Origin of the sequence: Actinokineospora terrae (assembly GCF_900111175.1) — a bacterium.
Lineage (GTDB): Bacteria > Actinomycetota > Actinomycetes > Mycobacteriales > Pseudonocardiaceae > Actinokineospora > Actinokineospora terrae.
In genome coordinates, this window is sequence record NZ_FOGI01000013.1 from 1 (window position 1) to 57,192 (window position 57,192).

Below are 57,192 nucleotides of genomic sequence, written 5' to 3' on the forward strand. Positions count from 1 at the left end.
TACCACGGCCACTTCAAGTGCAACCGCTCCCGCCTGACCGAGCTCCCCGCGCTCTGGGCCTACGCCAGGGACCTGTTCCAGACCCCCGGCTTCGGCGACACCGTCGACTTCGCCCAGATCAAGGAGCACTACTACGCGGTCCACCGCGACATCAACCCCACCGGCATCGTCCCCAAGGGCCCGGACCTGGCGACCTGGCTGACCCCACACGGCCGCGAGTCCCTGGGCGGCACCCCCTTCGGCAACGGCACCCCGCCCGGCCCACCCCGCGAACCCGTGCGCACCACACTGTCCTGATAGGACTTGACGGTGCCGCCCGGGGGTGCCGTGCCCTGAGGAACACCGCACCCCCGGGCGGCGGTCGCGGTCCAACGGGGTGACGGGGTGTTGTGACGGCACCGGGTGCGGGGTCGGTCGCCCTGGACCGCCCGCGTGATCCGCACCCGCTCCCGGGTGAACGCCGTGTCGAACCGGTGGGCGGGGGTGCCATCCTGCGAGTCGATCCCGGACCGGAGGCAGCGCGATGACCCAGTACGTGTTCGACAACGCCGACACCCGCGCCGAGACCCGCTTCGCCGCGCTCGCCGCCTTCGACGCCGCGAGCCACGCCGTGCTCGCCGCCGCGGGTGTCGCGCCGGGCTGGGCCTGCTGGGAGGTCGGCGGCGGTGATGGCGGCATCGGGCGCTGGCTCGCCGACCAGGTGGGTGCGGGCGGCTCGGTGCTCGTCACCGACATCGACCCCCACTGGATCCCCGCGGCCGACCGCCCGGGCTTGACCGTCCGACGCCACGACGTGGTCACCGACGAGCTGCCCGACACCACCTTCGACCTCATCCACGCCCGCCTGGTCCTGATCCACCTCCCCGACCGCCACGCCGTCCTCGACCGGCTCACCGCCGCCCTCAACCCCGGCGGCCGCCTCGTCCTGGAGGAGTTCGACCTGCGGCACCCGCCGACCCCGCGCACCGCGGATCCGCACCACGTCGCGACGTTCGACGCCGTGCACACGCCGCTGCTGCGCGCCCTCGAATCCCGCGGGGTGGACGCCACCTGGGCCGGATCCCTCCCGGACACGTTCGTCGCACGAGGATTCCTCGACGTCCGGGTCAACACCACCACCTCGCTGTGGCGCGGCGGCTCCGAGGAGATCCAGCTGCACCGGGTGAACGCGGAGCAGCTCGCCGGGCCACTGGCCGCCGCCGGTGTGTCGCCGCGAGCCTTGGCCGACTTCTCCGCGTTGTTGGAAGACCCGACGTTCACCGTGTGGTCGTACCCGATGGTGTCGGTGACGGGCACCCGCGCCTAACCCACCCCGACACGCTGCCTGAGCCTCACTCGTCAGTGTGACGCCAGATCGAGGTCCGACCCGAGTTGTCCCCAACCCCTTGAGCCATCCACAGCTTCCCGCCGCCGCTCTTGACAGGCCCCTGTCGGCGATAGGCTCGAACGTGGGACCTCAGACCCCGGGAGGGTGGGCCCCACCACGCGAGTTGATCATGGTCGGCGTCGGGGCCAAGGGCAGGGTCGGGGTCGGGGCGGGTCGATCATGATCGGTGGGCCGCCCTGGCGAGTCGATCGTGGTTGGCGGAGGCGCCGGGGGCGTGCTGATCGCGGTTGGCGGCTGCCGCTGGGGTGCGGTGGGTGGGAGTGGAGTCGCGGGCCGCAGGTCCCGCTCCCTAGGCTCCTGGAGTCCCTTCGGGTGTGGCGGGCCGACGTGGGTGGGAGTGAGTCGATGGCGCGGGCGACGAGGCCGGGTGCGCGGCGGTCCGGTGGTCCGGCCCTGATGCGCACCAGTTCTCCGGTGTTGGTCGGCCGCGACGACCAGCTGACCGCCCTGCGCTGCGCCGTCCCGACCCAGCCCGCGGTGGTGATGATCGAGGGCGAGGCCGGGGTCGGCAAGAGCAGGCTGGTCCGCGAGCTGCTGGCGACCGACCTGTCCCCACTGCTGGTCCTCATGGGCCACTGCCAGCCCGTCGGCGAGCCGTTCCCCTACGGCGCGGTGCTCGAAGCCCTGCGCGGCACGTCCGACCTGCTGGCGCGGCACCGCCCGAGGCTGAGCCCGGTCGCGGGCGTGGTCGGGCCGCTGCTGCCGGAGATCGCCGAGTTCCTGCCCGTCCCGCCCGCCCCGACGGGTGACCCGCGCACGGAGCGCCACCGGGTCTTCCGCGCGCTGCGCGAGCTGCTCGGCGCGCTCGGCCCGGTGCTGCTGGTCGTGGAGGACCTGCACTGGGCCGACAGCGGGTCTCGCCAGCTGCTGCGCTTCCTGATGGGCGACCCGCCGCCGACCCTGTCGATCGTGGTCACCTACCGGCGGGAGGACATCCCCGGCGGGATGCCGCTGGGCACCGCGTACCGCCCGCCGAGCGGGATCGCCAGCGTGGTGCTGCGCCTGAGCCCGCTCGACGTCGACGAGGTCAGGGCGTTGACCGCGGCCATCCTGGGCGAGGACGTGGTGTCGGTCGAGTTCGCCACCAAGCTGCGCGAGCGCACCGCGGGCATCCCGTTCGTGGTCGAGGAGACGCTGCGGGCCCTGCGCAACCCGGCGGGCGCGGTGCACGCGGACAGCACGACCGCGCGCAGGCTCCTGGACACCGTCGAGGTCCCGGTGCTGCTGCGCGACGCCATGGCCGAGCGGCTGGCCGCGCTGCCGGTCACCGCGACCCGCCTCGCCCAGGCGGCGGCCGTGCTCGGCGTGCCCGCACCGGCCGAGCTGCTCGGCGAGGTGGCCGCGCTCGGCGAGCAACGGGTCCACGCCGCGCTCACCCACGCGCTCGAGGGCCAGGTGCTGCACGAGGTGGACGCGGGCCGCTACGGGTTCCGGCACGCCCTGGCGCAGCAAGCCGTCTACGACACCCTCAGCGGCCCGGACCGCGGGCAGATCCACGACCGGGCGATCGACGCACTGCGGCTGGTCGAGCCGCTACCGCTCGTGCAGCTCGCCGAGCACAGCCACCGCGCGGGCCGCACGGCCGCGTGGTTGGGCTACGGCGAGGCGGCGGCCGACCACGCCACCGGGATCGGCGACGCGGGCGCGGCCACGGCGCTGCTGCGCGCCCTGCTCGCCGAGCCGTCGGTGCCCGCCGCCGACGTCGACCGGTTGGCGGTCAAGCTCGGGCAGGTGGCGCACCTGGGCATCGACCAGGTCGACCCGACCACGACGCTGGACCGGTTGCTCGTCGACCGCAGGCTGTCCACGTCGGCGCGCGGCGAGGTGCGGCTCTACCGGGGCCTGCTGCTGATCCGGCAGGCGGGCGGCGCGGAGGAGGGGCGCTCGGAGATCGAGATGGCGATCGCCGACCTCGGCGAACGGCCGGACCTGGCCGCCAAGGGCACCTCGGTGCTCGCGCAGCCGTTCACCGGGATGACCCCGTTGGCCGAGTTCGGCGTGTGGCTCGACCGCACCACGCGCGACCGGCGCGCCACCGCCGACCCGGAGCTGCGGCTCTCCCTGCTGGCCAACGAACTCGGTTCCCGGCTGCACATCGGCGACCCGCAGGTGGTGCCCGCGCTGGAGACCCTGCCGCGCGCCGTGGACACCATGGGCGAGCAGCGCCAGCTCGCCAGGATCCACTGCAACCTCGCCGACGCCTGCACCTCCAGCGGCCACTTCCGGCTCGCCGACGACCTGCTGCGCAGCGGGCTGCGCCACGCTGCCGAGAGCGGGGCGCCGTTCGTGGCCAGCACCGGCCGGGTCACCCGCGCCCGCCTCGACTGGCTCACCGGCCAGTGGGACGGCCTCGTCGACCGGTCCCTGCGCCTGCTCGAGGAGTACCGCGACCTGTTCCCCAACTCCAGCGAGCTGAGCCTGGTCCTCGGCTCGCTGGCGATGGCCCGCGGCGAGTGGGGCGAGGCGATCAGCCACCTGACCGAGACCGGCGCCTTCACCCCGGAGGAGGCGATCACCCCGGTGGCCGTCGCCGGGTGCGCCGCGCTGGCACTGACCGCGCTCGCACAGGACGACGTCGTCCGGGCCTGTGTGGACGCTGACCGGGGCGTGGAGATCCTGCGCGCCAAGGGCGTGTGGGCGTGGTCGCCGGAACTCGGTCCGGCCGCCGTGGCGAGCTTGCTGGCCGCGGGCCGGGAGTTGGACGCCGAGGCGTTCGTGGACTCGATGGCCTCGGGGATCGCCGACCTGGACGTACCGCTCAGCGTCGCGGCCCTCGCCCAGTGCCGGGGCAGGCTCTGCGAAGCCCGCGGTGATCTCGACGCGGCACAGGCGCACTACCGGGACTCGATCATCGGCTACGAAAGCCTTCCCGCCCCGTACTACGCCGCTCTGGTCGCGGAACGCGAAGCCGTCTGCACACTCGACCGCGACCCCGACAAGGGCGCCGAATCGCTGTCCGCCCTCATCGACACGTTCGACACGCTGGGCGCCACCCGCGATGCCGCCCGCTGCCGCCACCTGCTCCGCACCGCGGGCGGCGCCAAACCCTCCCGCCGCGGCCGCCGCGGCTACGGCAACGACCTCTCCCCGCGCGAACACGAGGTGGCCCGCCTGCTGGCCGCGGGCCGCACGAACCGGGAGATCGCCGAGGTCCTGTTCCTGTCCTCCCGCACGGTGGAACAACACGCCGCCCGCGTTCTGCGCAAACTGGGCGTGACCTCCCGAGCCGAACTCCGGGGCGACGACTTCGGGTGACGCGTGCGCCGACCCCGCCGCTCGGGGCGGACGGCACCACTGGTGCCCGCCCGCCCCGAGGACGGCTCGGTGTCGCGGCCTAGTCGGGCAGGCGGTCCAGGATCCACTCGCCGAGTTCGGCGGTGATCTTGGTGTGGGGGTCGTTGCGGCCCGCCACGAGGAAGTCGTCCAGTTCGCTGCGCTCGGGTGCCAGGTCGTTCACGACGGTGTAGGGGTCGTCCAGGTCGGCGATGGCCACGGCGCTGACGGTCGGCACGAACGCGACCGTGCGGTGCGCGATCGTCACCTTGCCGGTGACCTTGAGCTTGTCGCCCGCGATGCCGAAGGTCTCCAGGGTGCCGCCCGGCGCGCCGTCGAGTTCCGGCAGCCCGGACGTGGTGATCTGGTGCTCGTTGAGCACACCCTTGAGCCGGGCGACGTCCGCCTCGCCCACCGACTGGGTCCTGAGGTCGGTCCCGGTGAACCAACCGCCCTCGACCCTCAGCGCGCTCTCACCGGCGGGGACCCCGTTGCCTTGGCCGGTACCGACGCCGTTGGCCACGCCGAGCAGGCGGGGGATCCGCGGCCAACCGCCCACGCGGTCGAGTTCGGCGAGGAACTCCGCGCGCAGGGGGTCGACCCGGGGCTCCGCTCCGACGCTCTCCACGTGGCGCCACAGCAGTTGCCGCGAGGCCGGGCTGTTGATCTGCTCGGACAACGCGGGCACGGAGGTCAGGAAGTGCGCCAGGTTCTGCAGCGCGATCGGCACCCACGCGCCGCGGTGGGGGCTGTCGTAGGACAGGTAGACGCCGACGCGGTGGTCGACCCGCTGGCGTTCCAGCTTGGCCAGCGCGTACCGGGTGACCAGGCCACCCATGCTGAAACCGCCGACCAGCAACCGGGCGTCCCCGATCTGCTCGGCGCCCGCCCGCAGGATCGCGGCCGTCACGGCCTCGGCGTTGCGCAGGATCGATTCGCTGCGCTCGTCGTAGCCGATGAGCACCAGCGTGCGACCCCGCTGCCGCACCCCGGACACGAACGGGAACTCGCCGCGCTCCAAGCCGTCCCACAGCTCGTCGAGGTCGCTGGGACCGCTGTTGAAGCCATCGGCCAGCAGCACCGGCCGCACGAGGCCCCGCTGGCCCTCGCCGTAGTAGACCCACGCCGTGCCACCGGGCAGCGGCCAGGTCTCGTCGGGCTCCGGCGCGGGAGTGGGGATCGGCTTGGGCAGCGGTGCGAGGAACCCGAACGGCTCGACGACGGGCTGGTCCTGCTCGGGCATCGGTGAACGCTCCAGGTGCGGGAAGATGATCAACTACCCCCACCATGGCCGCGGCCAGACCGGCGCCGAAACCCCCATCACCTGATAGCCGGAGCAGTTCACACCCCCAGCGGAACCACATGCACACCCCGTCGAACCGACCAACGGCCAATCACCCATCAGGACGCACGAACCGCGCAGGCGGACCAGCATGACCCCGCCCGGGCGCGGCGCCGCGCACCGTGTCTCGATAGTCGACTGACCTGGCCGCGGGTGGGACGGCGCCCCGCGGCCGGTTTGGGTCAGTTGAAGAGCACGTCCGAACAGCTGTAGAACGCCTCGCCGCTGTCGGGGTAGTGGCGCTGCCAGATGGAGAAGATGAGGTGCCGACCCGTGCGCCCACCTGGGATCGTGGCCTTGAGCTGGTACGAGCCGCTGGCGCGCGGGGGGTTGAGTTGCTTGTAGAACGGCGTGGCCTCGAGGTCGGACCACTTCAGCGGCTTGGTCGCGTCGTAACCCTGCTTGGTCACGTACAGCTCGAAGGTGCCCGGGTGCGGCGCGGTGGCCTTGTAGGTGAACGTGTACGCGCCGGTCGGCAGGGTGGTGGCGGGCCAGTCGGCGCGGGGGAGGTCCAGGCCCTTGTACTTGTCGCGGCCCGCGCTGCACAGCTTGCCGTCGGGGATGATCTGGCGGCTGTTGCCGTTGGCGTTGGGCTGGTTCACCTCGTCCCAGTCGTAGATCGGCCAGCTCTGCCCGACCTGGACGGCGGCCTTGCACGCGGCCGAGCGCGGGTTCTCCGGACCCTCGGTGAAGCACTGGTAGATGCGGCTCACCGGGTTGCCCATCGACCCGTGGGCGGACGCGGGCGCGGCGACCAGCACGGTCGCGGCCAGCAGCGCCCCGGTCAGGGCCACCACGGTGGTGGCGGCACGGCGGATGCCCATCTGCGGTCTCCTCTGCGGCAGGGAACAAAGGTCTAGACCATAATGACCCGCACGGCCGTCCGAAGTCCACTGTTGGGAATTCGCCAACCCTGGCTGTCGGTCCACCTGGTTATCTGGTGACGCTGGTGAACCCTTGTGCCGCACGCGGTTCCGGTCGACCCTGGACCCGAGCCGACAATCTTGGGGGACACCGTGGGAAACCGGACAATCCACGTACGTGGACTCATCATTGGTGTGGTCGCGAGCCTCGCCGTGGTCACCCCGGCGCACGCCCGACCCGCGGGCACGGGAACCGGTGCCTGGAACCGGAATCCGGTGACCATCGAGACATCGCAGTCCGGGACCACCTACCTGATGCGCGATCCGCGGTGGCCCGGCCTGGACTGCGTGGACGCGGTCACCGGCACGGTGTTCAGCGGACCGGATGACGTCTGGGGCAACGGGAACCCGACCGATCGCGAGACCGGCTGCGTCGACGCCTACTACGCCGCGCAGACCTTCCAGCGCATGACCGTCCGCTGGCTGGGCCGCAACGGTGCCGATGGCAACGGGCGCCCCGGCCTCGGCCTCAAGGTGGGGGAGCCGCGCCAGGGATTGGGCACCACCGGCGGGCGGATCTGGGTCGGCTACAACTCCGCGGGCCAGTGGGTCGGCTCGCTCGACCTGGTTGGTCGCGAGTACGGCTTGTTGATCGACCGCACGACCCCCGGTGGCCCTTCCGGCAACGGGACCGGTGAGTTCGTCGCCGACGCGTTCGGCGCGGCCACCGAGTGGTTCAGTGGTCAAACCACCGCGGACCTGCTCATCGGCGAACGCCCGAGCACCAACCCGCGCAACATGTCCAACCCCGCGGCCAGCGGCGGGATCAACTGCTACTCATCCGCCGTCCCCACCGCCGAGCCGTACTCGGCCGCGGGAGTCGGTGACCACTGGTTCGCTCTTCTAGCAGCCGGTTCACGCCCCGACAACGGCTTGCCCGCTAGCCCTACCTGTGACGGCAGCACAATCCGCGGCATCGGAGTCGATAGGGCAATCAAGATTCTCTACGGCGCGATGCTTCGCAAGGTCTCCGGCATGACATACCAGAAGTACCGCATCCTCACGCTGAGGCTCGCGCTTGATCTAACCCCGGGCAACTGCTCTGACTACAAGGCCGTCAAGGCCGCGTGGAATGCCGTCAGCGTCCCCGCCCAGCCCGGCGAACCGTCCGTCGTCTGCGACTGAGCGTCCTCACACGCAGGCAGCGGCGGTCACCCGATCAGCGCAGCCCGATGTGATTGGTTGAACCATTGGGTGTGGCGGAGCGCGACGGCGGGCAGTCCCTGGGACATGACGACCCACCAGGACCTGGCCGTGTTCAGCACGACCGTGCCCGCGCGGGCTGAGCAGCTGGCGCCGCTGCGCAGGCGGGTGCGGGGCTGGCTCGCCTGCCTGCGCGTGCCCGCCGCGGTGCGCCAGGACGTCGTGCTGGCCGCCCACGAGGCCCTCAGCGACGCCGTCGACCAGCCGCGCGACGACCGGGACGCCACTCTCACCCTGCACTGGGACCGCGAGGTCGTGGTGCTCACCGCGGTCGACCACTTCACCTGGACCGCCCGCGCCCAGCGCGGCGAGCACCCCGGCGAGCGGCGGCTGCGGGTCATCAGCAGGGTCGCCGAGCGGGTCGACCTCGACATCGACGCCGAACGGGGCACGCTGACCGCCTACTTCAGCCTGCCCAGGGTGATCCAATCGCGGTGATCATGGAAGCGTTACAGCGCCGATCCCCCTCGATCCGGTGCAAGGACGGGAAATCGGGTTAGCCCTTCCGCCGAATTCGGAATAGATCGGTGACGAGTGCCCGCACCTTAATCACCCTTGGCCACTCTTCCGGGTGGACAGTGGTTGCCGGCGTTGTCCGCCGCCGCACCAGCCCTAGTCTTTGAATCCACCCAGGGAACTTCCTGGTTGGTCCGACCATGTGGTGAGGTGCGGGATGCTCAAACGCAAGTCCCCAGAAGCGGCGGATGGGCCTTTCCCGTCCCCCATGACCCGCAGATCCGGCGCGAAAGCCGCCGTCGTGCTGCTGGTGCTGGCGACACTGGTGTCCACGGGTGGCCCCGTGCTCGCCGACCCGGACCCGGTGGACCCCACTCAAGTGGAGGTCACGGCCGAGCCGACCACCGAGTCCGAACTGTCCGATCCCGCGTCCCCCGCGCCGTCCACCGGGGATTCCCCAGTGGACACCCCGCCCGCCGAGGAGCCCCCGGCCGAGACCGCGCCGGTCGACCCGGTGCCACCGGCGGAAACCCCCTCGGGTGAACCCCAGAAGGAGCCCGCGGTCGAGCAGGCCCCGGTCGTCGAGGACGCGCCCGGCGTCCAGCAAGAGGTCGGTCCGCGTGCGACGGTCGACCTCGCGCTGAGCGTGTACGCCGCGGAGGCGGCCAACGCGGGCGCTCCGATTTCCTGGACCCTGACCGTTCGCAATAACGGCCCCGGGTCGGCATCGTCTTTCACCGTTACTGACACCTTGCCCATTTCCGTAACCGGGGCCTCTAGCCCTACCGCGGGCTGTTCGGTAGCCGGAGTTCTCGTTTCTTGCGCGGGCGGCGCGCTTGCCGCCGGTGCGTCGGCCACGTTCCGAATCAACGCGACCACGCCGACGCCCTTCACCTTCCCGCTCGTGAATAACGCGTCGGTGGCGACTGGCCCCACGGACAGCGACTCCAACACGGGCAACAACGAGGCCGTCACCGTCACCACCACCGCGGCCCCCGCGCCGTCGGTGGCCCTACTCGGCTCCGCGAGCCTGAATGACACCAACGGCAACGGTGTCGGTGACATCGGCGAGAACATCACCTACGCCCTAGAGGCGCACAACCAGGGCAACGTGACCCTGTTCAACCTCAACGTGCAGCACAACGGAGCGGGCACCGTCACGTGTGCCGCCACGACGCTGTCACTGGGGCAGAGCACGACCTGCTCCGCACCGGCGCACGTGGTCAACGCCGCGGACGTCACCGCGGGTCAGGTGGTCACGACCAGCACGGCCACCGCGACCGCGCCGGACGGCGAACTCGTCGCGTCCGCGCCCGTGGTCACCAACACTCCGACCTTCGCCGCCGCGCCCGCGATCGATCTGGTCCGCACCGCGAACCTGATCGACACCAACGGCGACACCGTGGGCGAGGTCGGCGAGGAGATCGACTACCGGTTCCTGGTGTCGAACTCGGGCAACGTGCCGCTCACCGGCGTCGTCGTCACCGGCGACGACCTGACCGCCAACCCGTGCGCGGGCGTGATCACCACGCTCCAGCCCAACCAGACGGTGGAGTGCGCGCGCCCGACCCGGTACGTCATCACGGCGCAGGACGCGGTGAACGGCTCGGTCGCGCACACCGCGACCGTGAGCGGCGTCGCCCCGAGCGGCGCGACCGTCACCTCGGCGCCGTCGACCTCGACCACGCCGACCTTCGTGCCCGCGCCCGCGCTCACCATCTCGCAGACCTACACCCCGGGGGACGAGAACGGGGACGGTCACGTCGAGGCGGGGGAGACGGTCCGGTTCCAAGCGACCATCACCAACAACGGCAACGTGGCGCTGAGCAACGTCAACGTCGTCATCGTCACCGGCGCGCAGTCGCCGTCCGGGTGCGCGCCCGCCCTGGTCATCCAGTCCGGGGCCACCGCGGTCTGCACGCAGTCCATCCCGTACGTGGTGACCCCGCAGGACGCGGCGGCGGGCGTGGTCACGCGCGCCGTGCGGGCCAGGGGCACCTCCGCGGGCGGTGTCGTGGCGCTGTCCGAGCCGGTCACCTCGTCCATCCCGGTGTTCGTGCCGAGCCCCTCGATCGGGCTCACGCACACCGCCCAGCTGATCGACGCCAACGGCAACGGGCTCGGCGACCTCGGCGAGCAGATCCAGTTCAGCGTCACCATCAACAACACCGGCAACGTGACCCTCACCGACGTCATCGTCGAGGGCGTGCTCAGCGGCAACGCCGAGACGCTCTGCCCGCAGGCGTCGATGCTGCCCGAGGCGAGCGCCTCGTGCCCGCGCGGGCTCTACACGATCAACCAGCACGACGTCGAGGTCGGCGCGGTGCTCGGCATCGGCACCGCGGTCGGCACCGCGCCCAACGGCACCCGGGTCCGCTCGGTGCCGATCACCGTCACCATCCCGGTCTTCGACCCGGCGCCGGTGCTGGGCCTGGTCAAGGACGACATCCTGGTCGACGGCAACGGCAACGGCCTGGCCGACGCGGGCGAGGCGATCAACTACACCTTCGCGGTGACCAACGTCGGCAACGTGACCGTCACCGGTCTGAACATCGTCGACCCGCTGCTGACCGGCACCACCTGCCCGAAGACGACGCTGATCCCGCAGGAGAGCACCACCTGCACCTCGAACGCGCCGCACATCACGACCACCGCGGACGTGGCGGCCGCCGAGGTCGTCAACGTGGCCACCGCCCGCGGTGCCGCACCGGACGCCTCGGTCGTCGTGTCGCTGGAGTCGCGCACCAACACGCCTACCTTCGTCGCCGTCCCCGGCCTCGCGCTCGACAAGATCGCGGTGCTCGGTGACACCAACGGCAACGGTCTCGCCGACCTGGGCGAGAACATCCAGTGGTCGTTCCTGGTGGTCAACAACGGCACCACGCCGCTGTTCCGGCTGCACATCGTCGACCCGATCGCGGGCCAGGTGACCTGCCCGATCACCGACCTGGCCGTGCTGGCGACCACCACCTGCGTCGCCACCGCCCCGCACCGGGTGACCGAGACCGACATCCTGCTCGGCGAGGTCGCCAACACCGCGCTCGCCGTCGCCGACCTTGGTGACGCGGGCCAGACCGAGGTCGTCTCGCCGCCCGACTCGACGGTGACGCCGACCGCGGGCCCGAACCCCGGGCTGACCCTGTCGAAGCGGGCCGACCTGGTCGACCTCAACGACAACGACCTGGCCGACAAGGGCGAGTACATCAACTACTCGTTCGTGCTGACCAACACCGGCAACCTGACGCTGACCCAGATCCGGGTGGACGACCCCAAGGCCGGGGCGGTGACCTGCCCGGTGGCCTCGCTGGCCCCCGGCGCGAGCACCACCTGCACCGCGGCGCCGTACCTGGTGACCGGGGACGACATCGCCGCCGGGATCGTCCGCAACGTCGCGGTCGGCTTCGGCACCCCGCCGGTCGGCCCGGTGGTGCAGACCCCGCCCGCCATCGCCGAGGTCCCGATCGCGTACCCGGGCCTGACCCTGGACAAGATCGCCACCCTCGACGACGTGGACTCCGACGGCTTCGCCAGCGTGGGCGAGACCATCGTCTACACCTTCGTGCTGGTCAACATCGGCAACGTGCCGATGACCGACATCAAGGTCGACGACCCGAAGGCGGGTGTGGTCACCTGCCCGGTGACGACCCTGCAGCCGGGGGAGACCACGACCTGCTCCTCGGAGCCGTACGAGGTCACCGAGGCGGACGTCGCGATCGGGGTCGTGCACAACGAGGCGACCGCGTCCGGGCAGCCCCCGGGCACCGACCCGCCGTACGTGACCCCGCCCGACACCGCGGACGTGCCCACCACCGAGATCGTCTCGGGTGAGGACCCGAACGAGGCAGGGGACGCCCCGGCGATCACCCTGGTGAAGTCGGCCGCCCTGCGCGACACCGACGGCGACGACCTGGCCGACGTCGGCGAGCTGATCGACTACACCTTCCTGGTCACCAACACCGGTGACGTCGCGCTCAGCGGCATCCACGTCGACGACCCGAAGATCACCGACGTGGTCTGCCCCGACACGACCCTCGACCCGGGCGAGTCGGTCACCTGCGCCAAGCTCGGCTACGTGGTCACCCAGGCCGATGTCGACTCGGGCACCGTCCACAACGTGGCCACCGCCTCCGGCGACACCGGCGGCGGGGACACGGTGACCTCCGAGCCGTCCGAGGCGACCGTCCCAGCGGACGACGTCGTCCCCGGCGGCGGAGACGCCGAGGAAGCCGAACCCGCCGCCCAGGGTGGCCTCGCCGCCACCGGCACCACGGCCACGGTCGCCCTCTTCGGCTGGTCGTTGGTGTTCATGGTCGCGGGCGTGCTCGTACTGCTCGGCAGCCGCGACAGGCGCAAGAAGGCATAACCAGAGCTGGACCCACGTTCGGCCCCGGCCGGATGTGCTGACGCTGTGGCCCGCGGGGATCTCCACCCCCGCGGGCCACAGCGCTGTCTCCGGCAATCCACCCTGCGGGACCTCACTCAACCGATCTTTTTATCAGCTATGCACTATCAAGATAACCCGTAGTACAGTCAAACCTGCCCGGCAAGATCCACCGCATCGGTTGCCAAGCAGCCCGGGACGGAGGTGGTCGACCTGGCGCCGCCGGACTGATGGCCACGGCGTCGAGCACGGTCGGGGGACTTACCCCCGCGTTCCTTGACCGTCGACCGGCGGCGGCCGCCTACTGTCCTCGTGGAGCGGATACGGCAGGAACACGCGTCGAGGAGTCAGAACGCGCCCATCCGGGATCCGCGGCTCGCGGGGGTGCTCGCCCTGCAACGCGCGGCGGGCAACCGCGCCGTATTGAGCCTGATGCCGGTCCAACGGGTGATCGATGTCGGGGGAGCCGACCTGGTCGACGTCCTGGCCAAGAACCCCGCCCTCGTCGCACACGCCCAGAAGCGGGTGGCATGGGCTCGCCGCCACTCGCGCCGCGCCGCGGAGGGCGTCACCCCCGTCGACCACGCGTGGTGGTTCCGCGAGCACATCCAGCCTGGAGTGCACCGCCTGACCTGGGACACGTTCAACGGCTACCTGCACAGCCCGAACACGACCATCACCGTCGGCGCGGTGACGGGCAGCACGCCGTTGCCGCGCGCGGTCGTGCAGGCGATCAACGTGCACCGGACCCGTTTGTCGGGAACGCCCGGCAGGTACCTCGGCGTGCTTTCGGTGTCCAAGCGGCACCCGTGGGACAGCCACGTCGAGGACAGGTTCGACCGCGACCACGCCGCGCGGGTGCTCGGGCTCAAGCGCAGGCAGGTCCACCTCAGGCACGTGGTGATGTCGTCGTGGTTCCGCGCGTTGCCCGCCGTCCTCGGTCGCGTGCGGTTCATCGATCCCGCTGATCAGGGCATCGCCGCGGTGGCGATCAACACCCTGACCGCCCGGCTGCGCCTGCTCTCCGGCGAGCGCGCCCCGGACCTCGGTGCCGAACTCGCCGCCGCCGCGCTCGGCCTGGCCCGGGCGCTCGACCTGTGCGAGTTCACCCTGAACCTGGGGCACGGCCCGCAGAACACCGTCATCGGGTACGCGTCCCGCAGTTGCACCGAGCTTGCCCTGCGGGTCGCGGCCAAGAAGGAGCGATTCGACTCGATCGGTGACCTGGCAGGCGCGGTCACTGCCAAGATCCGCGCGACCGCCCACCACGCGGGCCAAGGCGCTGTCGAGGCACACCTCGCCGAGCACGATCCGCTGGAGCTCCTGACCGGGATGCTGCCCGCGGTCGACCCGCTTCCCCGTGCGGTCGTGGTCGAGGCCCTGCACGAACTGGCGTTCACCCTCGGTACGGACCTCATGGCCCAGGACGAGGGCAAGCCCGCGCGCACGGGCGGCGCCGACCGGTTCGTCCCCCGCGTGCAGGGCGTGCTGGTGCCCGTCGGCGAGTCCATCTACTCGATGGCCCGCACGGCGCAGGACGGGGAGGTCCCCGAGTCCGCGCTCACCGAGCTCGTCGCCAGGTTGACGGCCATGGTCGCGGTCTTCGAGGCCATCGCCGCGGAGACGAAACCCAGGCGGCGGATCGCCAAGCGCACCGCCCGCGAGTCGAAGCCCTTCCAGGGGCGTCCCACGATCGAGCGCGGGGCGCCTGTGGTGTTCGGGAAGCCCGCCGAGCGCGAGAAAGAGATAGAGCGCGAGAAGGAGGTCGAGCGCGAGTCGCCCGTCGAGCGCAGGGCACCCGTGGCGACCGAGTCGCGGCTCACGGACTCCCCGGTGGGCGAGCGGCGACCGAAGCGGAAGGCGGCGAAGCTGAGCGACCACCCGGACGACGTCGCGGGCAGGTGGTTGGAGCGGACCAAACGGAGCCGTACCGCCGCGCCAGGCACCGATACGACAGCGGACGACGGCGGTAGCGCTCTGCTGATCAAGCGCGGGGAGCCGGACGAGGAGCCGGAGAAGTCCGACGAGTCGACGCCCTGAGCCGGTCCAGCGGGGGTCCAGCAGGGCTCAGGGGTGGGTGGCCATGCTGGGTGGGTTGGTGTCCCGAGAGAAGGAGCGACCATGGGTGACGACCGTGAGCCGTGGGTTGTGCCGGTGTTCGACGACTACGACACGCCGATGGAGGTTACTGCGTACGTTGCGCGGCAGGACTAACCGTTGACGGAGCCGTTGGCGCGGGACGAGTTTCTTGCGGCGTTGCGTGCGCTCTCCAGTCGCTACTGGGGGTCGCATCCCTTCCACGTGCGCATGCATGCCGGGACCCTCACCCCGGCCGAACTGCGCACGTGGGCAGCGAACCGCTGGTACTACCAGAGTGTCCTACCGTGCAAGGACGCCGCGATCATCAGCAACTGCCCTATTCCTGAGGTCCGCAGGCTGTGGCTAGAGCGGATCGTCTACCACGACGGCGCCGGTGATAACGAGGGTGGCAGGGAAGACTGGCTCCGGTTGTGTGAGGCGCTAGGTCTCTACCGCGCTGAGGTGCTCGACGAGCGGCATGTGGTGCCTGCGGTGAGGTTCGCGGTGGACGCGTATGTGTCGTTCGCGCGGACGCAGCCGTGGGTGATGGCGGTGGCGTCCGGGCTTACCGAGATGTTCGCGGGTCATCTGATGCGTCGTCGGATCACCGATGTCCTGGCGCACTACGACTGGATCTCGCCGGACGACCTCGCCTACTTCACCACCCGGGTCGAGGCCGTGGCGGGCGAGGGCAAGCAAGCGGTCGACCTGGTGCTCGCGCACTGCCGCACGCGGCCCGACCAGGACGCCGCCGTGGCCGCTTTGGCGTTCAAGTGCGACGTGCTCTGGTCCATGCTCAGTGCCATCGACGCGGCGGGGACCCGGTGAGCGCGTGGGCGCCGCGGCTGCGGCGGGGTGCGCGACTGGGGTTCGACACCGTGCGGCGGACCCCAGTCGTGCTCTTCCCCGAGGGTGTCCTGGTCCTCAACGCCACCGCCGCGGCCGTCGTGGGCGCGTGCGACGGGGTGGCCACGGTGCCCGACATCGTCGGCGGGCTGGCCGGGCGGTACGCGGACGTGCGCGGTGACGACGTGCTGACCCTGCTGCGCGGGCTGGTCGCGCGCGGCGTGCTGCGCCCCGAGGAGACCGGAGGGACCGGATGACCGCGTCACCCCCGTTCGGCATGCTCGCCGAGCTGACCCACCGCTGCCCGCTGCACTGCCCGTACTGCTCCAACCCGCTGGAGCTGGTCCGGCGCGACCGCGAGCTGACCACCGACCAGTGGCGGTCGGTCCTCACCCAGGCCAGGGCGTTGGGCGTGCTCCAGGTCCACCTCTCCGGTGGTGAGCCCCTGGCCCGCCGTGACCTCCCCGAGCTGGTCGGCCACGCGCACGGGCTGGGTTGCTACGTCAACCTGGTCACCAGCGGCTTGGGCCTGACCCACGAGCGCATGGCTGATCTCGCGCGGCGCGGCGTCGAGCACGTGCAGCTGTCGGTGCAGGCCGCGGACGAGGAGCGAGCGGACATCATCGCTGGGGCGCGTGCCGCTAAGCACAAGAAGGCTGCTGCCGCTGCGATCCGTGAGGCAGGTCTACCGCTGACGGTGAACGTTGTCTTGCACCGTCGTAACCACGATCAGGTTGGCGCGATCATCGACCTCGCGGAGGAGCTCGGCGCTGACCGGTTGGAGCTGGCGAACACCCAGTTCTACGGCTGGGCGTTGCGCAATCGAGCCGCACTCATGCCGACCCGGGCCCAGCTCGACGCCGCCGAGCCGGTCGTCCGGGCTGCCCGGCGACGGCTCGCGGGGCGGGTGGAGGTGGTCTACGTGCTGGCCGACTACCAGGACCGGCTCCCGAAGCCCTGTATGCACGGTTGGGGCGCGCGGCAGTTGACCGTGGCGCCCGATGGCACGGTGCTGCCGTGCCCGTCAGCGCACGTGATCACGTCGTTGGAGTTCGACAACGTGACAGAGCGGCCGCTGGCCGAGATCTGGTACGAGTCGTCGTCGTTCAACGCCTACCGGGGCGAGGAGTGGATGCGTGAGCCCTGCCGGTCGTGCGATCGCCGTGGTGTCGACTTCGGTGGTTGCCGCTGTCAGGCGTTCCTGTTGACCGGGGCGGCGGAGAACACCGATCCGGTGTGTGCGTTGTCGCCACATCACGGTGTGGTCGAGCAGGCGGTCGCCCCGGCGGTGGACGTGCCGTTCGTGATGCGCGGATGAGGGTTGTCGTCCTGGGTACTGCGGCTGGGGGAGGGCTGCCGCAGTGGAACTGTGCGTGCGAGCTGTGTGAGCGCTCTCGTGAAGGTGACTCTGCCGTGCTGCCGCGTTTGCAGGACTGCGTAGCGGTAAGCGCGACCGGTCGGAACTGGTACCTGCTCAACGCTTCCCCGGACCTACGCGCCCAGATCATCTGTACGCCAGAGCTTGCGCCTGGTCCCGGTAGGCGTCAGACCCCGATTCGTGGTGCGCTGCTTACCGATGCCGAGCTTGACCACACCCTAGGGCTGGCCTTGCTCCGTGAAGGTTCACTGACGGTGTGGGCGCCACCTCCGGTGCTTGACGCTGTCGCCGTGCGGCCGCTCGTCGCGCACTACCAGCACTGGGACTGGTTTTCGGCCGATGGCACGTTCCGGCTGGATGAGGGTCGCCTGGAGTGCGCGGTGTTTCCCCTGTCCGGCAAGAGACCCCGGTACGCGAAGGACGCGGCAGACGCGCCGGACTGGGTGGTCGCGTACCGTGTCACGGATGTGGGCACCGGCGGATCGCTGGTGTACGCGCCGTGCCTGGCCGGGTGGCCTGACGGGTTCGACGAGTTCACCTCGGGCGCGACCTGCGCGTTGCTCGACGGCACCTTCCTCGGTCCGGACGAGATGTCCACCAGCACCGGTCGCGGCGACCAGCGCGCCATGGGGCACCTGCCGATCGCGGAGTCGCTTCCGCTGCTGCGGCCGGGTTCGACGCGGTGGCTCTACACGCACCTGAACAACACCAACCCGGTTGTCGCGCGGGACTGCGCGGCGAGGGGTCGGATCGCCGCCGCGGGGGCGGCGGTCGCCGAGGACGGCGCGCGGTACGAGCTGTGATCGGCGCAGCCTACGGCAACGGCGCCGGGCAAGTCAGGGGCCAATGGCGGTTGCCGTCTCCACGCGTAGCCGATTGACTGCCGGGATCGGGAACGTTTCACCGGCTGGACCGCCGCCCCGGTACCCGGCAACGATCGGTGGTCCGGCGCCCTGCTGCCAGCCAGGTCGTGTCCCGCCACCAGCCAGGGGTAACTCATGCAGGTCACCGTGCTCGGCCCGCTCACCGCTACCGGTTCGTCCAGTGCCGCGTCTGGTAACGCGGCGCCCGTCAGTACCGCGCCGAGCGCCACGAAACCGAAGCAAGTACTCGCTTTGCTCGCGTTGCGGGTCAACACCGTCGTGTCCACACCGCGCCTCGTCGACGAGCTGTGGGGGACGCGTCCGCCCAAGAGTGCCGTGGTGACGCTCCAGACCTACGTTTTGCGTCTACGTCGGTTGCTGACACCTCTTGCGGACGTTCCCATTCGCTCGATCCTCACGACAGCCGCGGGTGGATACTCCTTGCGCCTAGAGCCAACGCAGGTCGACTACGAGTGCTTTCGGCAGCGTGCGTCTCTTGGTTCGGACGCGCTGGCTGGGGGAGACGTCGCCAGGGCTGCTGCTCTGTTGCACAGTGCGCTATCGCTGTGGCGTGGCCCCGCGCTCGCTGATGTCCGAGTAGGACGGTTGCTGGAGACCCATGTGACGACGATGGAGCAAGAGCGGCTCAGTGTGCTGGAGCAGCGCGTGGACGCCGATCTCCGGTTGGGGAGGCATCTGGGGATGTTGGGTGAGCTGGCCGGGCTGACCAGGGAGCTTCCGCTGCACGAGAACCTGCATGCCCAGTACATGGTCGCCTTGTATCAGGCTGGTCGGCGCTACCAGGCGCTAGAGGTGTTCCGGCAGCTGCGCTGTGCTCTGGCGGAGGAGTTGGGGCTATCGCCGACCGGTCGGGTCGAGCGGGTGCATCAAGCGATCCTGGCCTCCGACGAGGTGGGCTCACCGCTGCTGGAACTCAACCGACGCTGAGGACCGCGTTGAGCAACGCGTCGTCGTCGGTCTCGGGCACGCTGCGTAGGTCCAGCAGGCATCGCCCACGCTCGGTTCGTCCGACGACCGGGGTGGGCCCGACGCGCAGAGGTTGTGCGTACGACTCGGGCAGGCTTACCGCCGCGCTGGGAAGTTCTACGCCTGGAGCCCCACCGCCACCTACCACCGCGATGGAGGCGACGACCGCCGCGTCGATACCGCGTTCGGACAGTGCTGCCGCAAGCCGTTCGGCTCGTCGAGTGAGGTCGTCCAGGTTGGCCTCTAGTGCCGAGACGACCGGTGGGCGTGGTCCGCGCAGCGTTGCCTCTAGAGCTGCCAGGGTGAGTTTGTCGACGCGGACCGCGCGAGCTACTGGATGTCTACGGAGGCGTTCGATGAGGTTCGCGGCGCCGAGTAGGAGACCCGCCTGCGGGCCGCCGAGGAGCTTGTCCCCGCTCGCTGTGACCAGGGACGCGCCCGCGCGCAGCACGGTGGTCGCGTCCGGTTCGTCGGGCAGCGCAGGGTGCGGGGTGAGCAGGCCCGAGCCGATGTCGACGACCAGCGGCACGCCGAGCCCGGCCAGGTCGGCGACGCCGGGGGTGCTGGTGAACCCGGAGACGACGAAGTTCGACGGGTGGACCTTGAGCACGAACCCGGTGTCGCCGGTGATCGCGTCGGTGTAGTCGCGGACGGTGGTGCGGTTGGTGGTGCCGACCCCGCGCAGGTGGGCGCCGGTGGAGCGCAGCAGGTCGGGGATGCGGAACCCGTCGCCGATCTCGACCAGCTCGCCCCGGCTGACCAGGATGTCCCTGGTGCCCGCCAGCACGATCGCGCACAGCAGCAGGGCGGCGGCGTTGTTGTTCACCACGTGCGCGTCCTGGGCGGCGGGCACCGCGGCCCGCAGCGCGTCGAGGGTGCTCTGCCCGCGGCGGCGGCGTGCGCCGGTCGCCAGGTCGAACTCGACGTCGGTGGTGCCCGCGGCGGCCTGCACGGCGGCTCGCGCGGCGGCGGACAGGGGAGCGCGGCCCAGGTTGGTGTGCACGAGGACGCCGGTCGCGTTGATCACCGGTCGGGGTGCGGCGCGCAGGGCGGCCCTGGCGTGGTCGGCGACCTGGTCCGGTGTGATGAGCCCGTCGCGCACCTGCTCCTGGGCGGTGCGGATCGCGGCCTTCACCGGGTCCTTGCCGTGGGTGTCGACCTCGGCGGTCAGCTCGGCCAGGACGGCGTCGGTGCGGGGTACCTGCCTGCGCGGATCGGTCATGGGCGCGCTCGGCGGAGGCGGACGGGAATCGAACCCGCCAGCGGCAGGACCTGCCGCTCACCGGTGTTGAAGACCGAGCCGGCCACCAGGCCGGAGACGCCTCCCCTGGACACTCGGTGATCATGACACACTGCCGGGTGTGACCGATCGGCTGACCCAGTACGCCCACGGTGGCGGGTGCGCGTGCAAGATCCCGCCGGGTGAGCTGGAGCGGGTGGTCGCCGGGCTGACCGGGACACCGGCCGATCCGCACGGTGACCTGCTGGTCGGTCTGGACACCGGTGACGACGCCGCTGTCGTGGGGCTCTGTCAGGACCTCGCGCTGGTGGCGACCACGGACTTCTTCACCCCTGTGGTGGATGACGCCTACGACTGGGGCCGCATCGCCGCCGCGAACGCGTTGTCCGACGTGTACGCCATGGGTGGGCGGCCGGTGGTGGCGCTGAACCTGCTGGGCTGGCCGCGTGACGTGCTGCCGATGGAGTTGGTGGCCGAAGTCCTGCGCGGCGGCGCCGATGTTGTGGCTTCGGCTGGTTGCCACCTGGGCGGCGGGCACAGTGTGGATGACCCGGAGCCGAAGTACGGCCTCGCTGTCACCGGTGTCGTCGACCCGAGGCACATCATGCGCAACTCCTCTGGTCGCGCGGGAGTGCCCTTGTCGCTGACCAAGCCTCTTGGGCTAGGAGTGCTCAACAACCGCCACAAGGCAACCGGCGAGGTGTTCCCCCACGCGGTTGAGGTGATGTCGACGCTCAACCGGGACGCCGCAGCAGCAGCGGTCGCTGCCGGTGTCACCTGCGCGACGGATGTAACCGGCTTCGGTTTGCTCGGTCATCTCCACAAGCTCGCTCGCGCTAGCGGCGTCACCGCGGTCATCGACTCGGCAGCGGTCCCTTACCTCGACGGCGCTCGCGAGGCTCTGCGCGACGGTTACGTCAGCGGCGGCACACGACGCAATCTGGAATGGGTAGCCCCACACGCGTCGTTGGGCCCGGACTCGCTCTTGCTCGCGGACGCGCAGACCTCCGGTGGGCTGCTCATCGCCGGTGAGATCCCCGGCGCGACCGTGATCGGCGAGTTGGTGCCGCGCGAGAGTCATACCGTCGTGGTGCGATGACCCCTCCCGACGAAGGAGGACCCGTGAACCGACCCCCGGTCGTGTCCCAGGACGAGTGGCAGGTCGCGCGCGACGCGCTGCTGGTCAAGGAGAAGGCGCTCACCAAGGCCCTGGACGCCCTCGCCGCCGAGCGCAGGCGGCTGCCGATGGTCCGGGTGCGCGCCGACCACGAGTTCACCGCGCCGGACGGCGCCACGGTGGACTTCGCCGCGCTGTTCGACGGCAACCGGCAACTGGTCGTCTACCACTTCATGCTCGCCGCGGGCCAGGACTCGATCTGTGGCGGCTGCTCGACCTTCACCGACAACATGCCCGACCTGCCGCACCTGGCCGCCCGCGACACCCGGTTCATCCTGATGGCGCCCGCCCCGCAGGCCGAGATCGAGGTCCTGCGGTCCCGCTTCGGTTGGACGACCCCCTGGTACTCCAGCCACGGCAACGGCCTCTACGAGGAGATCGGGCTCGGCGGTGGCTTCGCCCTGTCGGTCTTCCTGCGCGACGGCGACGAGGTGTTCCGCACGTACGCCACCAGCGGCCGCGGCGTCGACCGGCTCCGGACCGACTTCAACCTCCTCGACCTCACCCCGTACGGGCGGCAGGAGCAGTGGGAGGACTCGCCGCAGGGGTGGCCGCAGAGCCCGACCATGCAGTGGCTGCGGCTGCGCGACGAGTACTAGCCGCGGGTGACCCGGTGCAGGTGATCGCGACGGCAGGGCACGTCGACCACGGCAAGTCGACCCTCGTCCGGCTGCTCACCGGCATGGAACCCGACCGCTGGGAGCAGGAGCGGCGCCGCGGCCTGACCCTCGACCTGGGGTTCGCCTGGACGTCGCTGCCTGCGGTCGGCGAGGTCGCGTTCGTCGACGTCCCCGGGCACGAGCGGTTCGTCCCCACCATGCTCGCCGGGGTCGGCCCCGCGCCCGCCGTGCTGTTCGCCGTGGCCGCCGACTCGCCGTGGATGCCGCAGGCCGAGGAGCACCTGGCGGCCGTCGACGCGCTCGGGGTGGCGCACGGGCTGCTGGTGGTCACCCGCGCCGACCTGGCCGACCCCGGGCCGATCCGGCGGGACGCGCTGGCCAGGATCGCGCGGACCTCGCTGGGGTCGGTGCCGTCGGTGGTCGCCAACGACGGGATCGGGGGACTGCGGGCGGCGGTCGCGGACCTGGTCGCGGGCCTCCCGGCGCCCGATGTCGACGGTGGCGTCCGGTTGTGGGTCGACCGGTCGTTCACCGTCGCCGGGGCGGGCACGGTCGTGACCGGCACCTTGCGGGCGGGCACGATCCGGCCGGGCGACGAGCTGCTGCTGCGCGGGAAGCCGGTGCGGGTGCGTGGCGTGCACGCGTTGGGTGAGGCACGGTCGTCTGTATCGGCTGTGGCTCGCGTGGGGGTCAACCTACGCGGGGTGGAGCGGTCCGAGGTGGAACGCGGGGACGCGTTGGTGACTAGAGGCGGCTGGTGGGATGCCCGGGTTGTCGACGTCACCTGCGCGGGGTTGGCTCGTCAGGTGGTGGTGCACATCGGTGCCGCCGCCGTGCCCGCCCGCGCGCACGCTCTGGCTGACGGGAGCAGGCTGTTTCTCACGCGGCCGCTGCCGCTATGCGTGGGGGATCGCGTTCTGGTGCGCAATCCGGGTACGCACGGCATCGTCGGGGGCACGGTCGTGGACTTGGACCGGTTGGGCCGATCGCCGGTGTTCACGGCCGGCCAGCGCACGCCGTTGGGGCGTACGGGGCGGGTGGTCGCGGGGGAGTGGTACACCGACCAGTGGGACGCACTGTCGACGCGGGCACGCTCCGAGTTGGCCGCGTGGAGATTGGACCATCCGCTGGAGGTAGGGCTACCGACGGAGACCTTGCGGCGGAAGCTGCGGCTGCCTAGCGCCGAGCTCGTGGCGCCGCTGTTGTCCGGCCACGATAGTCCTGACTTACCGAAGGCTGTCGTGGTCGCTTTGGACGCGTTGACTGTGGACCTCTCGGCCGCGCCATTCGCCGCTCCGGACGCGGCCCGGTTGCGGCAGTTGGGGCTGGGGCCGCGTGAGGTCGCGGTGGCCGTGCGCGCTGGGCGGTTGGTGAAGCTCGCCGATGGGATCGTCCTGTTGCCTGGGGCTGCGGACGAGGCCGCTCGCGTGTTGGCGGGGCTCGCGCAGCCGTTCACCACGAGTCAGGCGCGGCAGGCACTAGGGACGTCTCGGCGGGTCGCGTTGCCGCTACTGGCGTTGCTTGACCGCACGGGTGTGACCAAGCGGCTGCCGGACGACACTCGTCAGCTGCGGCAGTAGCCACCACACCATCGCCAACACAAACCCACCGGCCAGCGCTAGCGCTACCGGCACCTCGGGCTCCAGTGCGGCGCCTACGGCGAAGAACGCCGCTCTAATCACGACCAACCACGTGACCGGGCCTTCGCCGCGGAAGCAGCCACACGGTGTCCCAGGGTGGCGTCTCTTTCGGTCAACGAGGTAGAACGTGAAAGCCGCATAGAGGGCAACGACGGCGTAAGGGGTCAGAAACACCGACGCGGCAACCGTTAGCTCGACCGCCGCCAGCCAGCGGTGGTCGAACGCGGCCAGCAGCAACAGGATCGCCCCACCCGCCGCCACGGTTCCCAGCACGTCATCACGCTAGACGCCTTGCGCCGACTGGGAATCCGACATTCGGTGGAACTGGTTGATCACGCGTTCCCGCTGCTCTAGCGTCAGGCCGCGTGACCACGGCACAGCGACTCGACCTGGTGGCGCCCAGCGGCGCCAGGGTCGCCATCACGCTGCCCGGCCCGGAACCGGTGTCCAGCATCGCCGCCGCGGTCCGCTTCGCGGGCGGCTCCTACGGCACCGGCTTCCAGATCGGCCCCCTCGGCTACCAGGCGTTCGCGGGCGCCCACGTCGCCCCGGCCAAGACCACCGACCGCTTCCTGGTCCACGGCCGCGAGGTGGTCGTCGCCGAGGCCCACGACGGCCAGTCCTCGACGGCCGCCCTCATCGGCACCCACCACGAACTGATGACCGTCTACGCGGGCCCGGCCCCCCGCCGCGACCGGGTCTTCGCCCTCTTCAACTCCCTCCGCGTCACCGACACCGCCGCGGGCCTGCTCGTCTCCCCCCGCCGAGCAACCCTGCTCGGCACCATGAGCGAACACCTGGTCCTCGCCGTCCGCGGCTACGGCCAGATCTCCATCCCCGGCCCCGCCCAGGCCCGCACCCACATCCCCACCCACGCGGGCGCCCCCACCCACCACGGCGAGGTCTGGAAGGTCCCCCTCGCCGGTTCCGGCCACATGTTCGTCCTCGGCTTCCCCTCCGCCGCCGCCGAAGTCCAACTCGCCGAGGCCCCGACCCCCGACCGCCTCGCCTGGCTCAACGCCATCGACATCGCCTGGAGCCCCCGGTGACGGCGCCCACTGGCGGCTGTGTCGGGGGTGGGCGGTGAGTGCGATGACGGCGTTCCTGGTGATCACCTGGGTGGCCATCGTGGTGCTGTTCCTGGGGTTGGCGGCGGTGTTGCGGGAGGTCCGGTTGTTGCGGGCCGTCGTCGGGCGGGACGCGGGTGGGTTCTCGGGGGCGGCGGACATCGAGCTCGGGCCGCGGTTCGCCGGGCGGGTGGTGTTGGCGGCCGACACCGGGTGCCCCTTGTGCCGCGAGGTGGCGGAGCGGCTCACCGACGCGGTGTTGCTGACCCACGAACCGGCGTCGGCGTGGGATGTGGGGCTGGACGTGGTGAGCGACCGGGAGGCGTGGCGTGCGGTGTCGCACCTGGCGCCGCCGGTGTTGATGTCGGTCGGTGCGGACGGGGTGGTGCGGCGGGTGTCGCTGCCCGTGCGTGCCGAGCAGGTGGACGCGGTGCTCGACGACTGGGGGGTGCGCGGTGGCGCTCACGCTGGATCGGATACCTGACCACGAGTCCGGCACCGGCCGGACCGCCGCGCTCAGCGCACTCGGGGCCACCGGCAAGCGCCGCACGGTCCTGCGCGCCATCACGCTGGGCGCGCTCACCCTCGGCACCGCCGCCCTGACCTTCCCCCGCCGCGCCAGGGCCGAGGTCGGCCCGAACGCCCTCACCGGCTGGGACCGCACCGACTGCCGCGACGCCTACCCCGTCGGCTACGACGAGGACCAGGACACCAGCGGCGACCACGTCAACGCCTACGCCGCCTGCGTGGGCGGCGCCTGGCGCGGCAGCGACTTCTGCGAGGCGGGCTGGCACAAGTACGGCACCCACACCGAGGGCGACGTCCAGGTCGACCACACCGCCGTCTCCACCACCTGCGGCACCACGACCATGAAGAACGCCTGGCGCTGGACCACCCCGGACGGCAAGACCTACCGCTGCTCCGACGGTTTCAGCACCTACTGGGGCCCCGACCAGTCCGGCTACACCTACCTCACCATCTGCCGAACCCGCCTCTGACCATGCACCACCCCACCGCGCCAACCCTGTCCCACTGCCGTCCCGGCGGGCGGGATGTGAGGTCTGTGGCTCCTCTCGTCCAGCTTGCCGGAGCGTTGCGTGGCGGGGTGGTGGGCTGATGGGGAAGCGGTGGCACCCGGTCTGGCTTGGGGTGGGGCTGGCCGTGGCCGCGGTTGTCGGCGTGCTGTGGGTGCCGTGGGTGTTCGTCGGGGTGACCGCCGGGTTCGCGACCTCGGGATCCACTTGAAGTCGGAACTCGGCACACGTGCTGAGCTCGCCGGTCTGGCGAGGTTCTCCCGCCTTCGCGTTCCGCGTCGGACTCCTGGTCGGTGGCGTGGTCACCGCGCTGGTCTTGGTGGTGGTCGGGTCGTTGGCCCGCGCGCCCCTGCCGTGGTGGGTGCGGTGGGGGTTGGTCTGGGCCGTGCTGGTGTTGGTCGCGGTCAACGAGCTCGGGTTGGTGGCGATCCGGTTCCCGGAGAACCGGCGGCTGGTGCCCGAGGGCGTGTTCCGCCTCGGCAGGCACCTCGGCCCGCTCCAGTTCGGCATCGAGATGGGCACCGGCGCCCGCACCTACCTGCCCAGCGGCCTGCCCTACATCGCCGCGACCGCCGTCCTGTTCACCGCCTCCCTCCCGCAAGCCCTCCTCGCAGGCGTCGGCTTCGGCCTCGGCCGCGCCCTCATGACCACCGCCTCCCTCAACCACCCCGACGACTGGCACGCCCTGTGGTCCCGCCACACCTCCTTCCTGACCCCCCTCCTCAGCGGCGCCTTCCTCCTGTCCCTCCTCGGCGCCCTCCTCACCACGACCTAAAACGCCTGGCACCAGCCCCGCGCGGCTCGATAGGTTCCCCTCGGCGAGTCCGACGAAGAGAGGTGCGCCATGGTCCAGAACACCACCGAGCTGTGGCGCCCCACCGGCCCCGAGGAACTCGACCTGGTCCGCCGCTCCGACTGGACCGCCTGGCCGCCGCGCCTCCCGGAGCAGCCGATCTTCTACCCGGTCCTCAACGAGGACTACGCCATCAAGATCGCCCGAGACTGGAACGTCCCCCACCACGGCGTCGGCTACGTGACCCGCTTCCACGTCGACACCGCCCACCTCCAGCGCTACCCCGTCCAGCAAGCGGGCGGCCGCACCATCCTCGAACTGTGGATCCCCGCCGAGGACCTCCCCGAGTTCAACCACCACATCGTCGGCCCCATCGAGCTCGTCCACGAGTTCCGCTAGGCGCTCCAGGCGAGTGGCGGCAGGCCCGGGCCACGGTTCAGGTCGAGCCAGTTGGTTGCAGCCGGGGGTACGGATACCCCTGGCAGCAACTGGGTGATGTCGGGCGGCAGCCTGCCTCTCCGGGCTCCATCCCAAATCCGCGTCACAGTCTGTTCGCGAGCGGGGCTGGACCCGTGGGTGCCGGGCTGGTGGTCGGCACCCACGGGATGGTCAGCGGACCTGGTAGGCGCGGAGCACGGTTTGGTGGACTGCGTTGCCGGTCGCGTCGGTTGCGGTGATGCGGAGGGAGATGAAACCGGGGGTGGTGGGGTTCTTGACCAGGGCCAAGCCGTCGCCGGTGGCGATGTGGAGGGTGGGGGCGGGGTGCCAGGTCTGGCCGTCGGTGGTGGAGTACTCCAGGCGGAGGGTGGTGATCCGGCTGGTGGGGGCGCCTGCTTGGCGTTGGGTGTAGAGGCGGATGGGGAACAGGGTGCCGGGGCGGGCGGTGTCCTGGTCGTCCAGTTCGGCGGTGGTGCGGACGGCCAGCAGGGGTGGGGGAGTGGTGCCGTCCTCGTGGAAGGTCCAGGTGATGTCGGCGTGGGTGCCCAACACCGACCAGGGGACGACGCGGTCGACGACGGTGTGCAGGGTGTAGCGGCCAGGGGTGTTGGGGATCGGGAATGTCCCTGTCCCGGGTAGGTCACTGTGACCGAGGGACACGCCGTCGCGCGACAGGTCGGTGGTCCCGGTTGCGGCCAAGGGGAGCACCGTCGACTGGTCAGGGTCACCGCTGGAGAGCGGGGCCACGGCGACCGACAGCTCGTCCCCGACCCGGGACACACCGAAGCCGATCTCGGGAGCACCGAGCGAGGGGCTCAGCGGCCCCCGGTTCCAGTGCGTCGCGTACTGCCCGGCCCGGTAGCTGCGGTACGACACCGTCGACTCGCTGTCGGAGGTGTCCGCCGGGAACACGGCGATCACGTGCTGCCAGGTGACCCCGGTCGTGAAGTACTCCGCCCGACGCCCCGGCAGCACCGTCTCGCGCACCTGCAGCGCACCCGTGTTCACCCCCGGCGCGTCCAGCAGCGCGTAGTCCGCGCGGAGTGACTTACCCGGCGCCCCCTGCGCGTAGTACCGCGCGTCGACCCGGGCGAGGTCACGCTGCCGCACCGAGTACCGGCCGTCAGGAATCCTGCCCCGCGAGACGAACGCCAGGTGGTACACCGAGTCAGGTGCCTCCAGGGTCGCGCGGTGAGCCAACAGGAACGTGTGGTCGGTGACCTGCCCCTGGGACGGCACCAGGTACACCTTCTGCCCGGCCGGGAAGAACCACACCAGCGCCGAGGTCCGCTCGCCGCTCGCCTGCCCCGACACCAGCGACACCTCGCCGCTCACCTGAGTGGCCTTGGCACCGTCAACAGTCGTCGACACCAACCGCCCGCCGGTCACGTCCAACCCGACCGCCGCGTCGCGGTCCACGGGAACACCGGGCCGCGCGACCAGACTCACCTCACCGCCCGCGGCCACCTCGATCGCCTGGAAGTCGTAGCGCCCCTTGGGCAACCGCGCCACACCGGCGCCGTTCACCAAGCGCACACCGACAGCGGCGCCCGAGTCCACGTTGACCGCCTTCGCCACGGTCGACGCCGTGGCCCCGGTTCGGCCCTTCAGCGTCACGGCCACGTTGTAGCTCTCGGCCTCCAGCACCGCGGTCAGCGCTGTCTGGACGACCACGCCGTCAGCCCTACCCGTCAGCCGACCGCTCTGCCGGCCAGGCGCGCGCCCAGCAGTGTCCGCATAGACCGTGACGTCCGCACTGCTGCGAGCAGGCACCACAACCTGCCCCACCGCGGGCACGAACACCGGATTGTCGCTGCTGAGCACCAAACTCACCGCGGCATCCCCATCGTTGCGATAGGTCACCGTCTTGCTCAACCGGCCCGTGCGCGGCCACGGCACGAACCCGTACCCGACGCCGCCACCGACCGCGCTCACCCGCTGCTCGACCGCCCGCGCCGCGTCCACCCGGCCCGCGCCCTGCTCGAACACGTCCGCCGTGGGCTTCGCGCTGCTCACCAGCACCGACTTCAGCCGGTCCGCCGTCCAGTCCGGCCTGCGCTGCGCGAGCAACGCCGCCGTACCCGACACGTGCGGGGCCGCGAACGACGTCCCGGACAACGCCGCGTAGTGCTCGTCGACCGGCGCCCTGTCACCCGCGGGCGTCCCCACCACCCTGGCCGACACGATGTCGCTACCCGGCGCCGCTATGTCCGGTTTCACCGCGTAGTCCCGTTTCCGCGGCTGCCGGGGCGAGAACGGACTGGTGGTGTCCTGTTTGGTCACGCTGCCGACCGCGATGGCCGAGTCGGCGGCCGCGGGCGTGGTCACCGAGGCGAGCGGGTCGGGATTGCCCAGCGACCGGTCGTTGCCCGCCGACGCCACGAACAGCGTGCCGTACCGCGCGGTCAACGAGTCCACCGCGCGCGAGAGCGGGTCGGTGCCGTCGCTGTACGCGCCGCCCAGGCTCAGGTTCGCCACCCGCACCTTCGGCGCGATCCACTCCAGCCCCGCGATCACCGCGGAGTCCTGGCAGCCGATCGCCGTGCACACCTTGCCGCTCACCAGGTCCGCGTCCGGGGCGACACCGCGGAACCGGCCCCCCGAGGCCGCTCCCGTACCGGCGATGATCCCCGCCACGTGCGTACCGTGCCCGACCTGGTCGGCCGGACCGGTACCGGTGAAGTCCCGGGATTCCACCACCTTCCCGGCGAGGTCCGGGTGCGTGCCGTCGACCCCCGTGTCGAGCACGCCGACTGTCACACCTCGGCCGGTGTAACCGTTCTCCCACGCGGTAGGAGCCCCGATCTGCGGCACGCTCACGTCCAACGCCGGTGTCGACACACCGTCCAACCACACGGACGCGCCGGAAGCGGTGAACCAGTCCCAGAACCCTGGCTCCGGGGTAAGAGCAGCGCCACCGATACTAGGTAGCGCTCGAACATCCTTGCCCGGCAGCGGAGACCGGGTAAGAGTGTCCGTGACGATCACGGGCGCTGGTCTGTCCCGGGGCAACGTCGCGAGGTCGAACAACCGGGGATCGAGTCGACCGGCGTCGACCAAAGGCTGCGCGTCCGATGGCACCAACGAGTTCCCGTCGCGCAGGAAGCCCACATGGTCGCGGCCGGGTGTCGGCAAGACCTGGACGACGAACTCCCCGCGCTGGCCCGGGACGACACGCAGTCGATCACCCGTGACGAGCGTGAGGGACTCGCCCGGTGGTGGCGCCGCGGTGGCCGACGCGTGTGTCGACTGGACCGCGGATCCCAGCAGTGTTCCCACGACGAGGCAGGCCAGCACCCTGTACCGGCTCTGGTGACGCATGGCGGATCTCCGTTCCCCTGGATTGGCGCCACAAGTGGTACCAGGGGTCGGTCGCGCCGTGCGCGGATTTGTCCACAGGCCCACCTGGACGGCCGTTTCCCGCTGCGGGAACGGGTTCGGGGCAGGCCGGATCCGGGATCCAGCTCATGACCGTCCTCAGCCGTTCGGGTACTCGGTGCCGTCCTCGGCCATCTGCGCGTCGCCCTCGCCCAACTGGCCCTCGTCCTGCTGGTTGTGCCGGGCGACGAGCTTGAGCTTCAGGATCAGCTTGGTGTTGCGGAGCAGGAGCTGGCGGACGACGGACGGGCGCAGGGACTCGGTGGCGGCGGTGGCGGTCGTGGTGGAGGTGATGGCGGTGGTGGTCAGCAGCGCGAGCACGGTGGTGGCGACGGTGATGGCGGAAGTGAGCGGACGAGCCATGACGCGACCTCTCTGGCTGGGGTCTAGCGGTTTTCGGTTGCGGTTGGGGGATGTTCGAGGAGCGGTTTGGTGATGCGAGAACGCCGCCAACCACCCCAACGTGATTTCCGGTGACCCACGGTGGAACCGGTCGGGCCCGGGACACGGGCAGCCGGGAACCACGGGCCCGCCAACCGGTGAACGCCCGCTACGGTCCGTCGGCTACACCAGCCGGTCGACCAGTTCCGTGAGCGCCGGGCCCAGTGGCCGGTCGACCCGCACCGCCGCGTGCGCGTCACCCCGGGTCGGGCCGTTGGTGATGATCAGGACCGGGCTGCCCAGCGTGGCCGCGCGGCGGACGAACCGCAGGCCGGACATGACCGTCAACGACGACCCCAGCACCAGCACCGCCGCGGCCGCGTCGACCAGGTCGTTGCACTGCCGCACCCGCTCGGCAGGCACGTTCTCCCCGAAGAACACCACGTCCGGCTTCAACACACCCCCGCACGAGACACAGCCGACGACGGTGAACCCGGCCGTCTCCTCCTCCGACAGGTACACGTCGCCGTCAGGGTTGACGGTGTCCGGTACGGCCGCGTGGAAATCGGGATTGGCGGCCCGCATCCGCTCGTCGAGCGCGGCTCGCGGCGTGGTCTCCCGGCAGCTCAGGCACACCACGCGGTCCAGGTTGCCGTGCAGGTCGATGACGTCCGGCGTCCCGGCCGCCTGGTGCAGGCCGTCGACGTTCTGGGTGATCACGCCGCTGAGCAGGCCCGCGCCGTGCAGCGCGGTGACCGCGTGGTGCCCGGCGTTCGGGGCGGCCGCGGCGATGGTGCGCCACCCGATGTGGCTGCGCGCCCAGTACCGCCGCCGGGCGTTCGGGGTGCTCACGAACTCGCCGTAGGTCATCGGGACGTGCTTGCGCAGGCTCCCGGCCGCGCCGCGGTAGTCCGGGATCCCGGACTCGGTGGACAGCCCGGCCCCGCTCAACACCGCGACCCGGCCCTTGCCGACGACGGCCACGACCTCGTCGAGGCTCGCGGTGCGGGGGAGGGGCTCCCCGGCATCGGTCCAGGTCAGCGTCGGCCGGACCCGCAACGACGGCGTTCCGGGGGTGTGGTGGGCGCCCATGCCCCCAGTCTACGGAGTCCCCACCCGTCAGGCGCAGCCCCTTGACCACGCGGTATCGCCCTGACCTGCGTGAACCTTCCGAATCTCACTCCCCTATTTGTATATCCACTATAAGCTATCAAGATAACCAATGGTTGGTCACCAGACGGACGTCACCACCCAGCACAACGACACAAGCGCTCGGAAGGGAAGGGCAGGCGACCTGGGAACCTTCGGCCTGGCCGCCGAGCCGGGTGGCGGCCAGGCCGACAAGGTCAGGGGAGGCCCGGGAGGAGCTTGTCCAGGGTCAGCGGCAGGTCGCGGACGCGGACCCCGGTGGCGTGGTGGGCGGCGTTGACGATGGCGGCCGCGGTGCCCACGATGCCGATCTCGCCGATGCCCTTCGCGCCGAGCGGGTTGACGTGCGGGTCCTCCTCGTCGATCCAGAACGCCCGCACGTCGGTGGCGTCGGCGCACGAGGCGATGTGGTAACCGGCGAAGTCGTGGTTCATGACGTGGCCGAAGCGCGGGTCGAGCTCGCTGTTCTCGTGCAACGCCATCGACAGGCCCATGGTCATACCGCCGATGAACTGCGAGCGGGCCGTGCGCGGGTTGATGATGCGCCCGGCCGCGAACACGCCCAGCAGCCGCGGCACCCGGATCTCGGCGGTATCCGCGTGTACCCGGACCTCCGCGAACTGCGCACCGAACGCGTAGGTCGCGTATTGCTCGTTGAACGGACCTTGGTCGTGGGTCCCCTCGGCCTCGTCACCGTCGTTCGGGTCCGTGCCGAACTTGTCCCGGAACGTCTCGACAGCGGCTAGGACCGCTGAACCCCAGGTAGCGGTACCGGTGGACCCGCCAGCCGTGGACGCGTACGGGTAAGACGTGTCGCCGATGCCGACATCGACCTGATCGAGAGGCACCTCCAGCGCGTCGGCCGCGATCTGGGGGAGCACCGTCCACGCGCCCGTTCCCAGGTCCGCCGCGCCGATCTCGACGGTGTAGCGCCCCTGGTCGTACCGGATGGCCGCGGTGGCGCGCATGGTGAAGGCGGGGAACACCGCGGCGGCGACGCCGGTGCCGACCAGCCAGTCGCCGTCGCGGCGGGGCGCCCGGTCGGCCCAGCCGAACCGGTCGGCGCCCTGGCGCAGGCAGGCGACCAGGTTGCGGCTGGAGAACGGATTGCCGGACTCGGGGTCGACGTCGGGTTCGTTGGCGACGCGCAGGTCGATGGGGTCGATGCCGAGCGCGTCGGCGAGTTCGTCGATGGCGACCTCTGGGCCGAACATGCCGGGGCACTCGCCGGGCGCGCGCATCCAGGTGGGGACGGCGACGTCGAGGGCGGCGACGCGGTGGCTGGTGGCGCGGTTGGGCGCGGCGTACATCATGCGGGTGGCGGCGCCCGCGTGTTCGACGTACTCGCGGATCCTGGCGGTCTGGCCGGTCGCGGCGATGGCGATGGCGGTGAGTCGGCCGGTGTCGTCAGCGGCGACGCGGGTGTGCTGGGTGGTGGGGGTGCGGTAGCCGACGAGGACGAACATCTGCGCGCGGGTGAGGGCGAGCCGGATGGGGCGGCCTGGCAGGGCGCGCGCGGCGAGTGCGGCTATGACAACGGGGGCGTGGGGTTCGCCCTTGGCGCCGAAGCCGCCGCCGACGTAGGGGCAGATGACGCGGACCTGGTCGGGGCGTAGGTCGAGGACCTCGGCGAGGGTGGTGCGCACGGCGTGGACGCCCTGGGTGGAGTCCCAGAGGATGAGGGTGTCGTCCTGCCACAGTGCGGTGGTGGCGTGGGGTTCCATCGGGTTGTTGTGGTTGGTGGCGGTGGAGTAGACGTGGTCGACGGTGTGAGTCGCTGTGCGCATGGCCGCGTCGACGTCGCCGGTAGAGGTGTCCGCGGGTGCGCCGGTGACGAGCTTGTCGGGGGTGTAGAGGTCGTCGCGGTCGGGTGAGTAGGCGCTGTCGTGTTCGTCGACGTGGTAGGTGAAGTGGACGAGTTCGACGGCGTGGCGGGCGATGTCGGAGGTGTCGGCGATGACGGCGCCGATGATCTGCCCCCGGTAGGCGATCTCGTTGTCCTGGAGGACGTGGAGTTCGGTGTTCTCCACGGGGGTGAGCTTCTGGACGTCGCCTGGGGTGAGGATCGTGAGGACTCCCGGTAGGGCCAACGCGTCGGTTATGTCGATCTCGGTGACTTGGCCTTTGGCGATGGTTGCCTGGAGGAGTGCGCAGTAGGCGGCGTTGTCGGCGGGGGTCTCGTAGGCGTAGGTGGCGGTACCGGTGACTTTGGCGTGGCCGTCGCGGCGGGGGATGTCTTGTCCGATGGTGTTCATCGTGGTTCCTCGGCCAGTTGGCGGAGCACGGCGGTGGCGGTGCGGATGAGGAGGGGGACCTTGAAGGCGTTGCCGCCGTCGAGTCCGTCGAGGGTGCGCGCGTTGGCGAGTTCGGTCTCGGCTGCGAGGCGGTAGGTGTCGTCGGTGGCCGGTTCGCCGATGAGGATCTGTTCGGCGGCGCGGGCTCGCCAGGGTTTGTGGGCGACGCCGCCGAAGGCGAGGCGGGCGTCGGTGATGACGCCGTGGGTGACTTCGAGCGCCGCGGCGACGGAGATGAGCGCGAAGGCGTAGGACGCCCGGTCGCGGACCTTGCGGTACCGGGATTGTCTGGCGATGGGGGAGTCGGGGAGCTCGATCATGGTGATGAGGTCGCCGTGGTCGAGGACGGTGTCGCGGGTGGGGTCGTCGTCTGGGAGTCGGTGGAGGTCGACGAAGGGGATGGTGCGTTCGCCGTCTGGGCCTAGGACGTGGACGGTGGCGTCGAGGGCTGTTAGTGCTACCGCCATGTCCGAGGGGTGGGTGGCGACGCAGTGGTCGGAGGCGCCGAGGATGGCGTGGCCGCGGGTGAAACCGCCGAGGGCGGCGCAACCTGAGCCGGGTCGGCGTTTGTTGCAGGGTGTGGTGGTGTCCTGGAAGTAGGCGCAGCGGGTGCGTTGGAGGGGGTTGCCGCCCGCGGTGGCCATGTTGCGCAGTTGCCCGGAGGCGCCGGACAGCAGGGCCTCGGCGAGTGCGGGGTAGCGGGTGCGGACGCGGTGGTCGGCGGCGATGTCGCTGTTGCGGGCGCCCGCGCCGATGAGCAGGCGGCCGTCGAGCTCGGTGATGGCGGCGGTGGTGGCGGCGCTGAGGTCGATGAGCAGGTCGGGGTGGGTGATGCCGAGTTTGAGGTGGTCGACGAGGTTGGTGCCCCCGGCGAGGAACGCGGCTGTGGGGTGAGCGGCGGCGAGGTGGACGGCGGTGTGGGCGTTCGCGGGTGTCTGGTGGTCGAAGGGCCTCATCCGCGGGCCGCCTGCTCGACGGCGGTGATGATGTTGGTGTAGGCGCCGCAGCGGCAGAGGTTGCCGCTCATGCGTTCGGCGATCTCGGCGCGGGTGGGCTCGGGGTCGGCGGTGATGTCGCCCGCGTGGCTGGGGTGGCCCTGGGCGAGTTCGGCGAGGGCGCCGACCGCGGAGCAGACCTGGCCGGGGGTGCAGTAGCCGCACTGGAAGGCGTCGTTGTCGAGGAAGGCCTGCTGGACGGGGTGCAGGTCGCCGTCCGGGGCGAGGCCGTCTGCGGTGGTGACATCGTGGTCGTGGGTGGTGACCGCGAGGGTGAGGCAGGCCAGGACGCGGCGGCCGTCGAGCAGGACGGTGCAGGCGCCGCACTGGCCGTGGTCGCAGCCCTTCTTGGGGCTGGTGTTGCCGAGCCGTTCGCGCAGCAGGTCCAGGAGGGTGGTGCGGGTGTCGACGCGTGTGGTGCGGGTGGTCCCGTCCACGCGGGTGGTGATCGCGGTTTCCACGCCTCGGCGGTACCCGGCCGGTGCCACGGTGAACCCCTCTCGTGCGGTTGTTCGTCGTCTCCCGGTCTACCGCATTCCGGGGGTGTCCACAGCGGACGGCGGCGGTGGTGGTGACTGCGCGTGGCGGGTTCTAGTGGGTTCGGGGTCGCCTCCCCGGACGAGGTGATCTTTGGGGGTGCCCCTATCGGGGTGGGGTGGTCCGTGACAGTCTGCGTTCTGCCGTAGCCACGATCGCGGGAGAGTCGCCATGGGGCAGCCCGGTAGGGCAACTGATCTGATCTCCGGGCTGCGGCTCGACGAGTTGTTGCGGGAGTTGCACGAGCGGCTCGGCGACCTGATGCACACCCGCGACAGCCTGCAGGGGCTGTTGGACGCGGTGATGGCGGTGGGCGCGGGCCTGGAGTTGGACTCGACGTTGCAGCGGATCGTCCGAGCCGCCACCGATCTGGTGGACGCCCAGTACGGGGCGTTGGGGGTGCTCGGTGACGGTGGGTTGTCGCGGTTCGTGCACGAGGGCATCGACCCGGGCACGCGGTCGCGGATGGGGCACCTGCCGGAGGGGCGCGGGTTGCTGGGCCTGCTGATCGAGCACCCGGAGCCGATCCGGTTGACCGACCTGGCCAAGCACCCGGCGTCGGTGGGGTTCCCGCCGAACCACCCGCCGATGGGCAGCTTCCTGGGTGTGCCGGTGCGGGTGCGCGGCGAGGTGTTCGGGAACCTGTACCTGACCGAGAAGCGCGGCGGGCCGTTCACCGCCGACGACGAGGCCGTGGTGCAGGCGTTGGCGGCCGCGGCGGGTGTGGCGATCGAGAACGCGCGGCTGTTCGAGCGGTCGCGCGACCGCGAGCGGTGGTTGACGGCGGCCGGTGAGGTGAACACGCAGCTGTTGGCGGGAGCGTCGCAGGGCGAGACCCTCGACCTGATCGCGCGGCGGGTGTTGGAGCTGACCGAGGCCGACTGCGCGTTGATCCTGCTTGTGGACGAGACGACCAGGGACCTGCTGCGGGTGGGGGCGGCGACCGGGGACGTGTCGGCGGAGCTGGACGTGTCCGCCTACGGGCCGCTGATCGAGTCGGTGTTGCGGGAGGAGCAGCCGCGGGTGGTGGCGGACCTGTCGTTGGAGGTGGAGTTCGGGGCGCTGGGTCCGGCGGTGGTGGTGCCGTTGCGGACCGCGGGTGGTGTGTTGTTGGCGGCGCGGGAGAAGGGGGCGCGGACGTTCGGGGCGGACACGGCGCCGATGTTGGCGTCGTTCGCGGGTCAGGCGGCGGTGGCGTTGGAGTTGGCGGAGAAGCAGCGGGCGCAGCGGATGCTCGACGTGCTGGCCGACCGGGACCGCATCGCGCAGGACCTGCACGACCACGTGATCCAGCGGCTGTACGCGACCGGGATGAGCTTGCAGGGCACGCTGCGGCGGATCGAGGACCCGGAGGCGCGGGCGCGGGTGCACCGGTCGGTGGAGCAGCTGGACCAGACGGTGCGCGAGATCCGGACGTCGATCTTCGACCTGCAGGCGGTGGACGACTCGGCGAGCCTGCGGCGGCGGTTGCTGGACGTGGTGGCCGAGGTGGGGGTCGGTGCGGCGACCTCGCCCGCGGTGTCGATGGCGGGGGCGATCGACACGCTGGTGCGGCCGGAGGTGGGGGAGCACGCGGTGGCGGTGCTGCGGGAGGCGTTGAGCAACGCGGTGCGGCACTCGGGCGCGGCGGAGATCGTGGTGGAGGTGTCGGCGGGGGACGCGTTGGCGGTGACGGTGCGGGACAACGGTGTTGGTGTGGGGGCGCCGTTACGGCGTAGTGGGTTGGAGAACATGCGTAGGCGAGCGGAGCAGTGCCATGGGCGGTTCGAGGTGGAGTCGCCGGAGAGTGGGGGGACCGCGGTGCGGTGGGAGGTCCCTCTCGGTTAGCGCTGGCTGCTTGCGGCGTGACTGCGACAGCTGACTGGTCAACCTGGGCGCGGTGTCGCCAGTGGTGTTCCAGCCGTGGCCGGTTAGGGCTGACGGTGGTCGGTCAGCGGCGGCGGAGTTCGGCGGCGAGGACGGCGGCCTGGGTGCGGCGCTGCATCTTGAGCTTGGCGAGCAGGTGCGAGACGTAGTTCTTGACGGTCTTCTCGGCCAGGAACATCCGCTCGCCGATCTCCCGGTTGGTCAGGCCCTCGCCGATGAGGTCGAACACGGTGCGTTCCTGGTCGGTGAGCTGGGCCAGCGGGTCGGTCTCGGTGCGTTCGCGGCGGATCCGGTCGAGCAGCGCGGCGGTGGTCCTGGGGTCGAGCAGCGACCCGCCGTCGGCGACGGTGCGCACGGCGGCGACCAGGTCGGTGCCGAGCACCTGCTTGAGGACGAACCCGGACGCCCCGGCCATGATCGCGTCGAAGAGCGCCTCGTCGTCGGCGAACGAGGTCAGCATCAGGCACCGCAGGTCGGGCAGCGCGGACCGCAGGTCCCGGCACAGCTCGACCCCGGTCCCGTCCGGCAACCGCACGTCGAGCACCGCCACATCCGGCTTCACCGCGGGCACCCGCACCAACGCCTCGGCGACCGAGGCCGCTTCCCCGACGACCTCGATCCCCGGCTCGTCCAACAGGTCAGCCACCCCACGCCGCACGATCTCGTGGTCGTCGACCAGGAACACCCGCATGCCCACTCCTTCGCTGCCGCCCCCACTGTAGGTGCCCCACCCCACCCCCGCCCGCCCCGGACGACCGGGGTCGGTCGGGACTTTGGTCACTACGAGCGAGGCGCGCCAAGGTCAACAACGGCCTACGACGCCGTTCGCGCACGCTGCCCTGGCTGGCGGAGGCGACCATCGCCCGCAACGTGTCGATCACCGTCCGGGCGCAGCTGATGGATCCCGACGACGAGCGGTTGCTCACCACCTACATCCGGTACCCCGACACCCGTGAGAGCGCCGCCCGCAAGTGGGACGTCGCGCGGGTGCGCCACGAGATCCTGGCGGCGGTGCTGTCGGTGTACGCCTGGCGGGAGGCGTTCCCGAGGCTCGACATCGAGATCGGGCTCAGCCCGACGTTCTGGATCATGAGTCTGGACATGTCGCAGCAGCGGGCGCTGGTGACAGGGCAGTTCAAGGGGCACCCGGCGTTGGGGCACCGGGAGGGGACCGCGTTCTACAACGCGCACCGCGACGAGTTCGACGCCGGGATGGCCGGGTGCCGGGTGTTGGATCCGTCGGTGCGCCTGCCGCAGCCGGACGACGTGACGACCCAGTCGATCAAGGAGGCGTTGACCGCGTTGGGGCTGGACCACTCGGGGATCTCGGAGGAGGGCTTCGCGGCCATCGGGCAGTACATCCGGCGACCGGAGCACCGGTATGAGTGACTGGGAGGGCGGATGAGCAGTCTGCCGGACTTCCCGGACGACCCGCTGTGGACTGAGGCGCACGAGCGTGTCCGCGGCGCGTTAGCGCCCTACCTGGTCGGTTCACCGCTGGAGCGCGCGGTGGAGTTGACCGGTGTGGTCGGTGGTGGGGTGTTCCGTGCGGCGGTACGGGACGTCGTGGCGCGCACGGTCGTCGACGAGGACTTGCTGGCGGTGTGTGCGCGGTGGTCGCAGTGGCATCCGTTGGGGTTCGTGAAGGTGTTGGTGCTGTCGAACGCCGCGTTCCAGGTTCGGATGAACTACTGGCCGGAGGTGGTGGGGGAGCGGGAGGACATCCACGACCACCGGTTCGACTTCGTCTCGACGGTCGTTCACGGCGCCTTGGTTGCCGAGTCGTACGAGTACGCGTCGGTGGAGGGGGTGAGGTGTTGGACCGGGATGTCGACCGGTTGCCGACATCCCCGGAGGACCCGTACCTGCTCGACCTCGCCGACCGGGTGGCGGTGCGACCCTTGGGGGCGCAGAGGGTGCACCGGGGTGGTGCGTACGCGACGAGCGGTCGGGTGTTGCACCGAGTGGTCCCGATCGGGGCGCCGGTGGTGACGCTGTTCGTGAAGTTCGCCTGCTACCGGACGGATGCGACCGTGTTGATCACCCCCGGGGGCGCCCGCTCCAGCCAGGCAGGTGCGGCGGTACACCAGGCCGGGGGAGGCGCGTGATCTGGTGCGCCAGGTGCTCGGGTTGTGGGGCGGTTGACCACCGGATGGTTCAGTTTTGTGTGGTAACTTGGCGTGACTGAGGAGGTGCGCCGTGTTGCTGGACGCCAGTGTGCCTGGGCGGTTGCGGGAGGCGGGGATCGCGGTCGAGGCGCCGTGGTGGACCAATCGGGCGTTGCTGACGGGGGCTGGGCGGGCGGCGTTGCGGGCGGTGCACGAGGCCGATGTCGCGGCGGGGGCCGATGTGGTGACGGCGGCGACTTTCCGGTGTGCGGAGCGGGATCTGCTGGATCTCGGGTTGGCGCCGGGGTCGGGTACGGCGTGGATGGTGCACGCGGCGGTGGGGGTGGCGCGGGCGGCGGCGGGGAACTCGGCCGAGGTGATCGGGTCGGTGGGGCCGGGGGACCCGGCCGGGCACGGGTGGCTGGTGACGGAGTTGGCGCGGTGCGGGGTGGATGTCGTGCTGGCCGAGTCGATGCCGGGGGTGGCGGAGGCGATCACCGTGGTGGAGCACGCCACCAGGGCCGATGCCGCGGTGTGGGTGAGCTTCCAGTGCGCCGACGACGCGCGGCTGCCCTCCGGTGAGTCCGTTGTGGACGGTGTGCTGCGGGCGTGGGAGCACGGTGCGGCGGTGGTGTTGCTCAACTGCGGTACCCCGCGCCAGGTCGAGGACGCGCTCAAGGCCGTGCGGGACCGCTACGACGGTCCGCTGGGTGCCTACCCCGACGCCACCGGGGAGCGGTTGGCCGACGCGCTCGCCCGGTGGCGCCTGGACTACGACCTGGCCGTGATCGGTGGCTGCTGCGGCACCACCGCGGCGGACCTCATGGCTCCAGCCACACGGTCGTGAGATCCCCGTTGAGCACCGGGTAGGGCTCCCAGCCGCGCACGCGGGGCGCGTGGAACCAGTACTGGTGGGCGAACAGCACCGGGATCACGGCCATGTCGCGCAGCACCTCCGCCTCCACCGCCCGGTACGCCGCGTTCGCGGTGTCGCGGTCCGAGGAGTCGCGGCCTTCGGCGAGCAGCCGGTCGACCCGGGGGCTGGTGTAGAAGCCGAGGTTCCAGCTGCCCTCCGGTCTGCTCTCGAACAGCGGTTGCAGGTAGGTGCGCGCGTTGTCGCCGTGCCAGTCCGGTTCCCACCCGGTGAACGCCAGGTCCCAGTCGCCGCGCACCGCGGGCTCGGCCGAGGCGAAGTAGGTGGCGAACAGCTCGGTGATCGACACCGGCACCGGTTCCAGCGTGATCCCCGCGCGCGCCAACGCGATCCCCATCTCGCGCACCGACTCCGGGTGGATGTCGCGGTCGCGGTGCACCATCCGCAACGTCACCCCGTCCGGGTACCCCGCCTCCGCCAGCAACGCCCGTGCCGCCTCGGGATCCCCAGTCGGCGACCCGGGCGGGATCGGGTCGATCGGCGTGTACGCGGAGCACAACGGCGGCAGGACCCGCCACGCCAGCTCGCTCAACCGCGGCCCGCCCCACACCCGCGACACCGCCGACCGGTCCAGCGCCGCCGACACCGCCCGCCGCACCTGGACCTTGCTCGTGGCCCGGTTCTCGTTGGGGCTGAGCATGTTCACCGCCAGGTAGGGGCTGAACAGCCCGGCCGGGTGGATCTCCAGCCGCGGGTCGCCGAACAGCCGCGGCAGCTCGGCGGTCACCGGCTGGATGTCCCACAGCATGTCGACCTCGCCGGTGTCGACCAGCCGGAACGCCTCCGCCTCGGCGACGCCCATCCGCACCGACACCTCGTCGAGGTGCGCCGCCCGCACCGGGTCGGTCGCCGGGTCCCACGCCGGGTTGCGGCCCAGCACCAGCTGCTTGCCCGGCACGTACTCCCGCACCAGGTAGGGCCCACTGGACCGCAGCCTGCGCACGATGTCGTCGCTGCCCGGCAGGAACCCGGAGTACTCGATGGGCGCGGGGGAGGCGCTCGGCAGCGCGAGGATGTTGAGGAAGTCGACCGAGTGCCCCAGCGTGCGCAGCACGATCGTGTCGGTGCCCACCACCTCGATGCCCTCGATGACGCGGCACTCGATGGCGGTGGTCACCTCGGTCGGGTCCAGCGTCGCCAGCTCGTCGCGCAGCCGCGCCAGCCCCCGGATCGTGCGGGCGAAGTAGGTCAGCGCGGGGCTGGGCGCGTCCGGGTGCGCCAGCCGCTTGATGCCCCGCGCGAGGTCCGCGGCGGTCACCGGCCGGTGGTCGTCCCAGCGGACCCCTTGGCGGAGGGTGAACACGTACTCCTGGCCGGTGGGGTCGAGGCGGCCGTTGGCTCGGGTCGGCAGCTCGGTGGCCATGTCGGCGACCACCTCGCCCGCGGTGGCCTGGTCGCGGCCTGCGCGGTAGGTGACCAGCTGGCGGGTGTAGGCGCGCAGGATCCCGCGGGTGGCGGTGTGCACCGACAGCGCGGGGTCGAGGTTGTCGGCGTCACCGGCGCCGACGAGGGTGAGCGTGCCGCCATGGCGCATGCGGGTGGGTCCTCTCAGGTGGGGCGCCGGGCGCCGAACAGGCCCCGGTTGAGCACGGGCTTGGCCGTCTCCTGGAAGTCGGCGTCGGGGTCGAGTTCGCGGATGGTGCCCTCGATGACCAGCAGCGACAGCAGCGGGAAGATCAGCTCGGGTGCGGCGTGCACGCCGTGGCGGCGTTGCAGGTCGAACATCTCGGTGGCGAACCCGATCAGGCTGAACTCGCGCGCGGAGAGCCCGTGCACCCGGACCACCAGCTCGGCCATCCTGGTGAGGAACCCGGGCAGGTCGGCGTCCGGGCGGCGCCCGGTGGAGCTGGCGACGACGATCTCGGCGCACCGGTCGCCGCGGCCGACGGCCATGTTGAGGAAGAACTCGGCGAACAGCACCCGCAGCCGCTCGGTGAGCTGCACGCTGAACCCGGCGTCGAGGACGACGACGTCGCCGCCGCGGGTGAAGTACAGGTTGCCCGGGTGCAGGTCGCAGTGCACGAACCCGTCGACGAAGAGCATGTGGTAGATCGCCGCCAGCGCGGACTGGGCGAAGCGGCGGCGCAGCGCGGGCGGGCAGCGGTGCGCGGTGCGCACGTCGAGGTCCGGGATGAACTCCATCGCCACGCAGGCCGGGCCGCACAGCTCGGGGTACACCGTGGGCACCCATACCCTGGGCACGGCGCTGAGGTCGCGGCGCAGCCGGGTCAGGTTGTCGGCCTCGCGGGGGAAGTCGAGCTGGGCCAGCACCGCGGCGCACATCGCGTCGACCACGTCGGTGACCGGGACCCCGCGCAGCACCGGCAGCCGGGCGGCCAGGCGCGCGCCGCGCCGCATGATCCGCAGGTCGGCCTCTAGTACCGGGCGGATCTCCGGGCGCAGCACCTTCAGGGCGACCTCGCGGCCCTCGTGGTCGGTGGCGCGGTAGACGCAGGCGACGCTGCCGCCCGCGATGGGCTCGTAGTCGATCGTCGGGAACAGCTCGGGCAACCGCGGGCCGTAGATGCCGCGCAGGACCTCTTCGCTGCGGGCGCGGTCCAGCGGTGGCACGGCGTCTTGCAGTACCTCCAGCTCCGAGCACAACGCGGGCGGCAGGATGTCCCGGCGCGTGCCCAGTACCTGGCCCGCCTTGACGAACGCCGGACCCAGCGCCATCGACAACAGGCCGATCTGCCGGTACAGGTGCGGCAGCCCTCTCTCTCGGCCGCGCAGCAGCACTCTCACCCCGGCAGGCGCGAGCATCCCGACAGTGGTGACCACGACTCTGAGCGCGCGCGGGACATCACGCATCTGCGACTCCCCTTACCTCAGAACCGCTGGAAACCGGGTAGTTCCACCGCGCGCAGTTGCAGCGTGGCGAGGTCGCAGTACCAGATGAGGCTGCCGTCCCAGGTCAACCCCGCGGGCTTGCCCCACACCCGCACCGACACCTGCTCGCGGCGGGTCGCGGCGTCGACCAGGGTGATCGTCGCCCCGTCGGTGTCGGAGTAGGCGAGGAACCCGTCCGAGACGGTCAACCCCGCCGGTGGGCGCCGCACCGCGACGCAGTCGATGAGGTGGAAGTCCGACGGGTCGCGCAGGTCGAGCACCTTCAGGTCGGCGTACCCCAGCCACAGCCCGTCGCGGCAGGCCTCGATGCCGGTCAGCGTGTGCCCCGGGCGCGGGTTGGCGAACTCGGCGATCACCCGCCCGTCCTCCGGCGCCAGCATCCGCAGGTCGCGGCCGTCCCCGACGACCTGGACCAGGTAGCCGTCCAGGGTGGTCAGGTCCGCGCGGATGTCGGCGCACGGGATCTCCCCGGACCGCGCCCCGGTGACGGCGTCGATCGCGGTGATCAGCCCGCTGAACGCCTCCGAGTACCACAGGAACTCCCCGGACCAGGTCACCCCGCACAGCTCCAACGCCCGCAGCGGCAGGTCCCGCACGATCCCGGCCAGGATGGTCACGACGGCCCCCTGCGGCTGATCCCGCACTCCAGCCGCCAGTCCGTGGCCACCCTGACGCCCTCCGGCAGCACCACCCGCGCCCGGATAGCGTCGCCTTCCACTACCGGGGTGTGGCGCACCGGCCAGATCCACACCCCCCAGTTGCAGCCCGGGTAAGAGGGGAAGTTCGACAGCGACACCCCCGGCGCCAGGTCCGCGGTGAACGACCCCATGACCGCGTGCAGCGTCCCCGGGCGGGTGATGCGCAGCGTGCGCGGCGCGGTCGACACCCCGTGCTCGGTCGCCCCCAGGACGCTGTCGCCGATCGGGGCCGCGGCGCTGAGCCTGGTCGGTGGCCGTTGGAAGAAGTGCAGGTGCGCGGCCGGTTCGGCGTGCTGCTGCACCACGTCGAGGCGGTAGCCCAACGCGTCGCCGCCCCAGATGCCCCAGCCCTCGTCGTCGAACTCGATCGCGGTCAACGTCGTGGTCAGCCGCTGCGGCACCACCCGGCCACCGGGCACCAGCGCGCGCTTGGCCACGGCGGCGACGATCTCCGGCATCTCCTCCTCCGGGCCGATGTTGCCCATCAGCTCCGCCACCAGCACGTCGGCCCGCCGCGGCAGGTCGACCGTGCGCGCGTCGCCCTGGATGACGGTGAGCTTTCCGGACAGGCCGTTGTCGTCGGCGATCCGCGCGGCCACCGCCGCGGTCACCGGGTCGCCCTCGATGGCGTAGACGTGGCTAGCGCCGTGTCGCAGCGCCATCATCCCCAGCACCAGCAGGCCCGCGCCGACGTCGACCACCACGTCGCCCGGTCGCACCGCCCACGCCAGCGCGTCGTCGTAGGCGCGCAACCGGGTCCGGTCGGCGAGCATCGCCTGGTGCATGACCAGCGATCGTGTGTCCATCACGGCTCCAGACGCGCCAGGACCTCGCCCGGGCGCGGCGGCCCGGGCGAGGTCGGGGGAGGGCGGTGGGTCAGACGTTCACCGCGGCGTGCTCACCGACGATGGACTCCCGCATGACCAGCGACAGCCCGGTGATCCTGGCCTTCTCCACGTCCTCGGTGGTCACCAGCGGCGTGCCCTGCCCCGACAGCGCCAGGTCGGTGCCCGCCGGGTCGAGGTCGCGCAGCTCGCCGGACAGGTGCACCGGGTTGGTCGAGTACAGCACCCCGCGCGGGGTCACCAGGTCGAACTCGGCGTCGAAGTGCAGCTCCGCCGGGAACCGCACCCGCGACAGCGAGTCCTCGTTGCCCTCGCCGAGCGTGCCGCCGGACGGCTTGGGCCAGCTCGCCCGCAGCATGACCCGGCCGCCGAGCTCCGCGCACTCGCCGACCAGGGCGACCCGCGCGATCTGCGCCAGCACCCCGACGCCCTCGTCGTGCTTGTCCGGGCCGAACAGCAGGATCTCCATGCCCGCGGCCAACCCGTGGCTGCCCTGCAGCTCGACCCGCACGGTGCGGCCGTCGACCTGCAGGGTGAGCGTCGCCTCGGTCGAGGTCTGGATGATCATCGACGGGTCCACCAGCATCGACATGCACGCCGCCGGGCTGTCGGCGAAGAACACCGTCGGGGTGATCCCGATCGACTCGTTGTCGTCGGTCGAGGGGTACCACGCCTCCGGCAACGTCGTCCCGCGCACCACGTTCGGCGCCTGCACCAACTCGATCGGCTGGTCCCCGCGCGGCACGCCCAGGTACCCGCCGGTCAACGGCTTCTTGAACGGCGGGATCGCGTCCACCACGCCGTAGATGTCGATGACGTTGCGGTGCACCAGCCGCAGCGTGCTCGTCTCCAGGATGCCGAAGCGCTGGATGTGGAACTCCGCCGGGAAGTTCTTGCCCGGCGAGATCTGCCGCACGTGCCCGGTGTTGGGCAGCAACGGGTTGGACAGGATCTGGATCCGGTCGTTGAGCTCGTAGCTGAAGCCCTTGATGCCGACCTCCGGCGCGCTGATCAGCTCGGTGTCGAACACCGCCCGCCCGGTCGCGTCCACCCGGTGCTCGAACCCGGGCATCGGCCACTTGTTCATCTGCACGAAGCCGGAGAGGTTGATCGTCTCCCGCTTGCCGTTGTAGTAGTCGTCGCCGTAGACGATGGTCGCCGCGGCCAGGATGTGCGGCCGGATCGGCTTCGGCGCGAGGTTGAGCGACTCGTAGGTTTCCCTTGCCACGGTAGGCCTCCAAAGCGGGGCAGGACTTGGGTGAGCACGAGGCAGGCCGCGCCTGGCGGTTCATCCCGCACGAGACCGGCTCCGACCATGACGCTATATATTTCCGAAGTAAGAGTCAACGCCCCCAACGAGTGGCCCCCTCGCCCCGCTGCTTTTCGGCGGTGCCCGCGCCTCGCCTGGGCCCGCACCGGTTCGTCGTGCGACCCGGTTGGCCCCGTGCGTTCTGGTTTGTCCACATGGGTCCGAGCTGTCCACAGGCCCTCGGTTCACCCTCTTGACAAAAGCCGCGAAGCGATACGCTGGATGCGGGTGGCCCCCGGGTGGGCGGGGGTCTGCCGTCCGCCGGGGGGTGGCCGCAGCGGGCGGTGGCGGGGGCTGGAAATGGGGCTGGGCTTGGGGGCGGCTGGCGGTGCGGGTTCGCCGAGCCGGCCAAGGCAGCCGGGGGACTGCCGGAGGCGTCGGGGATGGGCCGCGATCGTGCGCGGAGTGGGGGAGAGGTCGCGCGGCGGCCGGAGGGTGCGGAGTTCCTGTGGCCGGGATCGGGTCAGGCGGGGATGAGGGTGATGGCGGCTTCGGCGGTGTCGAGCAGGGGTGGGCAGGCGGCGGGGGTGGGGGCGGTGATGGCGGTCATGGCGTAGCGGCCCCAGACGTGGCCTTCGGGGGGTGGGGCGAGGGTGGTGCCGGGGGTGGCCAGGGGGGTGGCCAGCAGGGTGCCGCGGGGCAGGGCCGTGGTGTCGATGTGGATGTCGGCGACGGTGGTGGGGGTGGTGGGGTAGAGGAAGCGGATGGCGGTGACCGTCTTGTGCGTGGGGGTCAGGACCGGGGGGCGGCCGCAGGCGATGGCGGCGGCAACCCGGCCCGCGTCGATGCCGGTGGACTCCAGGCCCAGGTACGGGATGAGGTCCCCGCCGAGGCGGCAGTTGACCTCGATGACCGACCACCCGCGCGGCGTCAGCCGCAGTTCGGTGTGGGTCATGCCCGAGTCGAACTCCAGCGCGGTGTGCGCGGCCGACAGGATCGCGCGCAGTTCCGGGTCGGTGAACAACGGGTCCGCCCCGTCGACCAGGTGCCCGGTCTCCTCGAAGTACGGGGCGAAGCCGCTCGTCTTGCGCGCCAGGAACAACGGCGTCGTGGCACCGTCCACGACCGCGCAGTCCACACTGAACTCCGGGCCGGACGCGAACTCCTCCACCAGCACACCGAGTTCGTAGTACCGCGCCTGGTCCACGTGCTGCGCCCGCGTGTGCTCGTACGCGGCGGGGAGCTCGACGGGGGAGGTCACCTTGGTGACCCCCATGCTCGCCCCCAGCGCCCGCGGCTTCAGGATCACCGGGTACCCGATGTCCGCCGCCACCGACTCCGCCTCGGCGAGCGAGGACACCGCCACCGACCGGGGCTGCGGCACACCGGCGGCGGCCAGCGCGCCCCGGGTCCGGTGCTTGTCGCGGCAACGGTCAATCACGTCCGGCGACACTCCCGGCAGCCCCAGGTGCTGGGCGACGACGGCCGTGTTCGCCATCTTCAGCTCGTCCCAGCACAGGATCCCGTCCACGGTCCGGCCGTCGGCGACCTCCCGCGCGGCCGCCAGCAGCGCCGCCCCGTCCCGGATGTCCACCGCCGTCCCGCCGACCACGTACGGCTTCTCCCAGCTCAACGCCGAGTGGTCGAGCAGCCACACGTCGGTCGTCGCCGCGATCGAGCGCAGCAGGTAGCCGCGGTGCGGCTCGTACCCGATGCCCACCAGGATCATCAGCGGCCGCTCGCCCACCGGGATCTCCCTCCACCACAGCCAACGACGACTATAGGAACTCGAAGTGGGCTAGTCGAGCCCGAGCATCCGGATGCACCGCACCGCCGCCATCGGGTCGCCCGACACCCGCACCGCGCCGCTGGCGATCACCTCGGCCGGGCTGGTCAACCGGGCCCCCACCCGGATGAACGTCTCCGCGTCGCACTCCACCGTCAGGTCCGGTTCGGTGACCGCGCCCCGGGTGAACCGCACCCGCCCGTCGCGCACCTCGATGGTGAAGTCCTGCTCGTCGACCCGGAACTGGTAGGTGTCGTCGACCTCCGGCACCGCCTCCCGCGACACCATCGACTGCACCGCCAGGAACCCCCATTCGGCCCTGGTGGTGCCGCCGCGGTCGTCGTCGCTGAGGAAACCCAGCCCCCACCTGGCCAACCCGAGCAGCGGCTGGCGCAACTGCTCGCCCAACCCGGTGAGCTGGTAGCGCATCGCCCGGCCCTCGCCGGGGATCCCGACCTGCTCGACCACCCCGTGCGCGGTCAGTGTGCGCAACCGGTCCGACAGCAGGTTCGGGCCGATACCGGGCATGTTCTCCAGCAGCGCGGTGAACCGGGCCGGGCCGATCAGCAGCTCCCGGATCACCAGCATCGTCCACCGCTCGCCGACCACGCCCAGCCCCACCGTGAGACCGCAGCCGCGTCGGAGATCCTGCTTGATGGCCATGAGCCCCTCGTCCGGATCGGTGGTCGACCCCCGCGCGGACGACGCGGGTCTTGCCGCGGGGGTGTAGTTTTCCCAGAGCTTATAAGGCGTTCGGCACCCGCGTCGAGGCGGTGCGCGCCGATTCGCCCGGTACCTCACCAAGATCGCCGCAGATGACACCCTGATGGAGGACGCGGATGAGCGTGCTTGCGTTGCGAGCGGACAAACTCGAGGAGTGGCGGCTCTCGGCCGTGGGCTGGGTGCGGTACCGGGCGAACTTCGCCGACGCCGCTGTGCCCAGCGCGCGCCGCATGGTCGAACTCTCCGGCGCGCGGCCGGGTCAGCGCGCGCTCGACCTCGCCTGCGGGGTCGGGGTTCCCGCGCACCAACTGGCCGAGGCGCTCGGGCCGGACGGGTACGTGCTGGGGCTCGACATCGCCGAGGGCATGGTCGACGGGGCCCGCGCGTGGGCCGCGGCCACCGGACTGGACACAGTGGACTTCCGGGTCGTCCCGAGTGAACGCGATCTGGGCGTTGAGCCGGGCACTTTCGACATCGGCACGTGCCGGGCGGGATTGCAGTACATGGTCGAACCGGGTGCGGCGCTGCGTGCGATGCGCGAGGCGTTGCGGCCGGGCGGGCGGATGGTCGCGATGACAGTGGGCTCGCCGCAGCGGTGCACCTCGCTGCGGATCCTGGAAGAGGTCGTCGCCAGGCACATCACCATGCCCGCGCTGATCCCCGAACCGGACAAGGACGTCCCCGGCACCGTCGCGCTGTCGGACCCCGCGGACCTGGAGGCCCTCTACCGCGACGCCGGGTTCACCGACGTGCGCACCGAGGTCGCCGACCACCCGATCGTCGGCGCCGACACCGCCGAGCAGTACTGGGACGTCTGCGAGCAGAGCGCCGGACCGTTCATCCTGCTGCTGCGCTCCCTCGGCGACGACCTGCGCGCCGCCATCCGCTCCGACGCCATCGCCACCCTGCGCGCCGAGTTCGGCGGCGGCCCGGTCGTGATGACCGGCGAGACCCTGATCACGGTCGGGACCAGGTGAGCGGGTCCCCGGTGGACGCGCCGCGCGGTGGGTCCACCGGGGAGTCCGGCGCTCAGTCCAGGTCCCCGACCATCAGGTTCCCGACCGCGTTGGGGTCGTCGCTGAGGTAGAACTCGCGGATCGCCGAGGCGTACTCGTCGCGGTGCACCTCGCCGTCGTGGTCGGCGTCGAGCGCGTCGAACATCCGGCGCGTCTCCTGCTCGCTGATCCCCGACCGGCTCTGCGCGGCGATCATCTCCTGCACGCTGAGCCTGCCGCTGCCGTCCTTGTCGGCCAGGTCGAACACCGCCAACGCGAACGGCAGCGCCACCTTGTCGACGAACTCGGGGCGCTCCATCGCCTGGTTCCACTCCGTCTTGCTGACCGTCCCGTCGGCGTCGGCGTCGGTCGCGGAGGTGATGTCCTGCCAGAGCTGGTCGGCCAGGTGCTCGATCCTGGTCGCCTCCTCGGAGGCCTCGGCCACCGCGAACGTCTCCCGCCAGATCTTGGCCATCGCGGTGATGTCGTTGCGCTGGAGCACCCCGTCGCGGTCGACGTCGAAGCGCTCGAACGCCTTCTCGTACTTGCGCTGCTGCAGTTGGGTCGCCATCGTGTCCCTCTCCATTCGTGACAGTGCCATCCGATGCGGTGCGCCCGGCCTCCCCGATCAGCCCGAGCGCACCACGTGAGTCGGTCCTTGCCTGCTACCTAGTCCGGCCTGACGCCGAAGAACCACGCCCCCGGTGAGTCCGGGTCCGCGGAGGTGAACGCCTCCCGCACCACCGCGACGAACTCGCCCCGGTCGATGCGGCCGTCGTCGTCGGTGTCGATCCTGGTGAACGCGTCCACCGCGACCTCCCTGGTCAGCCCGGAGGCCAGGTAGACGGCCACGTACTCCTCGGTGCTGATCGCGTCGTCGCCGTCGGCGTCGAGGACCCGGAACACGGTGTCGGCGATCGGGCCCACGGTCGCGGCGAAGAACGCGTCGTCGTCGACCAACCGGTCCTGCATGATCTCCACGCACTCGCCGGTCGGGATCGCCGTGCCGTCGGCGTGCGCGAGGGTGACGCCGTGCCGCACCAGGTGGTCCCACCAGGCGTCGAGCGCGGTGTGGATCGTCGTCCAGTGCGGCGACCCGGCGGGTAGCCGCAACGCGCCGCAGGTGCTCTCGGCGTGCGCGGCGAAGTCGGCGGCGGTCAGGTAGCCGTCGCCGCCGACGTCGAAGATCTCCAGCATCGCCTCGATGTTGCGCTGCTTCTGGCTGGTCACGTGCTGGCCTCCGCGGGGATGAGTGGTCTGGCCTGCGACAGGTGGGCCGGGGTGGTGCCGCAGCAGCCGCCGAGGACGTCGGCGCCCTCGGTGTGCCAGCGCGCCAGCAACGCCCCGAACTCGCCCTCCGGCAACGCGGCGGGCAGGTGCCGTTCGACCGGGCCGTCGACGCCCGTGCGGTCCTCGATGTTCGGGTACGCCCCCACCGGGCCCGCGCAGGTCTCGCGCAGCACCGGCAGGCAGGCCTCGGTGTCGGCGGGCGTCGAGCAGTTGACCAGCACCGCGCCCGCCCCCGCCCGCTCCACCTCGCGCGCGGCCGCCGCCAGCGGTTCCCCGGACAGCAGCCGGGCACCGCCGCCGCAGGCGAACGACACCCAGGCGCGGACCCCCGCGGCGAGCGCGGCCGCCAACGCGATCCTGGCCTCGCGCAGGGTGTTCATGGTCTCCACCAGCACCAGGTCCACCCCGGCGCGGGCCAGCGCGGCGGCGAGCCTGCTGTGCTCGGCGTGCAGGACCTCGTCGGGCGGTACCAGGTCGGGCCGGTAGCAGTCGGCGACCGGGGCGAGCGACCCGGCGATCAGGGCGGGGCTGTCGGTGTCGGCGCGGGCGGCCCTGGCCAGCTCGACGGCGGTGTCGACGACGGTCGCCTGGTCGGTGCCCAGGCCGCGCAGGGTCCGGTCGTGGCAGCGGAAGGTGTTGGCGGTGACGACGTCGGCGCCCGCGCGCAGGTGCGCGGCGTGGATGCCGCGCAGCACCCGCTGATCGGCCGGGGCCAGCAGTGCCCTGGTCGTCCACCACGGCGCGCACACCGGGATGCCCGCGCGCTGCAGCTCGGTGGCCACCGCCCCGTCGAGCAGGACGGGGTCCGCGCGGGTGCGGTGGGTGTCCACGATCAGCGCCGGGCTCGGATGACCCGGGTGCGGCTGGGCAGGCGGATGGTGCCGTCGGTGGCGCGCAGGTCGGCGACGGACTCGGCGATCGCGGTCCAGGTGCCCGGGTCGTCGGCGCTGCCGTAGCGCTGCTCGATCATGCCGAGCAGCGCCGGCGGCGAGCACTTGCGGTAGAACTCGACGTACTCGTCGGCGTCGGCCAGCCAGAACGGCGCGGTGAAGTCGGTGACCTCGACGTCGGTGAACCCGGCCGCGCGCAGCTCCAGCTCGGTCTGCTCGCGGTCGGCCATGCTGTACGGGTTGGGCTCGCCGGGCGGCGGCTTCGGCAGGTCCAGGCGCTGGGCCAGGACGCGGAAACCGCGCGAGACCATCGGTGCCTCGGCAGGCTCGCCCCACACGGACGCGGCGAGGGTGCCGCCCGGGCGCAGGACGGCGGCCACGGCGCGGAACGCGGCGATGTGGTCGACGGCGAACATCAGGCCCCACCGGCTCAGCACCGCGTCGTAGCTGCCCGCGGGCAGGTCCAGGGTCTCCACATCACCCTGGCGCACGTCGACCGGCGCGGCGGTGTCGTCGAGCCGGGCGGCGCGCTCGGTGGCGATGGCGACCATGTCCTCGGCGAGGTCGATGGCGGTGACGTGCCCGGTCGGCCCGACGACGCGGGCGGCGGTGAGCGCGGGTTCGCCGACGCCGGTGCCGACATCGAGCACCCGGTGCCCTGGCCGCAGCCCGGCGAGCGCGATCAGGTGCTCGCTGACCGGGGTGGCGCCGCGTTCGAACTTGTCCTGCCAGGACAGCCAGCCGCCGCTCATGGCGTTCCAGTTGGCCCGTTGGGTGGCCTTGAACCTGGCCGGTTCGAACCCGGTGGTGGTCACCAGTCGGCACTCCTGTGGTCGTCGCTGTCGTGATCGTCGGATATCGCTGCGGGCGGATATCGCGGGCACGCGTAATCCGCCGTTGTCCCCGCGTGAATGTGCACCGCTCCCGCCGTCGCGGTTCCTCGGACCCGGTCCCCGACCCGCCGGAAATGATGTTACTCCGGTGGCAACCGCTGACAAGTCACCAGATCCAGCGCGCTATTTACCCGATCAGCGCACAGCGGAACTACCCACGGTGGGTGCGGGCGGGTCGGGTTCGGCCAGCCACAGGTTCGACAGGTCGAACCAGCGGTCCACCGTCGGCATCGCGACCGCGTCGCGCACCCGGGCGCCGCGCAGGTGGGGGATGGTCGGGGCGTGCACCAGGACCGGGACGATCGCGGCGTCGCTCATGATCGCGTGGTCCACCTCGTGCCACGCGGCACTGGCCTCCTCGGGGTCGGTGCGCGACAGCGCGTGGTCGATCATGCGGTCGACGTCGGGGTTGCTGTAGCAGCCGTAGTTCCCGGTGCCGTGCACGGCGTTGGTCTGGAACATCGGTTGCAGGAACGCGCGCCCGTTGTCGCCGAACCAGTCCGGGGTCCACGCCGCGACCGCGATGTCCCAGGTGCCCGCGCGGGCGTTGGCGGGGTTCTGCAGGTGCGGGTAGTGCTCGGCGTGGCCGAGGCCGACCAGCCGCAGCGTGATGCCGATGCGGGCCAGGTCGAGTTGGAGTTGTTGGGCGACCTCGGGGTTGGCGTCCATGTCGCGGTGCACCACGGTCAGCTCGAGGCCGTCGCCGTACCCGGCCTCGACCAGCAGCGCCCGCGCGCGGTCGGGGTCGCCCTCGTCGTTGGGGGTGGGGTAGAGGTCGTAGTCGCGGTAGCCGTAGTTGCCGGGTGGGATGGCGGTGTGCGCGGTCCACATGACGGTGCCCGCAGCCAGCTCGTCGAAGATCTTGATCATGGCGGTCTTGTTGACCGCGTAGGCGATGGCGCGGCGCACGCCGAGCTTGGTGACCGCGCCGCCCGCGTTGGGGCTGACCATGTTGAACGCCAGGTACGGGTTGACCGCGTAGCCGAGGTTGTCGGCGGGGTCGTCGGGGTTGGCGTCGTAGGGCTCGGTGACCGGTGACGCCCAGGACAGGTCGGCGCGCCCGGAGCGGATCTCGCGGCCCACGTCGGCGGGGGTCGCGGCGCGGTCCATGGTCACGTGCACGCCGTCGAGGTGCTGGCAGCGGACCGGGTCGGACTCCTTGGACCAGGCGAGGTTGGGCTCCATGTGCAGCATCTCGCCGTGGACGTACTCGGTGAGCCGGTAGGGCCCGCAGGAGCGCACGCCGCGGCGGAACTCGTCGCTGTCGGGGATGAACGCGTCGTACTCCACCGGCGCGGGCGAGGTGAACGCGGTGGCCAGGATGTGGATGAAGTCGGTCGCCGGGCGCAGCAGCCGCAATCGCAGGGTGCGGTCGTCGACGGCGGTCAACCCGGCGATCTCGTGCGTGTTCTGGAAATTGGCGAGATCGGCCGGAGTGGGATTGTCGGGCACGGCGGCGGTGTAGTCGGCGCAGTATTCCTGCATTCCGACGATGGTGCTGGTGAAATAGTGGATAGCGCCGCTGCGCAGCACCGGGTTGCACATCCGCTTGAAACCGCGCACGAAGTCCTGGGCGGTCACCTCCCGCTCGGGGGTGGTGTCCCAGCGGACCCCGTCGCGCAGCCGCACGGTGTAGGTGAGCCGGTCGGCGCTGATGCCGCCGTTGGCCACCGTGGGTATCTCGGTGGCCACGTCCGCGACCGGGTTGAGGTCGCGCCAGTCCCGCAGGCCCTTGATCGGCGGGTAGGCGAACAGCTGCCGGGTGAACAGCCGGATGATCTGCCCCGACAGCATGAAGAACGAGCTGGCCGGGTCGACGTGGTCCATGCTGCCCGGGCCGTAGAGCCGCAGCACACCGCCGCGGCGCGGGTGGTCGTTCATCGGCTGACCTCGCTGATCCGGCGTGGGGATGGGACGGGGCCCGCGGCGACGGGGGTGCGCGCGGTGAGGTCGGGCAGGCCGCCGAGGGCGCTGAGCGCCGCCACCTGACCCGAGGGCGCCGGTGGGGCGCGGAATGCCAACGGCACGATCACGGCGTCGGCCAGGGCGTGCAGCTCCGCCGCCCGCAACGCGGAGGTGGAGCGGGTCGGGTCGTCCAACGCGGCCAGCGCGGCGTCGATGAGCTCGTCGACCCGCCGTTGCCCGGTACCCGCGGGGGAGTGCGCGGAGTGGCACAGCGGCAGCAGGAACGCCCGCGCGTTGTCGTGGCCCCAGTCGGGGAACCAGCTGTCGAGCAGGATGTCCCAGTCGCCCGCCTGCCCGGTCACCGCCCGGTGCGACTCGGCGGGCGAGAGCGGCCGCGACACAATGGTCAGGCCGACCGCGACGAGGTCCGCCACGATCCCGACCGCGACCGCGGTGGCGTGCGGGGTGTCGGGATGGGCGAGGGTGAGCGACAGCGCCGCCGGGAGGGCCCCGGCCTGGGCGGGGGCGGTGGCCTGGTGGCCGTCGTTGCCGGGCGGGATGATCGTGTGCGCGGTGCGGGTGATCGCGTCCGCAATCGCTAGCCGCGCCGTGTGCTCGCTCAACGGGCCGCGCGGGTTGAGCACCAGGTAGTCCACACCGAGCAGCGTGGAGGTGGGCTCACCCTCGACGGTCAGGTCTATGTGCGGCGTGGGCTCGTCAGGGCTGACGGTGATGACCGACGCGCGCTGCCCGCGGGCCAGGTCGGACTCGGGAGTCCACGCGGGGTTCGGCTCGAACCGGAGTCCGCCGTCGAACACCGGCCGGTACGGGCCTGTTGACCGCAACGCCGCCCGCGCCTGCGGGCTGTCGGGCAGGAACGCGTCGTACTCCACCGGCGCGGGCGAGGCGCACGGCAGGGCCAGGACGTCGACGACGTCCACCGCCGGGTGGTCCAGCTCGACGACCAACGTCTGCTCGTCGAGGGCGAACACCCCGGCGATGTCGTGGGTGTTGGCGTGCTCGGCCAGGTCCGCCGCGGTGCGCAACGACGCCGGGTGCCCGTCGCGGTAGTCCGCCATCCCCCGGATCGTGCTGAGGAAGTACGGCAACGCGGTCGAGCGGTAGAACGGCGTGCACAGCCTCTTGAGGCCACGCACCACGTCCTGCGCCGTCACCCGCCGCGCCGGCGTCGTGTCCCAGTACACGTCCGGCCGCAGGTGGATCACGTAAGAGGTGCCGCGCGCGCCAAGACCCGCGTTGTAGATCGACGGCACCGCAGTCGCCAAGTCCGCCACCGGCGCCACCGACTGCCAACTCCCGGGCACCGCGTCGCCCCGGTAGGTGAAGAGCTGCCGGGCGTGCAACCGCGTCAGCGCCGCCAAGGGGTGGCGGTGCGCGGCTACCGGCTCGGGCAGGTCTATCCCGGCCCGCAGGCGCAACCGCTCCACGGGGCCCCTCATGACATCTGCTCGGCGAGCCGACCCATGACCGCCACCGCCCGATCGATCTCGGCGTGGTCGTTGAACAGGTGCGTGGTCAACCGGGCCGCGTAGTGCTGGTGCGGGGACCCCTCGACGTCGAACTCCGTCCAGCGGGTCCAGATCCGGTGCTCGGACTCCAACCGGGACACGAACTCCGCCACCTTCTTCACGTTCCACGCGTCGGCCGGGTCGCGGAACGGGTGGAACGCGATCAGCGGCGACCGCAGCCGCTGGTCGGCGCCGGGGGAGTACATCGCGGCCGTGCCGAACCGCTCGGCCACCGCCGTCCTGGCGTGCTCGGCCAGCTCGAACACCCGCCGCTCGATCCGGTCGCGGCCGATCTCGTCCCACAGCTCGCACGCCCGCGCCAGCGCCGCGCCCCTGGCGATGCTCGCGCTGCCCGCGCTCTGCAGGAAGTCGCCGATGTTGCAGCTCTCCACCGAGGTCGTCGTGCGCGGCGGCGGCGTGCCCTGCATCGGGTACCAGGTCGAGATGATCGGCCAGAACGCAGGCAGCGGCAGCGGGTTGTGCTCCGGGTGGACCTTGTTGCGCACGTACAGCAGCCCGGTGCCCAGCGGCCCGCACTGGAACTTCGACCCCGAGCAGGAGATGAAGTCCGCGCCCAGCGCCCGGAAGTCGCAGTCGAGCATCCCCGCCATCAGCGCCCCGTCGATCACCGTGGTCAGCCCGTGCCGGTGCGCCAGCTCGCACAGCGCCCTGATCGGCAGCATCGTCCCGGTGAACAGGGTGATCCCGGCGAAGGCCAGCACCTTGGTGCGCGGGGTGATGGCCGCGGCGAACCGCTCGACGACGTCCTC

General features: G+C 71.5%; 51 protein-coding genes, 1 tRNA gene and 1 pseudogene (1 of these 53 only partly in view). 27 read left to right on the plus strand and 26 right to left on the minus strand.

Features of this window, described 5'->3' with window-relative positions; genetic code table 11:
• From BMY07_RS26755 to BMY07_RS26765, 3 genes and pseudogenes are all read left to right on the plus strand, one after another.
• Window positions 1-297: pseudogene (locus BMY07_RS26755) on the plus strand (glutathione S-transferase family protein); the annotation flags it as partial.
• A gap of 226 nt (window positions 298-523) precedes the next feature.
• Window positions 524-1,306 (plus strand): class I SAM-dependent methyltransferase, encoded by a 783-nt coding sequence (locus BMY07_RS26760; protein ID WP_092784591.1) that lies wholly within the window; start codon window positions 524-526, stop codon window positions 1,304-1,306.
• A gap of 477 nt (window positions 1,307-1,783) precedes the next feature.
• Window positions 1,784-4,642 (plus strand): ATP-binding protein, encoded by a 2,859-nt coding sequence (locus BMY07_RS26765; protein ID WP_092784594.1) that lies wholly within the window; start codon window positions 1,784-1,786, stop codon window positions 4,640-4,642.
• 79 nt (window positions 4,643-4,721) lie between these two features.
• Here BMY07_RS26765 and BMY07_RS26770 read toward each other — a convergent pair whose 3' ends face one another.
• Both BMY07_RS26770 and BMY07_RS26775 read right to left on the minus strand, forming a co-directional pair.
• On the minus strand, window positions 4,722-5,903 hold the full coding sequence (locus BMY07_RS26770) for an esterase/lipase family protein (RefSeq protein WP_092785142.1): 1,182 nt from the start codon (window positions 5,901-5,903) through the stop codon (window positions 4,722-4,724).
• Window positions 5,904-6,184: 281 nt separating this feature from the next.
• Complete coding sequence (locus BMY07_RS26775; RefSeq protein WP_092784597.1) at window positions 6,185-6,826, minus strand: lytic polysaccharide monooxygenase auxiliary activity family 9 protein; 642 nt, start codon at window positions 6,824-6,826, stop codon at window positions 6,185-6,187.
• Between the two features lie 234 nt (window positions 6,827-7,060).
• Here BMY07_RS26775 and BMY07_RS26780 point away from each other — a divergent pair, with 234 nt between their 5' ends.
• The 10 genes from BMY07_RS26780 to BMY07_RS26825 all read left to right on the plus strand — a co-directional run bounded on the left by BMY07_RS26780 (window position 7,061) and on the right by BMY07_RS26825 (window position 19,079).
• A complete protein-coding gene (locus tag BMY07_RS26780) occupies window positions 7,061-8,050 on the plus strand; it encodes a M4 family metallopeptidase (RefSeq protein ID WP_177215798.1) in 990 nt (329 codons plus the stop codon).
• Between the two features lie 105 nt (window positions 8,051-8,155).
• Window positions 8,156-8,566 carry an ATP-binding protein gene (locus BMY07_RS26785; protein ID WP_092784604.1) on the plus strand — a complete coding sequence of 137 codons (411 nt, stop codon included), beginning with the start codon at window positions 8,156-8,158 and terminating at the stop codon, window positions 8,564-8,566.
• 286 nt (window positions 8,567-8,852) lie between these two features.
• Window positions 8,853-12,947 (plus strand): DUF7507 domain-containing protein, encoded by a 4,095-nt coding sequence (locus tag BMY07_RS26790; protein WP_177215799.1) that lies wholly within the window; start codon window positions 8,853-8,855, stop codon window positions 12,945-12,947.
• 294 nt (window positions 12,948-13,241) lie between these two features.
• Window positions 13,242-15,005: a hypothetical protein gene (locus tag BMY07_RS26795; protein ID WP_143073660.1), complete on the plus strand. Its 1,764-nt coding sequence runs from the start codon at window positions 13,242-13,244 to the stop codon at window positions 15,003-15,005.
• An 81-nt stretch (window positions 15,006-15,086) separates the two neighbouring features.
• Window positions 15,087-15,179: a pyrroloquinoline quinone precursor peptide PqqA gene (gene pqqA, locus BMY07_RS26800; protein ID WP_092784613.1), complete on the plus strand. Its 93-nt coding sequence runs from the start codon at window positions 15,087-15,089 to the stop codon at window positions 15,177-15,179.
• Between the two features lie 3 nt (window positions 15,180-15,182).
• Entirely contained in the window at window positions 15,183-15,872 is a 690-nt protein-coding gene (gene pqqC, locus BMY07_RS26805) for a pyrroloquinoline-quinone synthase PqqC (protein WP_092784616.1), read from the plus strand.
• Window positions 15,869-16,147 (plus strand): pyrroloquinoline quinone biosynthesis peptide chaperone PqqD, encoded by a 279-nt coding sequence (gene pqqD / locus BMY07_RS26810; RefSeq protein WP_092784619.1) that lies wholly within the window; start codon window positions 15,869-15,871, stop codon window positions 16,145-16,147. The genes pqqC and pqqD overlap by 4 nt, the downstream gene beginning before the upstream one ends.
• Entirely contained in the window at window positions 16,144-17,208 is a 1,065-nt protein-coding gene (pqqE, locus tag BMY07_RS26815) for a pyrroloquinoline quinone biosynthesis protein PqqE (RefSeq protein WP_092784622.1), read from the plus strand. Before pqqD ends, pqqE begins: the two co-directional genes overlap by 4 nt.
• Window positions 17,205-18,071 carry a pyrroloquinoline quinone biosynthesis protein PqqB gene (gene pqqB / locus BMY07_RS26820; protein ID WP_092784625.1) on the plus strand — a complete coding sequence of 289 codons (867 nt, stop codon included), beginning with the start codon at window positions 17,205-17,207 and terminating at the stop codon, window positions 18,069-18,071. Before pqqE ends, pqqB begins: the two co-directional genes overlap by 4 nt.
• A gap of 195 nt (window positions 18,072-18,266) precedes the next feature.
• The gene (locus tag BMY07_RS26825; RefSeq protein WP_092784628.1) at window positions 18,267-19,079 is read left to right on the plus strand and encodes an AfsR/SARP family transcriptional regulator; all 813 of its coding nucleotides are present in this window, start codon (window positions 18,267-18,269) and stop codon (window positions 19,077-19,079) included.
• Here BMY07_RS26825 and selA read toward each other — a convergent pair.
• Entirely contained in the window at window positions 19,066-20,340 is a 1,275-nt protein-coding gene (gene selA, locus BMY07_RS26830; protein WP_092784631.1) for an L-seryl-tRNA(Sec) selenium transferase, read from the minus strand. The genes BMY07_RS26825 and selA overlap by 14 nt on opposite strands.
• 12 nt (window positions 20,341-20,352) lie before the next feature.
• Window positions 20,353-20,444, minus strand: a tRNA-Sec gene (locus BMY07_RS34565).
• A gap of 35 nt (window positions 20,445-20,479) precedes the next feature.
• On the opposite strand from BMY07_RS34565, the gene selD reads away from it, so the two are divergent.
• The 3 genes from selD to BMY07_RS26845 are packed head-to-tail and all read left to right on the plus strand — an operon-like array spanning window position 20,480 to window position 23,735.
• Complete coding sequence (gene selD, locus BMY07_RS26835; protein ID WP_092784634.1) at window positions 20,480-21,457, plus strand: selenide, water dikinase SelD; 978 nt, start codon at window positions 20,480-20,482, stop codon at window positions 21,455-21,457.
• 23 nt (window positions 21,458-21,480) lie between these two features.
• Entirely contained in the window at window positions 21,481-22,134 is a 654-nt protein-coding gene (locus tag BMY07_RS26840) for a DUF899 domain-containing protein (protein ID WP_092784637.1), read from the plus strand.
• 14 nt (window positions 22,135-22,148) lie between these two features.
• The gene (locus BMY07_RS26845; protein ID WP_092784640.1) at window positions 22,149-23,735 is read left to right on the plus strand and encodes a selenocysteine-specific translation elongation factor; all 1,587 of its coding nucleotides are present in this window, start codon (window positions 22,149-22,151) and stop codon (window positions 23,733-23,735) included.
• On the opposite strand, the gene BMY07_RS33895 is transcribed toward BMY07_RS26845, so the two are convergent.
• A complete protein-coding gene (locus tag BMY07_RS33895) occupies window positions 23,664-24,068 on the minus strand; it encodes a MauE/DoxX family redox-associated membrane protein (RefSeq protein ID WP_143073661.1) in 405 nt (134 codons plus the stop codon). The two genes, BMY07_RS26845 and BMY07_RS33895, sit on opposite strands and share 72 nt — an antisense overlap.
• A 92-nt stretch (window positions 24,069-24,160) precedes the next feature.
• Here BMY07_RS33895 and BMY07_RS26850 point away from each other — a divergent pair, with 92 nt between their 5' ends.
• The 6 genes from BMY07_RS26850 (at window position 24,161) to BMY07_RS26870 (ending at window position 27,088) form a co-directional block, all read left to right on the plus strand.
• Complete coding sequence (locus BMY07_RS26850; RefSeq protein WP_092784644.1) at window positions 24,161-24,844, plus strand: hypothetical protein; 684 nt, start codon at window positions 24,161-24,163, stop codon at window positions 24,842-24,844.
• 43 nt (window positions 24,845-24,887) lie between these two features.
• The gene (locus tag BMY07_RS26855) at window positions 24,888-25,346 is read left to right on the plus strand and encodes a hypothetical protein (RefSeq protein ID WP_092784647.1); all 459 of its coding nucleotides are present in this window, start codon (window positions 24,888-24,890) and stop codon (window positions 25,344-25,346) included.
• Window positions 25,318-25,860 carry a hypothetical protein gene (locus BMY07_RS26860; protein ID WP_092784650.1) on the plus strand — a complete coding sequence of 181 codons (543 nt, stop codon included), beginning with the start codon at window positions 25,318-25,320 and terminating at the stop codon, window positions 25,858-25,860. The genes BMY07_RS26855 and BMY07_RS26860 overlap by 29 nt, the downstream gene beginning before the upstream one ends.
• Before the next feature lie 118 nt (window positions 25,861-25,978).
• Complete coding sequence (locus BMY07_RS35975; RefSeq protein WP_281245095.1) at window positions 25,979-26,107, plus strand: hypothetical protein; 129 nt, start codon at window positions 25,979-25,981, stop codon at window positions 26,105-26,107.
• 18 nt (window positions 26,108-26,125) lie between these two features.
• Window positions 26,126-26,671 carry a hypothetical protein gene (locus BMY07_RS26865; protein ID WP_092784653.1) on the plus strand — a complete coding sequence of 182 codons (546 nt, stop codon included), beginning with the start codon at window positions 26,126-26,128 and terminating at the stop codon, window positions 26,669-26,671.
• Between the two features lie 69 nt (window positions 26,672-26,740).
• A complete protein-coding gene (locus BMY07_RS26870; RefSeq protein ID WP_092784656.1) occupies window positions 26,741-27,088 on the plus strand; it encodes a hypothetical protein in 348 nt (115 codons plus the stop codon).
• 210 nt (window positions 27,089-27,298) lie between these two features.
• On the opposite strand, the gene BMY07_RS26875 is transcribed toward BMY07_RS26870, so the two are convergent.
• From BMY07_RS26875 to BMY07_RS26900, 6 genes are all read right to left on the minus strand, one after another.
• Complete coding sequence (locus tag BMY07_RS26875) at window positions 27,299-30,448, minus strand: S8 family peptidase (protein WP_092784659.1); 3,150 nt, start codon at window positions 30,446-30,448, stop codon at window positions 27,299-27,301.
• A 156-nt stretch (window positions 30,449-30,604) separates the two neighbouring features.
• Entirely contained in the window at window positions 30,605-30,868 is a 264-nt protein-coding gene (locus tag BMY07_RS34570; protein WP_092784662.1) for a hypothetical protein, read from the minus strand.
• A 201-nt stretch (window positions 30,869-31,069) separates the two neighbouring features.
• Entirely contained in the window at window positions 31,070-31,945 is an 876-nt protein-coding gene (locus tag BMY07_RS26885; RefSeq protein ID WP_092785145.1) for an NAD-dependent protein deacetylase, read from the minus strand.
• Window positions 31,946-32,232: 287 nt separating this feature from the next.
• On the minus strand, window positions 32,233-34,290 hold the full coding sequence (locus BMY07_RS26890; protein WP_092784665.1) for a xanthine dehydrogenase family protein molybdopterin-binding subunit: 2,058 nt from the start codon (window positions 34,288-34,290) through the stop codon (window positions 32,233-32,235).
• Complete coding sequence (locus BMY07_RS26895; protein ID WP_092784668.1) at window positions 34,287-35,285, minus strand: FAD binding domain-containing protein; 999 nt, start codon at window positions 35,283-35,285, stop codon at window positions 34,287-34,289. Before BMY07_RS26895 ends, BMY07_RS26890 begins: the two co-directional genes overlap by 4 nt.
• Complete coding sequence (locus tag BMY07_RS26900) at window positions 35,282-35,785, minus strand: (2Fe-2S)-binding protein (protein WP_092784671.1); 504 nt, start codon at window positions 35,783-35,785, stop codon at window positions 35,282-35,284. The genes BMY07_RS26895 and BMY07_RS26900 overlap by 4 nt, the downstream gene beginning before the upstream one ends.
• Window positions 35,786-36,032: 247 nt before the next feature.
• Here BMY07_RS26900 and BMY07_RS26905 point away from each other — a divergent pair, with 247 nt between their 5' ends.
• Window positions 36,033-37,688: a sensor histidine kinase gene (locus tag BMY07_RS26905; RefSeq protein WP_092784674.1), complete on the plus strand. Its 1,656-nt coding sequence runs from the start codon at window positions 36,033-36,035 to the stop codon at window positions 37,686-37,688.
• A 103-nt stretch (window positions 37,689-37,791) separates the two neighbouring features.
• Here BMY07_RS26905 and BMY07_RS26910 read toward each other — a convergent pair whose 3' ends face one another.
• On the minus strand, window positions 37,792-38,424 hold the full coding sequence (locus BMY07_RS26910) for a response regulator (RefSeq protein WP_092784677.1): 633 nt from the start codon (window positions 38,422-38,424) through the stop codon (window positions 37,792-37,794).
• A gap of 173 nt (window positions 38,425-38,597) precedes the next feature.
• Between BMY07_RS26910 and BMY07_RS26915 the strand changes: the two genes are divergently transcribed.
• The 3 genes from BMY07_RS26915 (at window position 38,598) to BMY07_RS26925 (ending at window position 40,682) form a co-directional block, all read left to right on the plus strand.
• Window positions 38,598-39,116 carry a hypothetical protein gene (locus BMY07_RS26915; protein WP_092784680.1) on the plus strand — a complete coding sequence of 173 codons (519 nt, stop codon included), beginning with the start codon at window positions 38,598-38,600 and terminating at the stop codon, window positions 39,114-39,116.
• 12 nt (window positions 39,117-39,128) lie between these two features.
• Entirely contained in the window at window positions 39,129-39,719 is a 591-nt protein-coding gene (locus BMY07_RS26920; protein ID WP_092784682.1) for a hypothetical protein, read from the plus strand.
• Between the two features lie 207 nt (window positions 39,720-39,926).
• The gene (locus BMY07_RS26925) at window positions 39,927-40,682 is read left to right on the plus strand and encodes a homocysteine S-methyltransferase family protein (RefSeq protein WP_092784685.1); all 756 of its coding nucleotides are present in this window, start codon (window positions 39,927-39,929) and stop codon (window positions 40,680-40,682) included.
• Here BMY07_RS26925 and BMY07_RS26930 read toward each other — a convergent pair.
• The 7 genes from BMY07_RS26930 to BMY07_RS26960 form a co-directional block, all read right to left on the minus strand.
• Complete coding sequence (locus BMY07_RS26930) at window positions 40,657-42,303, minus strand: ABC transporter substrate-binding protein (RefSeq protein ID WP_092784688.1); 1,647 nt, start codon at window positions 42,301-42,303, stop codon at window positions 40,657-40,659. The two genes, BMY07_RS26925 and BMY07_RS26930, sit on opposite strands and share 26 nt — an antisense overlap.
• A 14-nt stretch (window positions 42,304-42,317) precedes the next feature.
• Window positions 42,318-43,580 (minus strand): ABC1 kinase family protein, encoded by a 1,263-nt coding sequence (locus BMY07_RS26935; RefSeq protein WP_092784690.1) that lies wholly within the window; start codon window positions 43,578-43,580, stop codon window positions 42,318-42,320.
• A 17-nt stretch (window positions 43,581-43,597) separates the two neighbouring features.
• A complete protein-coding gene (locus BMY07_RS26940; protein WP_092785148.1) occupies window positions 43,598-44,236 on the minus strand; it encodes an NHL repeat-containing protein in 639 nt (212 codons plus the stop codon).
• Window positions 44,233-45,123 (minus strand): class I SAM-dependent methyltransferase, encoded by an 891-nt coding sequence (locus BMY07_RS26945; RefSeq protein WP_092784693.1) that lies wholly within the window; start codon window positions 45,121-45,123, stop codon window positions 44,233-44,235. The genes BMY07_RS26940 and BMY07_RS26945 overlap by 4 nt, the downstream gene beginning before the upstream one ends.
• 70 nt (window positions 45,124-45,193) lie before the next feature.
• Entirely contained in the window at window positions 45,194-46,390 is a 1,197-nt protein-coding gene (locus tag BMY07_RS26950) for a DUF6004 family protein (protein ID WP_092784696.1), read from the minus strand.
• A 544-nt stretch (window positions 46,391-46,934) separates the two neighbouring features.
• A complete protein-coding gene (locus BMY07_RS35980) occupies window positions 46,935-48,158 on the minus strand; it encodes an ATP-grasp domain-containing protein (RefSeq protein ID WP_092784699.1) in 1,224 nt (407 codons plus the stop codon).
• A gap of 51 nt (window positions 48,159-48,209) precedes the next feature.
• Window positions 48,210-48,860 (minus strand): winged helix-turn-helix transcriptional regulator, encoded by a 651-nt coding sequence (locus BMY07_RS26960; RefSeq protein WP_092784702.1) that lies wholly within the window; start codon window positions 48,858-48,860, stop codon window positions 48,210-48,212.
• Between the two features lie 176 nt (window positions 48,861-49,036).
• Here BMY07_RS26960 and BMY07_RS26965 point away from each other — a divergent pair, with 176 nt between their 5' ends.
• Window positions 49,037-49,897, plus strand: coding sequence for a class I SAM-dependent methyltransferase (locus tag BMY07_RS26965; protein ID WP_092784705.1), 861 nt, complete (start codon window positions 49,037-49,039; stop codon window positions 49,895-49,897).
• A 52-nt stretch (window positions 49,898-49,949) separates the two neighbouring features.
• Here the strand turns inward: BMY07_RS26965 and BMY07_RS26970 are convergent, their stop codons facing one another.
• From BMY07_RS26970 to BMY07_RS27000, 7 genes are all read right to left on the minus strand, one after another.
• Window positions 49,950-50,486 (minus strand): EF-hand domain-containing protein, encoded by a 537-nt coding sequence (locus BMY07_RS26970; RefSeq protein ID WP_177215802.1) that lies wholly within the window; start codon window positions 50,484-50,486, stop codon window positions 49,950-49,952.
• 98 nt (window positions 50,487-50,584) lie between these two features.
• Window positions 50,585-51,145, minus strand: a complete 561-nt coding sequence (locus BMY07_RS26975; RefSeq protein ID WP_092784711.1) for an EF-hand domain-containing protein — start codon at window positions 51,143-51,145, stop codon at window positions 50,585-50,587.
• Window positions 51,142-52,035: a homocysteine S-methyltransferase family protein gene (locus tag BMY07_RS26980; RefSeq protein ID WP_092784714.1), complete on the minus strand. Its 894-nt coding sequence runs from the start codon at window positions 52,033-52,035 to the stop codon at window positions 51,142-51,144. The genes BMY07_RS26975 and BMY07_RS26980 overlap by 4 nt, the downstream gene beginning before the upstream one ends.
• 2 nt (window positions 52,036-52,037) lie before the next feature.
• The gene (locus BMY07_RS26985; protein WP_092784718.1) at window positions 52,038-52,910 is read right to left on the minus strand and encodes a class I SAM-dependent methyltransferase; all 873 of its coding nucleotides are present in this window, start codon (window positions 52,908-52,910) and stop codon (window positions 52,038-52,040) included.
• Between the two features lie 213 nt (window positions 52,911-53,123).
• Window positions 53,124-54,869: an ABC transporter substrate-binding protein gene (locus BMY07_RS26990; RefSeq protein ID WP_092784721.1), complete on the minus strand. Its 1,746-nt coding sequence runs from the start codon at window positions 54,867-54,869 to the stop codon at window positions 53,124-53,126.
• Window positions 54,866-56,353 (minus strand): ABC transporter substrate-binding protein, encoded by a 1,488-nt coding sequence (locus BMY07_RS26995; protein ID WP_092784724.1) that lies wholly within the window; start codon window positions 56,351-56,353, stop codon window positions 54,866-54,868. Before BMY07_RS26995 ends, BMY07_RS26990 begins: the two co-directional genes overlap by 4 nt.
• A protein-coding gene (locus BMY07_RS27000) for an aminotransferase class V-fold PLP-dependent enzyme (protein ID WP_092784727.1) crosses the window boundary here: on the minus strand, window positions 56,350-57,192 show its 3' portion. 429 nt of this gene lie beyond the right edge of the window; only the last 843 of its 1,272 coding nucleotides appear in the window; its start codon lies beyond the right edge, outside the window — the gene reads right to left on this strand; its stop codon occupies window positions 56,350-56,352. The genes BMY07_RS26995 and BMY07_RS27000 overlap by 4 nt, the downstream gene beginning before the upstream one ends.

Coding starts and splice junctions, on each gene's coding strand:
- BMY07_RS26760 (WP_092784591.1), top strand. CDS start 524: ATGACCCAGTACGTGTTCGACAACGCCGACACCCGCGCCGAGACCCGC.
- BMY07_RS26765 (WP_092784594.1), top strand. CDS start 1,784: ATGCGCACCAGTTCTCCGGTGTTGGTCGGCCGCGACGACCAGCTGACC.
- BMY07_RS26770 (WP_092785142.1), bottom strand. CDS start 5,903: ATGCCCGAGCAGGACCAGCCCGTCGTCGAGCCGTTCGGGTTCCTCGCA.
- BMY07_RS26775 (WP_092784597.1), bottom strand. CDS start 6,826: ATGGGCATCCGCCGTGCCGCCACCACCGTGGTGGCCCTGACCGGGGCG.
- BMY07_RS26785 (WP_092784604.1), top strand. CDS start 8,156: ATGACGACCCACCAGGACCTGGCCGTGTTCAGCACGACCGTGCCCGCG.
- BMY07_RS26790 (WP_177215799.1), top strand. CDS start 8,853: ATGACCCGCAGATCCGGCGCGAAAGCCGCCGTCGTGCTGCTGGTGCTG.
- pqqA (WP_092784613.1), top strand. CDS start 15,087: ATGGGTGACGACCGTGAGCCGTGGGTTGTGCCGGTGTTCGACGACTAC.
- pqqE (WP_092784622.1), top strand. CDS start 16,144: ATGACCGCGTCACCCCCGTTCGGCATGCTCGCCGAGCTGACCCACCGC.
- pqqB (WP_092784625.1), top strand. CDS start 17,205: ATGAGGGTTGTCGTCCTGGGTACTGCGGCTGGGGGAGGGCTGCCGCAG.
- BMY07_RS26825 (WP_092784628.1), top strand. CDS start 18,267: ATGCAGGTCACCGTGCTCGGCCCGCTCACCGCTACCGGTTCGTCCAGT.
- selA (WP_092784631.1), bottom strand. CDS start 20,340: ATGACCGATCCGCGCAGGCAGGTACCCCGCACCGACGCCGTCCTGGCC.
- BMY07_RS26855 (WP_092784647.1), top strand. CDS start 24,888: ATGACGGCGTTCCTGGTGATCACCTGGGTGGCCATCGTGGTGCTGTTC.
- BMY07_RS35975 (WP_281245095.1), top strand. CDS start 25,979: ATGGGGAAGCGGTGGCACCCGGTCTGGCTTGGGGTGGGGCTGGCCGTG.
- BMY07_RS26870 (WP_092784656.1), top strand. CDS start 26,741: ATGGTCCAGAACACCACCGAGCTGTGGCGCCCCACCGGCCCCGAGGAA.
- BMY07_RS26875 (WP_092784659.1), bottom strand. CDS start 30,448: ATGCGTCACCAGAGCCGGTACAGGGTGCTGGCCTGCCTCGTCGTGGGA.
- BMY07_RS34570 (WP_092784662.1), bottom strand. CDS start 30,868: ATGGCTCGTCCGCTCACTTCCGCCATCACCGTCGCCACCACCGTGCTC.
- BMY07_RS26890 (WP_092784665.1), bottom strand. CDS start 34,290: ATGAACACCATCGGACAAGACATCCCCCGCCGCGACGGCCACGCCAAA.
- BMY07_RS26895 (WP_092784668.1), bottom strand. CDS start 35,285: ATGAGGCCCTTCGACCACCAGACACCCGCGAACGCCCACACCGCCGTC.
- BMY07_RS26905 (WP_092784674.1), top strand. CDS start 36,033: ATGGGGCAGCCCGGTAGGGCAACTGATCTGATCTCCGGGCTGCGGCTC.
- BMY07_RS26920 (WP_092784682.1), top strand. CDS start 39,129: ATGAGCAGTCTGCCGGACTTCCCGGACGACCCGCTGTGGACTGAGGCG.
- BMY07_RS26930 (WP_092784688.1), bottom strand. CDS start 42,303: ATGCGCCATGGCGGCACGCTCACCCTCGTCGGCGCCGGTGACGCCGAC.
- BMY07_RS26935 (WP_092784690.1), bottom strand. CDS start 43,580: ATGCGTGATGTCCCGCGCGCGCTCAGAGTCGTGGTCACCACTGTCGGG.
- BMY07_RS26945 (WP_092784693.1), bottom strand. CDS start 45,123: ATGGACACACGATCGCTGGTCATGCACCAGGCGATGCTCGCCGACCGG.
- BMY07_RS26960 (WP_092784702.1), bottom strand. CDS start 48,860: ATGGCCATCAAGCAGGATCTCCGACGCGGCTGCGGTCTCACGGTGGGG.
- BMY07_RS26965 (WP_092784705.1), top strand. CDS start 49,037: ATGAGCGTGCTTGCGTTGCGAGCGGACAAACTCGAGGAGTGGCGGCTC.
- BMY07_RS26970 (WP_177215802.1), bottom strand. CDS start 50,486: ATGGCGACCCAACTGCAGCAGCGCAAGTACGAGAAGGCGTTCGAGCGC.
- BMY07_RS26990 (WP_092784721.1), bottom strand. CDS start 54,869: ATGAACGACCACCCGCGCCGCGGCGGTGTGCTGCGGCTCTACGGCCCG.
- BMY07_RS26995 (WP_092784724.1), bottom strand. CDS start 56,353: ATGAGGGGCCCCGTGGAGCGGTTGCGCCTGCGGGCCGGGATAGACCTG.